The sequence below is a fragment of the Streptomyces sp. NPDC058373 genome (genome assembly GCF_042723275.1).
GTDB lineage: Bacteria > Actinomycetota > Actinomycetes > Streptomycetales > Streptomycetaceae > Streptomyces.
In genome coordinates, this window is the sequence record NZ_JBHXJE010000030.1 from 1 (window position 1) to 56,790 (window position 56,790).

At 73.8% G+C, this 56,790-nt stretch carries 47 protein-coding genes, 1 tRNA gene and 3 pseudogenes (1 of these 51 only partly in view); 10 read left to right on the forward strand and 41 right to left on the reverse strand.

Going from position 1 to position 56,790, the window contains the following annotated elements:
• Positions 1–110 precede the first annotated feature (110 nt).
• Positions 111–536, forward strand: a complete 426-nt coding sequence (locus ACFWMZ_RS17860) for a Fur family transcriptional regulator (protein WP_383202550.1) — start codon at positions 111–113, stop codon at positions 534–536.
• A 79-nt stretch (positions 537–615) separates the two neighbouring features.
• Here ACFWMZ_RS17860 and ACFWMZ_RS17865 read toward each other — a convergent pair whose 3' ends face one another.
• The 5 genes from ACFWMZ_RS17865 to leuA all read right to left on the reverse strand — a co-directional run bounded on the left by ACFWMZ_RS17865 (position 616) and on the right by leuA (position 5,720).
• Positions 616–1,446 (reverse strand): isoprenyl transferase, encoded by an 831-nt coding sequence (locus ACFWMZ_RS17865; protein WP_383182809.1) that lies wholly within the window; start codon positions 1,444–1,446, stop codon positions 616–618.
• Between the two features lie 82 nt (positions 1,447–1,528).
• Positions 1,529–2,275: a DNA repair protein RecO gene (recO, locus tag ACFWMZ_RS17870; protein WP_383182811.1), complete on the reverse strand. Its 747-nt coding sequence runs from the start codon at positions 2,273–2,275 to the stop codon at positions 1,529–1,531.
• An 86-nt stretch (positions 2,276–2,361) separates the two neighbouring features.
• Positions 2,362–2,985: a DUF3558 domain-containing protein gene (locus ACFWMZ_RS17875; protein WP_383202553.1), complete on the reverse strand. Its 624-nt coding sequence runs from the start codon at positions 2,983–2,985 to the stop codon at positions 2,362–2,364.
• A 14-nt stretch (positions 2,986–2,999) separates the two neighbouring features.
• Positions 3,000–3,701, reverse strand: a complete 702-nt coding sequence (locus ACFWMZ_RS17880; RefSeq protein ID WP_383202555.1) for a TerB family tellurite resistance protein — start codon at positions 3,699–3,701, stop codon at positions 3,000–3,002.
• Between the two features lie 225 nt (positions 3,702–3,926).
• Positions 3,927–5,720: a 2-isopropylmalate synthase gene (gene leuA / locus ACFWMZ_RS17885; RefSeq protein WP_383202558.1), complete on the reverse strand. Its 1,794-nt coding sequence runs from the start codon at positions 5,718–5,720 to the stop codon at positions 3,927–3,929.
• A 299-nt stretch (positions 5,721–6,019) separates the two neighbouring features.
• Between leuA and ACFWMZ_RS17890 the strand changes: the two genes are divergently transcribed.
• Positions 6,020–7,159 (forward strand): M4 family metallopeptidase, encoded by a 1,140-nt coding sequence (locus ACFWMZ_RS17890; RefSeq protein ID WP_383202561.1) that lies wholly within the window; start codon positions 6,020–6,022, stop codon positions 7,157–7,159.
• Between the two features lie 56 nt (positions 7,160–7,215).
• On the forward strand, positions 7,216–7,482 hold the full coding sequence (locus tag ACFWMZ_RS17895; protein WP_383182821.1) for a protealysin inhibitor emfourin: 267 nt from the start codon (positions 7,216–7,218) through the stop codon (positions 7,480–7,482).
• A 54-nt stretch (positions 7,483–7,536) separates the two neighbouring features.
• Here the strand turns inward: ACFWMZ_RS17895 and ACFWMZ_RS17900 are convergent, their stop codons facing one another.
• The 10 genes and pseudogenes from ACFWMZ_RS17900 to ACFWMZ_RS17945 form a co-directional block, all read right to left on the reverse strand.
• Complete coding sequence (locus ACFWMZ_RS17900; protein WP_383202564.1) at positions 7,537–8,091, reverse strand: GH32 C-terminal domain-containing protein; 555 nt, start codon at positions 8,089–8,091, stop codon at positions 7,537–7,539.
• A 58-nt stretch (positions 8,092–8,149) separates the two neighbouring features.
• Positions 8,150–8,290 (reverse strand): annotated as a pseudogene (locus tag ACFWMZ_RS17905) (hypothetical protein); the annotation flags it as partial.
• 272 nt (positions 8,291–8,562) lie between these two features.
• A complete protein-coding gene (gene era / locus ACFWMZ_RS17910; protein WP_383182824.1) occupies positions 8,563–9,504 on the reverse strand; it encodes a GTPase Era in 942 nt (313 codons plus the stop codon).
• Positions 9,505–9,961: 457 nt separating this feature from the next.
• A complete protein-coding gene (locus tag ACFWMZ_RS17915; protein WP_383182826.1) occupies positions 9,962–10,315 on the reverse strand; it encodes a cytidine deaminase in 354 nt (117 codons plus the stop codon).
• A gap of 76 nt (positions 10,316–10,391) precedes the next feature.
• Positions 10,392–10,766 (reverse strand): MmcQ/YjbR family DNA-binding protein, encoded by a 375-nt coding sequence (locus tag ACFWMZ_RS17920; RefSeq protein ID WP_383182828.1) that lies wholly within the window; start codon positions 10,764–10,766, stop codon positions 10,392–10,394.
• Positions 10,763–12,088 carry a hemolysin family protein gene (locus tag ACFWMZ_RS17925; protein ID WP_383182830.1) on the reverse strand — a complete coding sequence of 442 codons (1,326 nt, stop codon included), beginning with the start codon at positions 12,086–12,088 and terminating at the stop codon, positions 10,763–10,765. Before ACFWMZ_RS17925 ends, ACFWMZ_RS17920 begins: the two co-directional genes overlap by 4 nt.
• Positions 12,085–12,582, reverse strand: a complete 498-nt coding sequence (gene ybeY, locus ACFWMZ_RS17930; protein WP_383182832.1) for an rRNA maturation RNase YbeY — start codon at positions 12,580–12,582, stop codon at positions 12,085–12,087. Before ybeY ends, ACFWMZ_RS17925 begins: the two co-directional genes overlap by 4 nt.
• A 43-nt stretch (positions 12,583–12,625) precedes the next feature.
• Entirely contained in the window at positions 12,626–13,651 is a 1,026-nt protein-coding gene (locus ACFWMZ_RS17935) for a PhoH family protein (RefSeq protein WP_383202567.1), read from the reverse strand.
• A gap of 434 nt (positions 13,652–14,085) precedes the next feature.
• Positions 14,086–14,763, reverse strand: coding sequence for a DUF2470 domain-containing protein (locus ACFWMZ_RS17940; RefSeq protein WP_383182836.1), 678 nt, complete (start codon positions 14,761–14,763; stop codon positions 14,086–14,088).
• A 100-nt stretch (positions 14,764–14,863) separates the two neighbouring features.
• Positions 14,864–16,006 (reverse strand): carbohydrate kinase family protein, encoded by a 1,143-nt coding sequence (locus ACFWMZ_RS17945; protein WP_383182838.1) that lies wholly within the window; start codon positions 16,004–16,006, stop codon positions 14,864–14,866.
• Between the two features lie 76 nt (positions 16,007–16,082).
• On the opposite strand from ACFWMZ_RS17945, the gene ACFWMZ_RS17950 reads away from it, so the two are divergent.
• Both ACFWMZ_RS17950 and ACFWMZ_RS17955 read left to right on the forward strand, forming a co-directional pair.
• Complete coding sequence (locus tag ACFWMZ_RS17950; protein WP_383202570.1) at positions 16,083–17,417, forward strand: 6-phospho-beta-glucosidase; 1,335 nt, start codon at positions 16,083–16,085, stop codon at positions 17,415–17,417.
• Between the two features lie 503 nt (positions 17,418–17,920).
• On the forward strand, positions 17,921–19,261 hold the full coding sequence (locus ACFWMZ_RS17955; RefSeq protein ID WP_383202573.1) for an MFS transporter: 1,341 nt from the start codon (positions 17,921–17,923) through the stop codon (positions 19,259–19,261).
• 56 nt (positions 19,262–19,317) lie between these two features.
• On the opposite strand, the gene ACFWMZ_RS17960 is transcribed toward ACFWMZ_RS17955, so the two are convergent.
• On the reverse strand, positions 19,318–20,040 hold the full coding sequence (locus ACFWMZ_RS17960; protein WP_383202576.1) for a TetR/AcrR family transcriptional regulator: 723 nt from the start codon (positions 20,038–20,040) through the stop codon (positions 19,318–19,320).
• 98 nt (positions 20,041–20,138) lie between these two features.
• On the opposite strand from ACFWMZ_RS17960, the pseudogene ACFWMZ_RS17965 reads away from it, so the two are divergent.
• Positions 20,139–20,357: pseudogene (locus ACFWMZ_RS17965) on the forward strand (alcohol dehydrogenase catalytic domain-containing protein); the annotation flags it as partial.
• 193 nt (positions 20,358–20,550) lie between these two features.
• Here the strand turns inward: ACFWMZ_RS17965 and ACFWMZ_RS17970 are convergent.
• From ACFWMZ_RS17970 to hrcA, 11 genes are all read right to left on the reverse strand, one after another.
• Positions 20,551–21,744 (reverse strand): macrolide family glycosyltransferase, encoded by a 1,194-nt coding sequence (locus ACFWMZ_RS17970; RefSeq protein WP_383202579.1) that lies wholly within the window; start codon positions 21,742–21,744, stop codon positions 20,551–20,553.
• A gap of 265 nt (positions 21,745–22,009) precedes the next feature.
• Positions 22,010–23,002 (reverse strand): adenosine deaminase, encoded by a 993-nt coding sequence (locus ACFWMZ_RS17975; protein ID WP_383202582.1) that lies wholly within the window; start codon positions 23,000–23,002, stop codon positions 22,010–22,012.
• Between the two features lie 214 nt (positions 23,003–23,216).
• Complete coding sequence (locus tag ACFWMZ_RS17980; RefSeq protein WP_383182849.1) at positions 23,217–24,224, reverse strand: 1-aminocyclopropane-1-carboxylate deaminase; 1,008 nt, start codon at positions 24,222–24,224, stop codon at positions 23,217–23,219.
• Positions 24,225–24,258: 34 nt separating this feature from the next.
• Complete coding sequence (locus ACFWMZ_RS17985) at positions 24,259–24,945, reverse strand: GntR family transcriptional regulator (protein ID WP_383182851.1); 687 nt, start codon at positions 24,943–24,945, stop codon at positions 24,259–24,261.
• Positions 24,946–25,043: 98 nt separating this feature from the next.
• Complete coding sequence (locus ACFWMZ_RS17990; protein WP_383182853.1) at positions 25,044–25,949, reverse strand: ribonuclease Z; 906 nt, start codon at positions 25,947–25,949, stop codon at positions 25,044–25,046.
• A gap of 9 nt (positions 25,950–25,958) precedes the next feature.
• Positions 25,959–26,336 (reverse strand): histidine triad nucleotide-binding protein, encoded by a 378-nt coding sequence (locus ACFWMZ_RS17995; RefSeq protein WP_383182855.1) that lies wholly within the window; start codon positions 26,334–26,336, stop codon positions 25,959–25,961.
• Positions 26,337–26,779: 443 nt separating this feature from the next.
• Complete coding sequence (locus ACFWMZ_RS18000) at positions 26,780–30,127, reverse strand: S41 family peptidase (RefSeq protein ID WP_383202585.1); 3,348 nt, start codon at positions 30,125–30,127, stop codon at positions 26,780–26,782.
• A gap of 278 nt (positions 30,128–30,405) precedes the next feature.
• Positions 30,406–31,137 carry a 16S rRNA (uracil(1498)-N(3))-methyltransferase gene (locus ACFWMZ_RS18005; RefSeq protein WP_383202588.1) on the reverse strand — a complete coding sequence of 244 codons (732 nt, stop codon included), beginning with the start codon at positions 31,135–31,137 and terminating at the stop codon, positions 30,406–30,408.
• Positions 31,134–32,219, reverse strand: coding sequence for a nitronate monooxygenase (locus ACFWMZ_RS18010; RefSeq protein WP_383182861.1), 1,086 nt, complete (start codon positions 32,217–32,219; stop codon positions 31,134–31,136). Before ACFWMZ_RS18010 ends, ACFWMZ_RS18005 begins: the two co-directional genes overlap by 4 nt.
• 164 nt (positions 32,220–32,383) lie before the next feature.
• On the reverse strand, positions 32,384–33,526 hold the full coding sequence (gene dnaJ / locus ACFWMZ_RS18015) for a molecular chaperone DnaJ (RefSeq protein WP_383182863.1): 1,143 nt from the start codon (positions 33,524–33,526) through the stop codon (positions 32,384–32,386).
• Complete coding sequence (gene hrcA, locus ACFWMZ_RS18020; protein WP_383182865.1) at positions 33,527–34,543, reverse strand: heat-inducible transcriptional repressor HrcA; 1,017 nt, start codon at positions 34,541–34,543, stop codon at positions 33,527–33,529.
• A 221-nt stretch (positions 34,544–34,764) separates the two neighbouring features.
• Between hrcA and ACFWMZ_RS18025 the strand changes: the two genes are divergently transcribed.
• Positions 34,765–35,502, forward strand: coding sequence for an MBL fold metallo-hydrolase (locus tag ACFWMZ_RS18025; RefSeq protein WP_383202591.1), 738 nt, complete (start codon positions 34,765–34,767; stop codon positions 35,500–35,502).
• Positions 35,503–35,511: 9 nt separating this feature from the next.
• A complete protein-coding gene (locus tag ACFWMZ_RS18030; RefSeq protein ID WP_383182869.1) occupies positions 35,512–36,345 on the forward strand; it encodes a DUF3097 domain-containing protein in 834 nt (277 codons plus the stop codon).
• 8 nt (positions 36,346–36,353) lie between these two features.
• Here the strand turns inward: ACFWMZ_RS18030 and ACFWMZ_RS18035 are convergent, their stop codons facing one another.
• From ACFWMZ_RS18035 to lepA, 4 genes are all read right to left on the reverse strand, one after another.
• Positions 36,354–36,515, reverse strand: a complete 162-nt coding sequence (locus ACFWMZ_RS18035; RefSeq protein WP_383182871.1) for a hypothetical protein — start codon at positions 36,513–36,515, stop codon at positions 36,354–36,356.
• 5 nt (positions 36,516–36,520) lie between these two features.
• Positions 36,521–37,753 (reverse strand): radical SAM family heme chaperone HemW, encoded by a 1,233-nt coding sequence (hemW, locus tag ACFWMZ_RS18040; protein WP_383202594.1) that lies wholly within the window; start codon positions 37,751–37,753, stop codon positions 36,521–36,523.
• 102 nt (positions 37,754–37,855) lie between these two features.
• On the reverse strand, positions 37,856–39,742 hold the full coding sequence (locus ACFWMZ_RS18045) for an AMP-dependent synthetase/ligase (RefSeq protein WP_383182493.1): 1,887 nt from the start codon (positions 39,740–39,742) through the stop codon (positions 37,856–37,858).
• A gap of 522 nt (positions 39,743–40,264) precedes the next feature.
• Positions 40,265–42,136, reverse strand: coding sequence for a translation elongation factor 4 (lepA, locus tag ACFWMZ_RS18050; RefSeq protein ID WP_383182491.1), 1,872 nt, complete (start codon positions 42,134–42,136; stop codon positions 40,265–40,267).
• Positions 42,137–42,446: 310 nt separating this feature from the next.
• On the opposite strand from lepA, the gene rpsT reads away from it, so the two are divergent.
• Positions 42,447–42,713 (forward strand): 30S ribosomal protein S20, encoded by a 267-nt coding sequence (gene rpsT, locus ACFWMZ_RS18055; protein WP_383182489.1) that lies wholly within the window; start codon positions 42,447–42,449, stop codon positions 42,711–42,713.
• A 506-nt stretch (positions 42,714–43,219) separates the two neighbouring features.
• Here the strand turns inward: rpsT and holA are convergent.
• From holA to ACFWMZ_RS18105, 10 genes and pseudogenes are all read right to left on the reverse strand, one after another.
• A complete protein-coding gene (holA, locus tag ACFWMZ_RS18060; protein ID WP_383182487.1) occupies positions 43,220–44,206 on the reverse strand; it encodes a DNA polymerase III subunit delta in 987 nt (328 codons plus the stop codon).
• Between the two features lie 223 nt (positions 44,207–44,429).
• Positions 44,430–44,795: a hypothetical protein gene (locus ACFWMZ_RS18065; RefSeq protein WP_383182485.1), complete on the reverse strand. Its 366-nt coding sequence runs from the start codon at positions 44,793–44,795 to the stop codon at positions 44,430–44,432.
• A gap of 166 nt (positions 44,796–44,961) precedes the next feature.
• On the reverse strand, positions 44,962–45,240 hold the full coding sequence (locus ACFWMZ_RS18070) for a hypothetical protein (RefSeq protein ID WP_383182483.1): 279 nt from the start codon (positions 45,238–45,240) through the stop codon (positions 44,962–44,964).
• A 53-nt stretch (positions 45,241–45,293) separates the two neighbouring features.
• The gene (locus tag ACFWMZ_RS18075) at positions 45,294–46,175 is read right to left on the reverse strand and encodes a YceI family protein (protein WP_383182481.1); all 882 of its coding nucleotides are present in this window, start codon (positions 46,173–46,175) and stop codon (positions 45,294–45,296) included.
• A 522-nt stretch (positions 46,176–46,697) separates the two neighbouring features.
• Positions 46,698–49,334: pseudogene (locus ACFWMZ_RS18080) on the reverse strand (ComEC/Rec2 family competence protein); the annotation flags it as partial.
• 38 nt (positions 49,335–49,372) lie between these two features.
• Positions 49,373–50,014, reverse strand: coding sequence for a helix-hairpin-helix domain-containing protein (locus tag ACFWMZ_RS18085; RefSeq protein ID WP_383202597.1), 642 nt, complete (start codon positions 50,012–50,014; stop codon positions 49,373–49,375).
• Between the two features lie 778 nt (positions 50,015–50,792).
• Positions 50,793–51,641, reverse strand: a complete 849-nt coding sequence (locus ACFWMZ_RS18090) for a DegV family protein (RefSeq protein WP_383202600.1) — start codon at positions 51,639–51,641, stop codon at positions 50,793–50,795.
• Between the two features lie 152 nt (positions 51,642–51,793).
• Positions 51,794–52,537: a hypothetical protein gene (locus ACFWMZ_RS18095; protein ID WP_383182475.1), complete on the reverse strand. Its 744-nt coding sequence runs from the start codon at positions 52,535–52,537 to the stop codon at positions 51,794–51,796.
• Between the two features lie 191 nt (positions 52,538–52,728).
• A complete protein-coding gene (gene leuS / locus ACFWMZ_RS18100; protein WP_383182473.1) occupies positions 52,729–55,626 on the reverse strand; it encodes a leucine--tRNA ligase in 2,898 nt (965 codons plus the stop codon).
• 372 nt (positions 55,627–55,998) lie between these two features.
• Positions 55,999–56,071: transfer RNA gene (locus ACFWMZ_RS18105), tRNA-Ala, on the reverse strand.
• 131 nt (positions 56,072–56,202) lie between these two features.
• On the opposite strand from ACFWMZ_RS18105, the gene ACFWMZ_RS18110 reads away from it, so the two are divergent.
• Positions 56,203–56,790 carry the beginning of a glycosyltransferase 87 family protein gene (locus tag ACFWMZ_RS18110; protein WP_383202603.1) on the forward strand. 804 nt of this gene lie beyond the right edge of the window, so 588 of the gene's 1,392 nt are visible here — the first part of the coding sequence; it begins with the start codon at positions 56,203–56,205; the stop codon falls past the right edge of the window.

Below are 56,790 nucleotides of genomic sequence, written 5' to 3' on the forward strand. Positions count from 1 at the left end.
GAGACGCCCGTCGCGCGCAGGCCGCGAAGCGGTCGAGCACGTCGGGCGTCTCGACAACGACGCGCCCCGGCGGCGAGCGAAGCTCCCAAAAGAGGGAAGGACTCGTTGAAGTGACGACCGCAGGACCCCCCGTGAAGGGCCGGTCCACCCGGCAGCGTGCGGCGGTGGCCGCCGCCCTCGACCAGGTGGACGAGTTCCGCAGCGCCCAGGACCTGCACGACATCCTCAAGCACCAGGGCGACTCGGTCGGGCTGACCACGGTGTACCGGACGCTCCAGTCGCTGGCGGACGCCGGTGAGGTGGACGTGCTGCGCACCACCGACGGCGAGGCGGTCTACCGCCGCTGCTCGACCGGCGACCACCATCACCACCTGGTCTGCCGGGTGTGCGGCAAGGCGGTCGAGGTCGAGGGGCCCGCGGTGGAGAAGTGGGCGGACTCGGTCGCGGCCTCGCACGGGTTCGTCGACGTCGACCACACGGTGGAGATCTTCGGCACCTGCGCCGAGTGCGCGAGCGCCGCCGCCTCCGAGGAGTAGCGGGGCCGGAAAACGCCGCAGGCGGCCCCTGTGGCGCGTACGGAGTCCGTACGCGCCACAGGGGCCGCCTCGTGTCCGCTCAGCCCTGCTGGGGCGGTACGGCGGGCTGCGGGGCCTCCACGGCGCCGCCGAAGCGCCGGTCGCGCTGGGCGTACTCCAGGCAGGCGCGCCACAGGTCGCGGCGGTCGAAGTCGGGCCACAGCACGTCCTGGAAGACCATCTCGGCGTAGGCGCTCTGCCAGATCAGGTAGTTGGAGGTGCGCTGCTCGCCGCTGGGGCGGACGAAGAGGTCCACGTCGGGCATGTCGGGGTAGTACAGGTACTTCTGGAGCGTCTTCTCGCCGACCTTGGACGGGTCGAGGCGGCCGGCGGCGACGTCCTCGGCCATCCGCTGGGCGGCGTCGGCGATCTCGGCGCGGCCGCCGTAGTTGACGCAGAAGTACAGCGTCATGGCGTCGTTGTCCTTGGTCTGCTCCTGGGCGATCTGGAGCTCCTGGACGACCGACTTCCACAGCTTGGGCATCCGGCCGACCCAGCGGATGCGGATGCCGAGGGCGTCCATCTCGTCGCGGCGGCGGGCGATGACGTCCCGGTTGAAGTTCATCAGGAAGCGGACCTCCTCGGGGGAGCGCTTCCAGTTCTCGGTGGAGAAGGCGTACAGGGAGAGGTTCTTGACGCCCATCTCCAGGCAGCCCTTGAGGACGTCCATGACGACGCCCTCGCCGACCTTGTGGCCCTCGGTGCGGGGCAGGCCGCGCTCCTTGGCCCAGCGGCCGTTGCCGTCCATGACGACGGCGACGTGGCCGGGGACCAGCTCGCCGGGGATCTTCGGCGGGCGGGCGCCCGACGGGTGCGGCTCGGGGGTCTGGTAGTCGCGCCGGTTGCGGCCGAGGATCCCGCGTCGTGCCATGAGGTGTTCGTCTCCCAGTTCTCAGAATCTCAGGTTCTCGGTGGCGGTCCCGCCACCGCACGCCTCGCCCGCGCCGTGCCGCCTACTTGTCCACGTACCGCAGTGAGCGCAGTCCGCGTTCCAGGTGCCAGTGCAGGTACGCGGAGACGAGGGAGCTCCCCTCCCGCGCGTGCCGCCCCTCGCAGGCGTCCGCCGACGCCCAGTCACCGCTGAGCAGCGCGCTGAGCAGGCCGACGGCCTCCGCCGAGGGTACGACGCTGCCGGGGACGCGGCACTCCCCGCAGACGCTGCCGCCGGCGGCGACGGAGAAGAAACGGTTCGGGCCGGGCATTCCGCAGCGGGCGCAGTCGCCGAGGCTCGGCGCGTAGCCGTTGACGGCGAGCGAGCGCAGCAGGAAGGCGTCGAGGACCAGGCGGGGGGTGTGCTCGCCGCGGGCGAGGGTGCGCAGGCCGCCGACGAGGAGCAGGTACTGCTGGACGGCGGGCTGGCCCTCGTGGTCGGTGAACCGCTCGGCGGTCTCCAGCATCGCGGTGCCGGCGGTGTAGCGGTCGTAGTCGGTGACGATGCCGGAGCCGTACGCGGCGATGGTCTCGGTCTGGGTGCAGAGCGGCAGGCCGCGGCCGATCAGCTCGCTGCCCCTGGCGAAGTACTGCACGTCGACGTGGGAGAAGGGCTCCAGGCGGGCGCCGAACTTCGACTTGGTGCGCCGCACGCCGCGGGCGACGGCGCGGACGCGGCCGTAGCGGCGGGTGAGGAAGGTGATGATCCGGTCCGCCTCGCCCAGCTTCTGGGTGCGCAGCACTACGCCGTCGTCGCGGAACAGACTCATGGGCCCCATTGTCCCGTACGGCGGGGGCCGTACGGGCGCGCGGGGTCTCCGTACGGGTGTGAGATCCCTGATCGGTGAAGCGGCGGTCAGTTCTGCCGGAGATTGTCCACGACGCTCTCCGCGGCCTTCCTGGCGGTGTCACAGGGGTCTGGCAGTCCGTCCTCGCCGAAGGTGTCCGCCGCCGTGTAGAACACCGCGTCGTCGGAGACCCCCACGTGGAGCACGCAGTGCCGGTCCCGCCAGTCGTTCTGGTTGGCGAACACCGCCGGGTACCCCTGGACGACGGTCTCCTCGAAGTACGCCTGCTCGTCGCGGAGGCCGTACAGGGCGTCCAGGCCCGGGGTGTCGCTGGGCCAGGACACCACGATCTTCGCGCCCTCGGCCGACGCCTCGGGCTCCCACAGGCAGGCCGCTCCGTTGGCGTCGTGAAGTGCCCGGTGCTCCGTGCCCGGCGGCGAACCGGCGGCGACCGCCTGGGCATCGGTCAGCGAGGCGCACGGATACGCCCTCTTCGCCCCGGTGGCGAGCGGATCGTTCACCCGCGGCGGCCCGGTACGCTCCGGCGCGCCCGAACCGCCGGACGACGGCTGGGCCGGGGAGCACGAGGCCCCGGTGAGGACGAGGCAGGCGAGAGCCGCGCAGGCGACGGTCGTCCGGACGGGCCCCCCGCTCTTCGCGCGTACACCGCCCGTGGCGCGCGTGCCGTCCACCTGGTCCCCGCCGCTCAGGAGGGGGTCCGGGCGGCGGTGAGGAGGTCGGTGACCTCTTCGCAGGGCAGGGTGAGGGCGGCGCCGACGGCGGTGAGGACGTCGCGTTCGGCCGGGGTGTAGGGGCCGTCGGCCAGCGCGATACGGGCGGCGCGCAGCAACAGCGAGGCGCGGCCGAGGCCGGCGAGGTGCGGGGCGAGCGGGTCGAGCGCCTCGTGGAGCTCGACGGCGAGGAGCGCCTCGGCGTCGCCGCTCTCGGGCCGGTGCCCGGTGTCGGCGGCGAGGGCGTCGGCGACGGCGGTGAGCCGCTCGGCGGTGCAGTCCTCGTACCCGGCGTCGCGGACCGTCTCGACGGCGGTGGCGAGTGCGGTGCGCGAGCCGGTGCCGCCGGCGGCGAGGACGGCGAGCGCGACGGTGTGCACGGCGTCACGGAGCAGGGCCGAGAAGCGGGTGGTGGTGGGGCGGGCGAGCACGTCGGTCGGGAAGCGGCCCTCGCAGGTGGCGCATTCGACGACGGGTCCGGCCTCGCCGCGCGGCAGCACGGGCATGCCGAGCAGGGTGAGCCTGCGGCGGCCGGTGCGGCGCTGGTAGTTGCGGTCGCCGCCGCAGTCGGGGCAGTGGAACTCCCCGTCCGCCACGGTGGTCCAGTGGGTGCGGACTCCGCAGACGCGGGGGCGCCGGTCCTCCGCGGCCCGTCCTGGTCGGCTCCTGGGCAGCACGTCGCACCTCCGTCGCATCTGGCGCACCGTCGCGCCGTGCCCCGCGCGGCCGCCGCCTCGTCCCGGGGGCGGCGGCTCGTCCCGCGCGGGGCTGCCGTGTGGACGTGATGTTAGCCACATCACCCGCGCGGCGTCAGCCCCGTGCGCGTGACCTGGCCGTAACCCGACGCCCCGCCGCGTGCGGAACGGGGCGGGGCGTCGGGGCGGAGCGTCGTCGGGGAGGGGTCAGCGGGCGGCGCGGTTGACCGCGGAGACCACGGCCTTCATGGAGGCGCGGGTGGTGTTGGCGTCGATGCCGATGCCCCAGAGCACCTTGTCGTCGATGGCGCACTCGATGTAGGAGGCGGCGACGGCGTTGGCGCCCTCGCTCATGGTGTGCTCCTGGTAGTCGAGCAGGCGTACGTCGATGCCGACGGCGTGCAGGGCGTCGAAGAAGGCCGAGATCGGACCGTTGCCGGAGCCGGTCAGCACGGTCTCCTCGCCGTCCACGACGGCCTCGGCGGTGAGCCGGTCGATGCCCTCGACGTCGGTGGTGGTCTGGCCGGTGCGGATCTGGATCCGGCCCCACGGGTCCTCGGGGTTGGGCAGGTACTCGTCCTGGAAGGCGGACCAGATCGCGGCCGGGGTGACCTCGCCGCCGTCGGCGTCGGTCTTGGCCTGGATCAGCCGGGAGAACTCGATCTGCATGCGGCGCGGCAGGTCGAGGTGGTGGTCGTTCTTCAGGACGTAGGCGATGCCGCCCTTGCCGGACTGCGAGTTGACCCGGATGACGGCCTCGTAGGAGCGGCCGACGTCCTTGGGGTCGATGGGCAGGTAGGGGACGGCCCACTCGATGTCGTCGACGGTGACGCCCTGGGCGGCCGCGTCGGCCTCCATGGCGTCGAAGCCCTTCTTGATGGCGTCCTGGTGGGAGCCGGAGAAGGCGGTGTAGACGAGGTCGCCCACGTAGGGGTGGCGCGGGTGGACCTCCATCTGGTTGCAGTACTCGGCGGTCCTGCGGACCTCGTCGATCTGCGAGAAGTCGATCATCGGGTCGACGCCCTGGGAGAAGAGGTTCATGCCCAGGGTGACCAGGTCGACGTTGCCGGTGCGCTCGCCCTGGCCGAAGAGGCAGCCCTCGACGCGGTCGGCGCCGGCCATGACGGCCAGCTCGGCGGCGGCGACGGCGGTGCCGCGGTCGTTGTGCGGGTGGGTGGAGAGGCAGACGAACTCGCGGCGGGACAGGTTCCGCGACATCCACTCGAAGCGGTCGGCGTGGGTGGAGGGGGTGGAGCGCTCCACGGTGGCGGGCAGGTTGAGGATGATCTCGCGGCCCTCCTCGGGCTGCCAGACGTCCATCACCGCCTCGCAGACCTCCAGCGCGAAATCCAGCTCGGTGTCGGTGAAGATCTCCGGGCTGTACTGGTAGCCGAAGGCGGTCCGCGCGTCCAGCAGCTTCTCGGCGTACTCCATGACCAGCCGGGTGCCGTCGACCGCGATCTGCTTGACGTCGTCGCGGGAGCCGCGGAAGACGACCCGGCGGAAGGTGGGCGCGGTGGCGTTGTACAGGTGGACGGTGGCGCGGTGGGCGCCCTTCAGGGACTCCACGGTGCGCTCGATCAGGTCCTCGCGGGCCTGGGTCAGGACGGAGATGGTCACGTCCTCGGGGATGGCGCCCTCTTCGATGATGGAGCGGACGAAGGCGTAGTCCGTCTCGCCGGAGGAGGGGAAGCCGACCTCGATCTCCTTGTAGCCCATCCGCACCAGCAGGTCGAACATCTCGCGCTTGCGGGCGGGCGACATCGGGTCAATCAGCGCCTGGTTGCCGTCGCGCAGGTCGGTGGAGAGCCAGCGGGGGGCCTGGGTGATGCGCTGCTCGGGCCAGCTCCGGCCGGCCAGGTCGACGGCGTCGTAGCCGCGGTAGCGGGCGGTCGGCATGCCGGAGGGGCGCTGGGTGACGCTGTCCCGGGTGAGGGGGGTCCGACGGCTCACCGGCTGGTCGGCGATGGCGGTACGGGGTGCGTCGGCAGGGTTCGACATGATGCGCGGGGCTCCTCAGTGGTCCACTGGAGACGGCCGACGGGCGGCGGTTTCACCGCAACACCGAACTCCGCGGGGAGGGGGTCGACCTCGACTACAGGCCCTCGCCGCGGCAGCTAAGGAGAAGCAGCCCGTAACGCATGATGCTCCGCAGCCTAGCTGAGCCGTCCCGGTTGCGCTGACGCGTATCAGTATGCGGGACCGGAGGCAGGTAATGCCCCAGAGGTGATGAGTCCCTCTATTTCGTTAATCTCCCGCACAGAGTGTTTCGGAGCGATCACAGAGAGCAAGCCAGTCTCATGACCGCGAACCAGCGCCCGACGCACTCAGCGACCGCCCGCACCGCCGCCGACTCCGTCCTGATCCGCCCGGCCCCGCACCCCGTCTTCTGCACGATCGTGCCGCCGCACGTGCTGGACCACCTCAGCCATCTGGACGACCCGATCCTCGCCGTCCCCGCCCGCCGCACCCTGGAGCGGGACGCCCGCGAGCGCACCCGCCGCCTCACCGCCATCGCCGCCACCCGCACCGCCGCCCCGGCCGCCTCCCGCCGCGCGGAGGGCGCCGACCCGACCCCGCAGCGCACCATCTACGACGCGGAGAACCGCGAGGAGCTGCCCGGCGTCGAGGTCCGCGCCGAGGGCTCCGACCCCGGCGGCGACGCCAGCGTCAACCGCGCCTACGCCGGGCTCGGCGCCACCTTCGACCTCTTCCTCAAGGGCTTCGGCCGCGACTCCATCGACGGCCGCGGCCTCCCGCTCAACGCCACGGTCCACTACGGCAAGGAGTACGCCAACGCCTTCTGGGACGGCGAGCAGATGGTCTTCGGCGACGGCGACGGCGAGGTCTTCCTCGACTTCACCCTCCCCGTCGACGTCATCGGCCACGAGCTGACCCACGGCGTCACGCAGTACACCGCCAACCTCGCCTACCGCGACCAGCCCGGCGCGCTCAACGAGTCCGTCTCCGACGTCTTCGGCTCCCTCCTCAAGCAGTACACCCTGGGTCAGAACGCCGAGGACGCCGACTGGCTGATCGGCGCCGACGTCCTCGGCCCGCGCGTCGAGGGCAAGGCCCTGCGCTCCATGAAGGAGCCCGGCACGGCCTACGACGACGACGTCCTCGGCAAGGACCCCCAGCCCGGCTCCATGGACGACTACGTGGAGACCGACCAGGACAACGGCGGCGTCCACATCAACTCCGGCATCCCCAACCGCGCCTTCTACCTGTTCGCGACCGCCCTGCGCGGCCCGGCCTGGGAGCGCGCCGGCCAGGTCTGGTACGACGTGCTGACCGGCGGGGAGCTCAGCGCCCAGGCCGACTTCGCCGCCTTCGCGGCCCTCACCGCCAAGGCGGCCGAGGAGCGGTTCGGCCGGGGCGAGGAGCGCGAGGCGGTCCTCAAGGCGTGGTCCGAGGTCGGGGTGGGGGCGGGCTCCTGAGCTCCGGTCCCCCGGCGCACCGGTGCCGGACGGGCCTGGCGGGTAGGGAGACGGGCATGCGCATCGAAGTACGACGCACCGGCGGCTTCTCCGGCATCGAGCGGCGGGCCGGGGTGGACACCACCTCGCTCCCCGACGCCGAGGTCTGGGAGGAGCTCGCCGCCCGTGCCATGGAAACCGCCACACCCGCTCCGGCCACCGGCGTCCCCGACGGCTTCGCCTACCAGCTCACCGTCGACGGCCACTCGGCCCACTTCACCGACCCGCACCTGTCCCCCGCACAGCGGGAGCTGGTCTCCCGGGTGCTGAAGGAGGGAGCGTAGGCGCCACTCCCCCGGGCGGATCGGGTCCGCGACCGGGCCCGCCCGCTCCGGGGCTCAGCCGTCGCCGAGCGGGGCGAACCGCCGCAGCACCAGCTCCGAGAAGCGCGCCCGGCCGCCTTCGGCGAAGAGCGTGACGGCCAGGTCCCGCGGCCCGGGATGGATCTGGCTGGTGTGGACGTGGCGCCCGTCGCCGACGAAGACCTCCACGGAGGTCCGGTCCACGAAGATCCGCAGCCGGACCCGCCGCGCCCCCGGCTCCAGCGGCGTCCGGCTCTCGGTCTTGGGGTCGGTCGCGCCCTCCGGCGCCGTGGGGTGCCCGGTCGCGCCCCGGTGCACGAGGACGTGCCCGTCGTGGACGCCGACGTCGACATGGCGGGAGCCGTCGGCCGACTCGCGCAGCCGCACCCCGGCCGGGCCCGTTCCCCGCGTCCAGGCCAGCTCGGTCTCCAGGGCGTACGCCTCGGCCCGTACCGGGAGCCTTCGGTGGCCCGCCACCGTGAGGGTGCCGAGCCGTTCGGGCGGTTCCGCCCGGTCGTAGAGGGCGCGGACGGGTGCGGAGCGCAGTACGAAGGGGCCGCCCCCGCCGTCCCCCCCTCCCCTGACTGTCACGCGCGACCGTCACTTCGCGGACCAGGGAGTCGGTGCCTTTGAAGCCGTCGGCGGTGGCGGTCGGGGTGCCCTGCGGGTAGTCCCAGTGGTTCATCCAGGCCAGGGCGTACCGCGTACGGGGGGCCTCGGTGCCGTCGGCCCGGTGGCGCGGGTAGGTGACGGCGCCGTGCCAGTCGAAGCCGTGGTCGAGCCAGCGCGGTTCGGGGTGGTGCGGGTGGAAGGCGCGGCCGTCGACGGTGAAGTGGTAGACCGCCGTCTGCTCGCGCGGGCCGCTGGGGGCCGGAGGCTTGCGGGGCCGCGGTTCCGGGCGGGCGCGGGATCGCCGGGACCGCTGCTGCGGCGGTCCCGGCGAGGGCGAGGCGGATCAGGGCGCTGCGGGAGACGGAGCTCCGGGGCGGGGAGGGCACGGCCTTTCGTACGTCGCGCCTCACCTGCCCAGCGGCCCCCGGGCCCAGCCCGTGCCGCCCCGGCTCAGAAGCCCAGGCGGCGGAGCTGCTTGGGGTCGCGCTGCCAGTCCTTGGCGACCTTGACGTGCAGGTCGAGGAAGACCGGGGTGCCGAGCAGCGCCTCGATGTGCTTGCGGGACTTCACGCCGACCTCCTTCAGCCGCTTGCCCTTGGGGCCGATGATGATCCCCTTCTGGCTGGGCCGCTCGATGAAGACGTTGGCGTGGATGTCGAGCAGCGGCTTGTCGGCGGGGCGGTCCTCGCGCGGCAGCATCTCCTCGACCACGACGGCGATGGAGTGCGGCAGCTCGTCGCGGACGCCCTCCAGGGCGGCCTCGCGGATCAGCTCGGCGACCATGACCTGCTCGGGCTCGTCGGTGAGGTCGCCTTCGGGGTAGAGCGCGGGGCCTTCCGGCATGAGCGGGACGAGGAGGTCGGTCAGCAGCTCGACCTGATCGCCCTTGACGGCGGAGACCGGGATGATCTCGGCCCACTCGAAGCCGAGCTCGGCGGCGAGCTGGTCGACGGCGATGAGCTGCTCGGCGAGCTGCTTGCCGTCCACCAGGTCGGTCTTGGTGACGATGGCGACCTTCGGGGTCTTCTTGATCCCGGCGATCTCCTTGGCGATGAAGCGGTCGCCGGGGCCGAGCTTCTGGTCGGCGGGGAGGCAGAAGCCGATGACGTCGACCTCGGCCCAGGTGGTGCGGACCACGTCGTTGAGCCGCTCGCCGAGGAGGGTGCGCGGCTTGTGGAGGCCGGGGGTGTCGACCAGGATCAGCTGCGCATCAGGCCGGTGGACGATGCCGCGCACAGTGTGGCGGGTCGTCTGCGGCCGGTTGGAGGTGATCGCGACCTTCTGCCCGACGAGTGCGTTCGTCAGGGTGGACTTGCCCGCGTTCGGACGGCCGACGAAGCACGCGAAGCCCGCGCGGTGCGCGGGGGTGACGGAGGAGGAGGGGGCGCTCATGCGCCCATTGTCCCCGATGCGGAGGGTCCGCCGGACCGGGGCCCGTCCCGAGGCCCGGTGGGCCTCGGCCTCCGACTGGCCTCAAGCGCCGGCCGGGCTGGGGTTCGGCTGCGCCGCCGTTTCGACCGGGCCGGTCACAGACGGCCTCAACCGCCGGCCGGGCTGGGTTTTGGCCGCGCCCCCGTTCCGACCGAGCCGGTCACAGACCGTCTCAAACGCCGGCCGGGCTGGGTTCTGGCCACGCCCCCGTTCCGACCAGGCCCGTCACAGACGGCCTCAAACGCCGGCCGGGCTGGAATGGGCTCGCGTCCAGCAGTCCCCACCGGTACAAGACGGCCTCAAGCGCCGGCCGGGCTGGAATGGGCTCGCGTCCGGCAACCCCCCGCCCGTACAAGAGGGCCTCAAGCGCCGGCCGGGCTGGGTGTTGGTCTCAGCCCGGAGTCGGCGTCGGGTGGGGTCAGCCCGATGTGAGGGTCTCTTGGAGGGTGCCGTCGGGGGTGGCGAGGAGGATGGGGGTGTTGGGGCCGCCTAGGTCGGTGACGGCGGTGCGGTCTTCCGGGGGGAGCTGGTCGGCTGCGGTGACGACGGCGGCGGCTTCCAGGGAGCGGGCTCCTGAGGCGACGGCCATGGCCACGGCGGTGCGCAGGGCGCTGAGCTGGAGGGAGTCGAGGGAGACGGTGCCGGCCACGTAGGTGCGGCCGGTCTCGTCGCGGACGGCGGCGCCCTCCGGCACCTCGTTGCGGGCCCGGGCCGAGCGGGCCAGGGTCACGATCTTGCGGTCCTCGGGGTGCAGCTCGGTGCTCTCGGTCATGGCCCCGAGCATAAGAGGTGCCCGTGCCCCGGCTCCCGGGCGGGCCGCTCCCCGCCGGGCCCCCGGGCGGAGGGGGTCAGGGCCGGTCGAGGCGCAGGCGGACCGCTCGCGGCAGCCCCGCCACCACCAGGTCGTACGAGTCCTCGATGAGTTCGCGGACCTGGCGGGGCGGGAGGGGCTGGACCGTGACGGTGTTCCAGTGGCGTTTGTCGAGGTGCCAGCCGGGGACGATCTCGGGGTGCGTCGCGCGCAGGCGTACCGCCTCCTCCGGGTCGCACTTGAGGGAGACCTTCAGCGGGTCGGCGCCGAGGTCGGTGAGGGCGAAGACCTTCCCCTCCACTTTGAAGACGGATGTCCCGGGGTTGAAGGGGAACTCCTCCACGGCCGCCGCGAACGAGAGGCAGAAAGCCCGCAGACTCCCGGTGTCGAGCCCACCGCCGGTCCCGCTCACCAATCGGTCTCCCGCTCCTCCTCGGCGGCGACGGCCTCCGCCGCCTCGCGCTGGTCGAGCGGCTCCACGAGGACCGTCGCGACCTTGTTCCGGCGGCCCGCCGAGTCCTCGGCGGTGAGCCGCAGGCCGCGCCCGTCGGGCAGCGGCACCACGGCACCGGCCCCGGCGATCGGCACCCGGCCGAGCGCCTTGGCGAGCAGGCCGCCGACGGTCTCCACGTCCTCGTCGTCGAAGGACTCCAGCCCGTAGAGCCGCCCGAGGTCGCCGATGTCCAGCCGGGCGGTGACCCGGCAGCGGCCCTCGCCGAGTTCCTCGACGGGCGGCAGCTCCCGGTCGTACTCGTCGGTGATCTCGCCGACGATCTCCTCCAGGATGTCCTCGATGGTGACGATCCCGGCCGTGCCGCCGTACTCGTCGATGACGACGGCGACGTGGTTGCGCTCCTGCTGCATCTCGCGCAGGAGGTCCCCGGCGTTCTTCGTGTCGGGGACGAAGACGGCGGGGCGCATCGCGGAGGAGACCAGTTCGGACTCGGCGTCGCGGCTGATGTGTGTCTTGCGGGCGAGATCCTTGAGGTAGACGACGCCGACGACGTCGTCCTCGCTCTCCCCGGTCACCGGTATCCGCGAGAAACCGGAGCGCAGGGCGAGGGTGAGGGCCTGCCGGATCGTCTTGTACCGCTCGATGGAGACCAGGTCGGTACGGGGCACCATCACCTCGCGGACGAGGGTGTCGCCCAGCTCGAAGACGGAGTGCACCATGCGGCGCTCCTCGTCCTCGATGAGCTGCTCCTTCTCGGCGAGGTCGACCAGCGCCCGCAGCTCCGCCTCACTGGCGAACGGTCCCTGCCGGAACCCCTTGCCCGGCGTGAGCGCGTTGCCGAGCAGGATCAACAGCTTGGGGACCGGGCCCATGATCCGGGCCAGCGGCAGCAGGACGTACGCCGCCGCCGTCGCCGTGTTGAGCGGGTGCTGGCGGCCGATGGTGCGCGGCGAGACGCCGACCGCCACATAGCTGACCAGCACCATCACCGCGATGGCGACCGCCAGCGCCTCCCAGGTGACGCTGATCTGCTCGACGCAGACGTACGTCACGAGGGCGGCGGCGGCCATCTCGCAGGCGACCCGGACCAGCAGCGCGACGTTGAGGTAGCGCGTGGGGTCCTCGGCGACCTGGGCCAGTTTGGCGCTGCCGCGCCGCCCGGCGCGTACGGCGCCCTCGGCGCGGAAGCTGGAGACGCGGGCGAGCCCGGCCTCGGCGCAGGCGGCCAGCCAGGCGACGACGACCAACAGGACGGCGCCGGTGAGCAGGCCGCCGATCATGAGACGGTCGGGGCGGGCGAGGGCCCGGTCAGCCCGTTCTCGTCACGCCAGCCGTCCACGATGGCCTGCTGGAGGCCGAACATCTCCGCCTTCTCGCCGGGCTCCTCGTGGTCGTACCCCAGCAGGTGCAGCACTCCGTGGACGGTGAGCAGTTGCAGCTCCTCGTCCATGGAGTGCTGGGTGGGGGCGTCCTGCCCCTGCTGCCTGGCCACGTCCGGGCAGAGCACGATGTCGCCGAGCAGCCCCTGCGGGGGGTCCTCCTCCTCCTTGACCGGCGGACGCAGCTCGTCCATCGGGAAGGACATGACGTCCGTGGGCCCCGGCAGGTCCATCCACTGGATGTGGAGCTGCTCCATCGCCTCGGGGTCGACGACGATCACCGACAGTTCCGAGAGCGGGTGGATGCGCATCCGCGTCAGCGCGTAGCGGGCGATGTCGAGGATCGCGCGCTCGTCGACCTCGGTTCCTGACTCGTTGTTGACGTCGATCGACATGGTGGTGCTGTACTCCTGCTGGGCGTGCCGGGGGGCGCGGACGTCAGCCGCCGGAGCGGCCGTCTCGGGTGTCGAACTTCTCGTACGCCTCGACGATACGGCCGACCAGCTTGTGCCGGACGACGTCCTGCGAGGTGAGGCGGGAGAAGTGGACGTCGTCCACGCCTTCGAGGATGTCCTGCACCTGCCGCAGGCCGCTCTTGGTGCCGGTCGGCAGGTCGACCTGGGTGACGTCACCGGTGATGACGATCTTCGACTCGAAGCCCAGCCGGGTGAGGAACATCTTCATCTGTTCCGGGTTGGTGTTCTGCGCCTCGTCGAGAATGATGAACGCGTCGTTCAGTGTCCGTCCGCGCATGTACGCCAGCGGGGCGACCTCAATGGTCCCGGCCGCCATGAGGCGGGGGATGGAGTCGGGGTCGAGCATGTCGTGCAGCGCGTCGTAGAGCGGGCGCAGGTACGGGTCGATCTTCTCGTAGAGCGTGCCGGGCAGGAAGCCCAGCCGCTCGCCCGCCTCGACGGCCGGCCGGGTCAGGATGATCCGGTTGACCTGCTTCGACTGGAGCGCCTGCACGGCCTTGGCCATGGCCAGATACGTCTTGCCGGTACCGGCCGGGCCGATCCCGAAGATGACCGTGTGCTTGTCGATGGCGTCGACGTACCGCTTCTGGTTGAGCGTCTTCGGGCGGATGGTGCGCCCGCGCGAGGAGAGGATGTTCTGGGTGAGGACCTCGGCGGGGGTCTCCTCGGCGCCCTTGCCTTCCTCGCTCGCCCTGAGCATGACGATCGAGCGTTCCACTGCGTCCTCCGTCATCGGCTGACCGGTGCGGAGCACCAGCATCATCTCGTCGAACAGCCGCTGGACCAGGGCGACCTCGTCCGCGTCCCCGGTCGCGCTGATCTCATTGCCCCGGACATGGATGTCGGCCGCCGGGAAGGCCTTCTCGATCACGCGCAGCAGCGCGTCTCCGGATCCCAGCACGGTCACCATCGGGTGTTTCGCCGGAACGGTGAACTGGGCGCGCGCCTGCCCCTGCGCGGGGCTCGGTCCTGTCGGTGTCTGCGTCATGGGCCGGCCTTTCAGCCTGCTCGTCCTCCTCGCTCAGGGAAGCCGCCCTCCGACGGCCCGCCTAGACCACCAAGCGTACGTCCCCACCCACCCCCACCCGAAGACCTTTTCGACACGCCCCACCACCACACCCCCACGGCCACCTCGTCAGCCTGTAGGGCGACACCCCGGTACGACCCCACCCCTCCCCACCCCACCCACGCACCACCGCGCGACAACCGCGTACGAAACCGCGAGGCGAAGACGTACCGAAGCAACCGCGCCCCTGGCAGGAAATCCCAGCCCGGCCGACGCTTGAGGCCATCGGTAACCGCCACGGCCGAACCGGACAGGCGACAGAAGACAGCCCGGCCGGCGCTTGAGGCCAGTCCGTGACCGGCACGGTCAAGGGGCGCCCCGCCGAGCGAACAGCCCAGTCGGCGCCTGAGGCAAATTCAGACCCGCCCCACGACAAGCCCCCGGATCCCCTCCCCCACCTCCTCGGGATACCGCACCACCTTCCCGAACCCCAACCGCACCTCCTGATGACTCCTCCCCGCGTGCTCGAACCGCAGGGTGATCCCGTACTGGTCGAGCCGAGCCGGCCGCACCCGCACAGCGGCCCCCCGTACCTCCGCCGGAGCCAGCCGCGCCAGCGCCCGCACCATGTCCTCGTGCGCCGAGTCGAGATGGGAGAGCAGCTCCGCCTCGGCCCGCGCCAGCGGATCAGGCTGGGCCTGGATCAGCTCGTCCACACCGATCCGCCGGCTCAGCCCGTGCTCGGCGAGGACCGCGTATTCGGTGTGCAGGTGCAGCCCACGGTCGGCGGCGGTCCCCAGCCAGCCGTGCAGGCTGAGCCGTGCGCGCACCCGGTCGCGCAGATGGACGGGGGCGACGTCGGTGAACTCCACGACGGCGGGCAGGGTCCCGTCGAGGGAGGCGTCGAGCTCGGCCCCGAGGTGTTCGCCGGGCGGGTCGTGGAGGGTGAGTCCGCCGGTGGCGTCCACCGTGTGCAGGCCGACCAGGCCGATGCTGTGGCCGTCGGTGGTGACGGTCAGCGAATCCGCGGCCTCGACCACGGAGCGGACTCGCTGGGCGGGGGTCGGCTCCCCGTCTCGGGCGTGCGCGTACATCAGGTGACCCCTTCGGTAAGGTAAGGCTTACCTTAGCGACCTGACGGCGCAGGGGGAACCCGGCCCCCCGTACCGGTTCACCCGGGCGGACGACGTGCCGTCAGGCGGACCTCCCGAACCCGATCGTCGGCACCGCCCGCCGCAGCGGCCAGGCCGGGGCCGAGACCTCGGGGACCAGTTCCTCCAGGAAGGCGTACCGCCGCAGCGCCTGCGGATCGTGGCCGTGGGCGGAGCGTGCCGAGGTACGGGTGTACGCCCGCACCCGCCGCCACCAGGCGGCCACCTCCGTCCACCCCGGCGCCGAGAGCGAACCCCCGAACTCCTGCACCGACAGCGCCGCCGTCAGCCCGGCGAAGGCGAGCCGGTCGGCCAGCGGCCACCCCGCGAGCGTCCCGGTGACGAACCCGGCGACGAAGACGTCCCCGGCGCCGGTCGGGTCGAGCGCGTCGACCACGATGGCGGGCACGTCGGCGGTCTCCCCGGTCCGCCCGTCGACGGCGTACGCCCCCTGCGAACCGAGCGTGACGACAGCCAGCGGCACCCGGTCGGCCAGCGCGCGGGCGGCCGCGCGGGGGCAGTCGGTGCGGGTGTAGCGCATCGCCTCGGCGGCGTTGGGCAGGAACGCCTCGCAGTGCTCCAGGTCGGGCAGGGCGTCCAGGTCCCAGGCGCCGGTGTCGTCCCAGCCGACGTCGCCGAAGATCCGCGTACCGGCGCGGGCCGCCTCGGCGATCCAGGGGGCGCGGACGCCGGGGGCGAGCGCGGCGACGGCGGCGCGGGCGCGGGGGGAGTGGGCGGGGACGGGGGCCAGGTCGACGGGGGCCTCGTGGCCGTGCGAGACCATCGTCCGCTCGTCCTCGTAGGCCATCGAGACCGTCACCGGGGAGTGCCAGCCGCCGACCCGGCGGGAGCCGGTGAGGTCGATGGACTCGCCGCTCTCCAACGCGTCCCAGCAGTACTCGCCGTAGTGGTCGTCGCCGAAGGCGGCCGCCAGCGAGGTGCGCAGGCCGAGGCGGGCGAGGGCGGTGGCCATGTTGGCGACGCCGCCGGGGCTGGAACCCATGCCGCGCGCCCAGGACTCGGTGCCGCGCACGGGGGCCGAGTCGAGGCCGGTGAAGATGATGTCGAGGAAGACCGTGCCCGTCAGATAGACGTCCACCGGCGGGTCACCGGGGCGGCGCAGCCCCGCCAGCGGGTCCACGCCGGCGGTGCGGTGCGGCGTGCGGTCTCCTTCGGCCAGGCTCACGGCGGCCTCCCTGGGTGGTGCGGGTCTGGACAGTCTGCCCGACCGCGTACCCGTTCCATGCGGTACGTTCCGCCCCATGAGGCTGACGATTCTCGGGGGCGGCGGCTTCCGCGTCCCGCTGGTGTACCGGGCGCTGGCGGGGAGCGAGGTCGACACCCTGACGCTGTACGACACCGATCCGCTGCGGCTCGGCGTGATGCGCTCGGTCCTCGACGGGCTGCCGCGCCCGGCGGACGGCGGCGGCCTGCCGCGCGTGGTGGTCGCCGAGAGCCTCGACGAGGCGGTGCGCGGCGCGGACTTCGTCTTCTCCGCGATCCGGGTCGGCGGTACGGCCGGCCGCGTCGCCGACGAGCACATCCCGCTCGCCGAGGGGCTGCTGGGCCAGGAGACGGTGGGCGCGGGCGGCGTGCTGTACGGGCTGCGCACCGTCCCGGTGGCGCTGCGGATCGCCGAACGGATCGCGGAACTCGCCCCGGACGCCTGGGTCATCAACTTCACCAACCCGGCCGGGGCGGTGACCGAGGCGATGGCCTCCGTCCTCGGCCACCGGGTGATCGGGATCTGCGACTCCCCGGTGGGCCTGGTCCGGCGGGCGGCCCGGGCGGCGGGCGCCGACCCGGACACGGTCGGCTACGACTACGTGGGTCTCAACCACCTGGGCTGGCTGCGCTCCCTCACCGGCGCCGACGGCCGCGACCTGCTGCCGGGGCTGCTCGCGGACGAGGCGGCGCTCGGCTCGTTCGAGGAGGGCCGCCTCTTCGGGGCGACCTGGCTGCGGGCGCTGGGCTCGCTGCCCAACGAGTACCTGCACTACTACTACTTCCGCCGGGAGACCCTGGCGGCGGTGCGGGCGGCCGAGCAGACCCGGGGCGCCTTCCTCGACGGGCAGCAGTCCACCTTCTTCGCCGAGGCCCACCGGCAGCCCGATCGGGCCTTCACCCTCTGGGAGCGGACCCGCCTGGAGCGCGAGGAGACGTACATGGCGGAGAGCCGGGCCGCCTCCGGGGGCTGGGAGCGCGACACCTGCGACCTGGACGGCGGCGGCTACGACCAGGTGGCGTTGGCCCTGATGCGGGCGCTGGCCCGGGACCGGCCGGCCCGGCTGATCCTCAACGTGCGGAACTCCTCCGGCGGTCCGGACGCCCCACTGGTGCTGCCGGCGCTGCCGGAGGACGCGGTGGTGGAGACGGTGTGCGAGGTGGACGGCTCCGGGGTGCGACCGGCGGTGTCGCCGGTGCCGCTGGGCGGGGCGGAGCTGGGGCTGGTGCTCCAGCTCAAGGCGGTGGAGCGGGCCACGGTGGAGGCGGCGCTCTTCAAGGACCGCGAGGCGGCGCTGCGGGCGATGGCCCTGCACCCGCTGGTCGACTCGGTGGCGGCGGCCGAACGCGTCCTGCGGCGCGCGGGGGCGTAGCCGGGGGGCCTGGGGGGCGCTCCGGACGGCAGGGGCGCGCCCGACGAGGCGGCACAGGTGCGCCCGACGAGGGCGGTGGCCGGACGAGGGGGCGCAGCCGACGCCGAGGGGCGTGCTCGCCTCCGCCGGGAGTGAGTGGGACCGAGGGGGCGTAGTCGGTACGGAGGAGCGCGCGCCGGGGTGCTTCCCCTTGGCGGAGCGTCAGACGACGGGCCGGGGCGCGTGTACGCGCCTCGGCCCGTTTCGCGTTCACTCCCCTCCCCCAGAGGGGAAGCGGAACCTCAACTCGCTTCTCTGACCTGCGAGTTCGCTCCTTGGTACCCGGGTAAATGGAATGCAAACATAATGTGACTGGCATCACTGCGGGTCGGTTGTCCGCCGCCTCTCCGCGCTTGATAGAAATTGCCCCGCGCCTCCCCCCGCTCGTGGTCGGAAGGGAAGCGAACCCCTTCCTCTCTCGCTTCCTGCGTGCCTCTTCGGCATGCCTTCTTCAAGGAACGCCCGTGTCCTCGCGCCCCCGTGCCGCCTGGCCCCTCGTCGCCCTCTTCACCGCCGGCTACCTCGCCTCCTACCTGCTGCCGACCCTGGTCGGCCGGCTCGACGACCACCTCCCCCTCACCACCCCCCAGGCCGGAGTCGTCGGCAGCGTCCTGCTGCTCTGCTCCGCCTCGGCCGGCTTCACCCTCGCCTCGCGCGTGGAGCGGCTCGGCGGCCGCCGGCTCTCCCGCGCCGGACTCCTGCTGATGGCCGCCGGGTACGGCACGGCGGCCGCGACCACCGCCTTGCCGCTGGTGGTGGCCGGTGCCGCCGTCGGCGGGCTGGGCTCGGGCACCACCATGACGGTGGCCGCCGGGCGGATCGCCGCCCTGCGCGACCCGCACCGCTCCTCCACCCTGGGCCTGCTCACCGTCTCCGCCACGGCCGGCGCCCTCTACCTGACGATGCCCGCGCTCGGTGGCGGCCACGGCCTGCCGCTCGCCGCGGTCGCCGTCGTCGCCCTGCTGGTCTGGCCCGCCACCGGCCGCCTCGCCGAGAACCGCGCTACCGGGACGGCCGCCGCCGACTCCCCGCTGCCCTACCGGCGTTCGGGCGCGGTGCTGGCCGGGGCGATCGTCCTCTGGGCGCTCTGCCAGAACGCGCTCTGGGGCGTGAGCGGCCGGATCGGCACCGACCAGGCGGGGCTGAGCGAGGCCGCGGTCGGCGCGGTCTTCGCGGCGGCCCTCGGCGCCGGCCTGCTCGGCATCGTCGGCGCGAGCGCGCTCGGCTCCCGGCTCGGCCGGGCGGTGCCGATCGGCGTCGGCACCGGGCTGATCGCCGGGTGCATCGCGGCCAGCGCCCGCGCCGACGGGCTCGCCACCTTCGCAGCCGGGGAGATCGCCTGGAACACCCTTTACCCGATGGTCCTCTCCTACCTGATCGGCCTGGCCGCCTCCCTCGACCCGCGCGGCCGCTGGGCGGTGATGGTCGGCTCGGCCTCCGCGCTGGGCGTCGCCTTCGGCCCGCTCGCCGGCTCGCTCCTCTCCGAGCACGCAGGGTTCCCGGTGATGGGGCTGGTGCTGGCGGCGATGCTGCTCCTGCTCTCGGTGCCGCTCGCCCTGATCGCCCTGCACACGACCGGCCGCCCGCTGGTCCTGGGCACGATCCGGCGCCGGGGTGGCGCCCCGGCCGCCCTGGTCGCCGCGGCCACCGGCGCGCCCTCGGGGACGGTGCCCCAGCTCGGCGCCCCGGAGCAGCCCGTCGCCCCGCTCACCGTCACCGGCCGCCACCTGACCCGGCGCGCCCTGAGCACCGCGGGGCCGGGCACCGGTTCGGGCGCCGCCGGAGGCGCGGGCGACGGCGGCTGACCGCCGGTACGCCCGGATCCCGCGCCGCGTACAGCAGCCGGGACGCGGCGGTCGGGTCACGGTCCGTCGTGGATCTGCCGCAGTTTCAGCGGGGCCGGGGGCGGCAGGGCGGCGCGGGGCGTGCCGGGGGTGGGCGGGTCGGCGCGGAAGGACTCCAGGAGGTACGCGGTGAGGCGGCGGGAGGCGGCCAGGGAGGTGCGTTCGTCGGCGCCGGTCAGCCCGTTGTTGGCCAGCAGCACCAGGACGACGTCGCTGGGGTGGAAGTCGGCCCGCAGCGCCCCTGCCTCCTGGGCGCGCCGCACCAGCAGGACGAGGCTCCGTTCGGCGCGGTCGCGCTCGCCGTCGTGGTCGAGCAGGCCGGGGAAGCGGGCGAGGAAGGCCGCGGTGAAGCCCCGGTCGCGGGCCTGCATGGCGCAGACCTTCTCCACCAGCGAGCGGAAGCCGCGCCACGGGTCGGGGTCGGCCAGCGCCTCGTCGAGGACGGTGGCGCAGGCCTGGAACTGTTCGGCGAAGGCCGCGGCGACCAGGGCGTCCCGGGACGGGAAGCGCCGGTAGAGGGTGGCGACGCCGACCCCGGCGCGCCGGGCGATGGTGGTGACGGGCACGTCGATGCCGTGGGCGGCGTAGGCGGCGCGGGCGGCTTCGAGGATGCGGGCCCGGTTGTGACGGGCGTCGGCGCGCAGCCCGTCGGCGGCCGGACGCGCGCCCGGTGCCGAGCCGGCCTGCGAGGCGGCGCCCCGGTCGTCCGCAGAGCTATTCCGAGAGGGCTGAGCAGGCATGTCTCTCACTTTAGCCCAAGTGGAAAAGCCCTTCCGTTTAGCCGGTCAGCGTGGAGGGCAGCCCCGCCCCATCCGCGGTCCTCGCGACAGGACCAGCCATGAACGACATGCGCGCCGCCCTCTTCGACCGCTACGGACCGCCCGAGGTCCTCTACGAGGGCCGCGTCCCGCTCCCCGTACCGGAGCCCGGCGAGGTGCTGGTCACGGTGCGCGCCGCCGGCGTCAACGGCGGCGACCTCGCCGGGCGCGCGGGCCCTCTCGGCCTGGTGACCGGCCGCCGCTTCCCGCTCCGCACCGGCATCGACTCCACCGGCGAGGCGCCGAGGTGAGAGCGGCGCGCCGCGCCCGGTCGTGGACACCGTCCACCCGCCGGCCGGGATCGCCGCCGCACACCGCGCCCCGAAGGCGGGCGGGGTGCGCGGCAAGCACGTGATCCAGGTGGTCCGCGACGAGGCGGCCTGACCGCCGCCCGGCCCGCGCGGGGGCGGGCGGCGGTCTCGACCCTGCCCGTCAGCCCGGCAGTTCCGCCTCCAGCAGGTCCGCCGCGCGGGCCGTACCGCCCTCGGCCAGCAGCTCCGCCCGCAGTTGCGCGGAGCCGGCGGCGACCTGCGGGTCACCGGTGAGAGCGGTCAGCGCGGAGCGCAGGGCCTCGGCGGTGGCGTCGGCCGTGTCGATCCGGCGGGCCACCCCGAGGGCGGCCAACTGGTCGGCGTTGGCGAACTGTTCGGCGCCCTGCGGGACGGCGATCATCGGCAGCCCGAAGTACAGCCCCTCGCTGGAGCTGCCCATCCCCGCGTGGGTGACGAAGGCGTCCGCCTGGGAGAGGACGGAGAGCTGCGGCACCCAGCGGTGCACCTCGACGTCGTCGGGGAGCGGCCCGAGCACCGACGGGTCGGTGTGCTTGCCGATCTGGAGCACGGTGTGCCAGCCCGGCAGCGCGTCGCCGCCGAACGCCTCCACACAGGCCCGGTAGAAGCCGGGCTGCTGGGTGTAGGAGGAGCCGAGCGAGACCAGAACCACCTTTTCCGCGCCGGCCGGGCGGCTCCAGGTGCCCTGGTCCGAGCGGTCGCCGAAGCAGGGCCCGACGAAGGAGACGACGGCCGGGTCGACCTGGTCGGCGAAGGGCTGCATGGCTCGCGGGACGGTCGCCACCGCCCGGCCGGGCAGCCCCGCGAACTCCTCGAAGTCGCGGGTGGTCGCGCCGCTTCCGGCGAGCCAGGCGTTGCCCTCGCGTGCGTACACCTCGTAGCCGGGCAGGGCGCGTACGGCGGCGCCGACCGTCTCCTCGTACCCCTGCCACGCCACGTAGGTCGGGGAGAGCTGGACGTGCGGGCGGGACTGGGACTCGGCGAGGGCGCGGGCCGCGTAGCCGCCGATGTCGTAGAGGTAGAGGTCGGCCGGGTCGCGGTCGTAGAAGGCGCGCAGGCGCGGGAGGGCCTGGGCGGCGTCGGCGACGAACAGGCGCATCGCCTCGACGCCGTCCTCGGGCCAGACGTTGTCGGCGAAGGGGAGGGTGGAGGGGACCGGGACCAGTTCGGCGCCGGTCGGCTCGATCAGGTCGGCGACGGCCGGGTCGACGGCGTAGGTGACCCGGTGGCCGCGGGCGACCACCTCCCGGATGATCTCCAGGCTGGGGAGGATGTGGCTGACCATCGGCGTGCCGACCATGGCGATGTGGACACGCGGGCGCGTGGTGCGCTGCATGGGGAACTCTTCCTGCGAGGCCGCCCGGCCCGCCCCAGGGGCGACCGCGGCGGCGGGGATCACGGAGGACGGGATCGCCGGACCGCGCGCCGGCCCCGGTCAGGGGCGCGCGCGATCGCGGCGGTGGTCCGGGGGGCTCGCGCCGCGCCCCGGACCGGAAGGTGCCGTCAGCCGTACATCTGCAGGAAGGAACTCATGGCGGGAAGGTAGCGCGGGGGTCCGGAGACCGGCAACCGCTTTTCGGCGGCGGGCCCCCGGCAGCACCTCAGTCGAAGGTGTACGCCTCGACCTCGGCGAGGTAGCGGGCGCGCCGCTCCTCGTCGTCCTCCAGGAAGGAGGCCTGGAAGGAGTTGCGGGCCAGGGTGCGCAGCGCCTCGTGGTCGAGGCCGAGCGCCTCCTGCACGGCGTGGAAGGTGTCGCCGACGTAACCGCCGAAGTACGACGGGTCGTCGGAGTTGACGGTGCAGAGCAGTCCGGCGGCCATCATCTCCCGCAGCGGGTGCTCCTCCAGGATGTCGATGGCGCGCAGCCGGACGTTCGAGAGCGGGCAGAGGGTCAGCGGGATCTGGTCGCGGACCAGCCGCTCCACGACCGCCGGGTCCTGCATGGCGGTCAGCCCGTGGTCGATCCGCTCGACCTTCAGCACGTCCAGCGCCTCGGTGATGTACGCGGGCGGGCCCTCCTCCCCCGCGTGCGCGACCCGGCGCAGGCCCAGCCGCCCGGCCTCCTCGTACACCTCGCGGAACTTGGCCGGGGGGTGGCCGACCTCGGCGGAGTCCAGGCCGACGCCGGTGATGCGGTTCAGGTACGGCTCGGCGGCCTTCAACGTCTCCATCGCCGACTCGGCGCTCTGGTCTCGCAGGAAGCACATGATGAGCAGCGTGGAGATGCCGAACCGCTCCTCGCTGGTGGCGAGCGCCCGGCTCAGCCCGCCGACCACCGTCTCCATCGACACGCCCCGTGCCATGTGCGCCTGCGGGTCGAAGAAGATCTCCGCGTGCCGCACGCCCTGTTCGGCGGCGCGGGCGAGGTAGGCGTCGGCGAGGTCGGCGAAGTCCTGCTCGGTGCGGAGCACCGCCATCAGGCCGTAGTAGAGGTCGAGGAAGGACTGGAGATCGGTGAAGAGATACGCCCGGCGGAGTTCCTCGCTGGAGGCGTAGGGCAGCGTCACGCCGTTCCGCGCGGCCAGTTCGAAGGCGAGTTCCGGTTCGAGGGTGCCTTCGATGTGGAGATGGAGTTCGGCCTTGGGCAGGGGCATGGGCGGGCTCTCTCGGCTGGTGCGGGTGGTACGGGCGGGGCCTGGATCACGGGCCGCGCCATGGAGGGAAGCGTACGGTCCCGCGCGTCGTGGTGGGCGAAAGGGGACCTCTGACCGTTTCGGTGTCCGTGCGCCCTGTGCCGGGTTCTGCGCCCGTGCGGGTGACCCGCCGCCGCCCCCGGTGACGGGAGCGGCGGCCGGGGCGGGCGGGCCGTCAGGCGAAGGCGCCGCTGTAGGCGTTGAGGGCGGGCTGGCCGCCGAGGTGGGCGTAGAGGACGTTGGAGTCACGGGGTATGTCGCCGTCGCGGACCAGGTCGATGAGGGCGGCCATCGACTTGCCCTCGTAGACCGGGTCGAGGATGACGCCCTCCAGGCTGCCGGTGAGGCGGATGGCGTCCAGGGTGGAGCGGTCGGGGACGCCGTACCGCTCCCCCGCCCAGCCTTCGAGGAGGGTGATCTCCTCGTCGCGCAGGTCGCGGCCGAGGCCGATGCGGGCGGCGGTGTCCCGGGCGATCTTCTCGATCTGGGCGCGGGTCTCGGCGGGCCTGGCGGAGGCGTCGATGCCCAGCACGCGGCGGGGCCGGTCCTGCCCGGCGAACCCGGCGATCATCCCGGCGTGGGTGGAGCCGGTGACGCCGCAGACCACCACGGTGTCGAAGAAGACGCCGAGTTGCCGCTCCTGCTCGCGGACCTCCTCGGCCCAGCGGGCGAAGCCGAGGCCGCCGAGCGGGTGGTCGGAGGCGCCGGCCGGGATGGCGTACGGGGTGCCGCCGGCCCGGCGGACGTCCTCCAGCGCCTGGTTCCAGCTCTCCTTGAAGCCGATGCCGAACCCGGCGTCGACCAGCCGGACGTCGGCGCCCATCAGGCGGGAGAGCAGGATGTTGCCGACCTTGTCGTTGACCGGGTCGGGCCACTCCACCCAGCTCTCCTGGACCAGGACCGCCTTGAGGCCGAGGCGGGCGGCGACGGCGGCGACCTGGCGGGTGTGGTTGGACTGCACGCCGCCGATGGTGACGAGGGTGTCCGCGCCCTGCTTCAGCGCGTCCGGGACCAGGTACTCCAGCTTGCGGGTCTTGTTGCCGCCGAAGGCCAGCGGGCTGTTGACGTCCTCCCGCTTGGCCCAGACGCGGGCGCCGCCGAGATGGGCGGTGAGCCGGTCGAGCGGGTGGACGGGGCTCGGGCCGAAGAGCAGCGGGTGGCGGGCGAAGTCGTCCAGGGACACGGGTACCTCCGGTGCGGGGCGGGGCGGGGCGGGGTCAGGCGGTTCCGGGCTCGCCGCTCTCGTCGTGGAGCCGGTCGAGGAGCGGGACGAGGGTCTGCCAGTTCTCCCGGGTGGCGGCGGCCGCGCCCTCGGCGTCGCCCGCCGCGCACCGCTCGACGATCCGGGCGTGCTGGGCGACCGAGGCACGGCCGCTCAGCGAGGAGAACCGGAGTCGTTCGACCCGGCGCAGCACCGGGGTGAACTGCTCCAGGACGGTGCGCGCGGCGGTGTTGGCGGCGGCGGTGACGGCCACGCCGTGGAAGGCGTCGTCGGCGGCGAGGGCGGCGGGCACGTCCTGGTCGCGCAGGGCCTGGGCGAAGCGGGCGTTGGCCTCGCGCATGGCGTCGAGTTCGGCGGCGGAGAGGTGGGGGACGGCCTGGCGGACGACGAGTTCGTGCAGGGCTGCGGTGACCGACTGGGCGTCGCGGACCGCGCGTACGTCCAGCGGGCTGACCAGGGTGTGGCGCCCCGGCGTGGTCCGCACCAGCCCCACCTGCTCCAACCGGGCCAGCGCCTCGCGGACAGGGGTGCGGCTGACACCGAGCCAGGCGACGAGCGCCGCGTCGTGCAGCCGCTCACCGGGGGCGAGGGTGCCGTCGACGATGGCGTCCCGGATGGCCCGGTAGGCCTCCTCCCGCAGGAGGGATCTGCTGACGAGCCCGCGACTCCCTGGAACCGGCATGCAATATATTGCACGCCGACCGGCCGCGCCCGTCAAGGGGGACGGCGGCCCGCCATGAGAGAACGGGGCCGCCGTACAAGCGCGTTGAGCCGGTGGCGTCAGACGCGCTTGGGTACGGGAATCCGGTCGAGGTCGCGGGCGATGGTCAGCCCGCCCTCGTACCCGGCGGCGCGCGCCTGCCGCTCGAACGCGCCGGGATCGGTGTACCGCTGGGAGAAGTGGGTCAGCACCAGGTGGCGCACCCCGGCGTCGGCGGCGGCGCGGGCGGCCTGGCCCGCGGTGAGGTGGCCGTGCTCGGTGGCGAGGTGCTCGTCCTCGTCGAGGAAGGTCGACTCGATGACCAGCAGGTCGCAGCCGTCGGCCAGCGCGTACACCCCGTCGCAGAGCCGGGTGTCCATCACGAAGCCGAACCGCTGCCCGCGCCGCACCTCGCTGACCTCGGCCAGCGTCACCCCGTCGAGCCACCCCTCCCGCTGGAGCCGCCCCACGTCGGGCCCGCTGATCCCGCGCGCGGCGAGCCGCTCGGGCACCATCCGCACCCCGTCCGGCTCCACCAGCCGGTAGCCGTACGCCTCCACCGGATGCGACAGCTTGTACGCCTCCAGCGTGTACGAAGGCCCGGTGGCGAGCGGGCCGTTCGCCGCGACCGGCGCCTCGGTGACGCCGACGCTCTCGTAGTACGCGGTGGAGTAGCGCAGCCGCTCGAAGAAGCGCTGCCCGCTCGCCGGGTAGTGCGCGGTGACCGGGTGCGGGACGCGGTCGAGGTTGATCCGCTGGATCACCCCGGCGAGGCCGAGGCTGTGGTCGCCGTGGAAGTGGGTGACGCAGATCCGGTTCAGGTCGTGCGCGGAGACCCCGGCGCGCACCATCTGACGCTGGGTTCCCTCGCCGGGATCGAACAGGATGCCCTCGCTGTCCCACCGCAGCAGGTAACCGTTGTGGTTGCGGTGGCGGGTCGGGACCTGGCTGGCGGTGCCCAGCACCACCAGTTCACGCACGGACACGGGGGCCGGTCAGCCGGGCGGCCACTGGAGGCCGCGGCCCCCGAGCACGTGGGCGTGGGCGTGGAAGACGGTCTGCCCGGCGCCGGACCCGGTGTTGAAGATGACCCGGTAGCCGGTCTCCGCGACGCCCTCCTGGGCGGCGGTCTCTCCCGCCTCGCGCAGCACGTCGGCGGCGATGGCGGGCTCGGCCGCGCTGAGCGCGGCGGCGTCCGGGTAGTGGGCGCGGGGGATCACCAGGACGTGCGTGGGCGCCTGGGGGTTGATGTCCCGGAAGGCGACGGTGGTGTCCGTCTCCCGTACGACGGTCGCCGGGACGTCTCCGGTGGCGATCTTGCAGAACAGGCAGTCGGGGTGCTGAGGCGGGCTGGGCTGGCCCTGGTCCGTCATGGCGTCGCTCCTCTTGATCGTTGGTCCGCATCGTAACCCTCCGGCCGGAGGGAGTGGGTGGCCTCAAGCGCCGGCCGGGCTTGGAGTGGCTGGAGCTCGTGTCGACCGTGCCGGTCAAAGACGGCCCCAAGCGCCGGCCGGGCTACGGGGTGGCCGGGCCCGCACCGACCCTGCCCGTCAAAGACGGCCCCAAGCGCCGGCCGGGCTACGGGGTGGCCGGGCCCGCACCGACCCTGCCCGTCAAAGACGGCCCCAAGCGCCGGCCGGGCTTTGGGGGCTGCGTGTGGACGTCACGGCGGGCAGGTGGTTCTGCACGCGTCGGCCCGAGGCGAACGTTGGTGTCGACCAGGCTCGGGGGTGCTGTGGGCAGCCCCCACCTCCCTGGAGTGTCCGCGGGGGCTGGTGCGCGGTATCAGTACCGCGCACCAGCCACCGCCCCCGAGTCAGGCCCGGTACTGGCCCCCCGCCGGCCGCTTCGGCTCCGGCAGGCCGGGCGGGGTGAGGGCCGGGGTCTCCTCCAGGGCGGCGAGGGCCACGCGTACCGCCTCGTCCAGTTGCGGGTCGCGGTTCGCGGCGTGGTCGTGCGGGGCGCAGACGACCTCGATGTCGGGGTCGACGCCGTAGTTCTCCACGTCCCAGCCCTGGCCCTCCAGCCAGAAGGCGTACTTGGGCTGGGTGACGGCGGTGCCGTCGACCAGGCTGTAGCGGCTGTCGATGCCGATGACGCCGCCCCAGGTGCGCACGCCGACGACCGGCCCGATCCCGCGCGCCTTGATGGCGGCGTTGACGATGTCGCCGTCCGAGCCGGAGAACTCGTTGGCGACGGCCACCACGGGACCGCGCGGCGCGTCCAGGGGGTAGCTGGAGGGCCGCATGCCGCGCGGCACGTCCCAGCCGACGATGCGGCGGGCCAGCTTCTCCACCACGAGCTGCGAGGTGTGGCCGCCGCGGTTCTCCCGGATGTCGACGACCAGGCCCTCGCGGGCCGCCTCGACGCGCAGGTCGCGGTGGATCTGTGCCCAGCCGGGCGCCTGCATGTCGGGGACGTGCAGGTAACCGAGGCGCCCGTCGGAGAGGGCGTGCACGTGGGCCCGGCGGTCGGCGACCCAGGCGTGGTAGCGCAGCGGCTCCTCGTCGGCGACCGGGACGACCACGGTGTGGCGCGGGTCGCCGCCGCCGGACGGGGAGACGGTCAGCTCCACGGGCTTCCCGGCGGTGCCGACCAGCAGCGGCCCCGGGCCGGTCACCGTGTCGACGGGCTGCCCGTCGACGGCGAGGATGGCATCGCCCGCCCGGATCGCGACGCCGGGGGCGGCGAGCGGGGAGTGGGCGTGCGGGTCGGAGGTCTCCGAGGGCAGCACCCGCTCGACGCGCCAGACGCCCTCCTCGTCGCGGGCGAGGTCGGCGCCGAGCAGGCCCTGCCGCAGCCGGGGGCCGACCCAGGCGCCGTGCGGGGTGACGTAGGCGTGCGAGGTGCCGAGTTCGCCCTGCACCTCCCAGAGCAGGTCGACCAGGTCGCTGTGGGTGGCGACGCGCTCCAGCACCGGGCGGTAGCGGTCGAGTACGCCGTCCCAGTCGACGTCGCCGAGGTCGGAACGCCAGAAGTGGTCCCGCATCAGGCGGCCGGCCTCGTCGTACATCTGGCGCCATTCGGCGGCTGGTTCGAGGGTCTGCCGGATCCGGCCGAGGTCGACGGTGACGCGGTGCTCGCCGTCGTCCTCGTGCGGGGCGCGGCGGTCGCTGGGGACCAGCCGCAGCTCGCCGTCGACGCGGAGCAGGACCCGCTTGCCGTCGCCGGTGACGGTGAACCCGTCGGCCGGTGAGGCGAGTTCCTCGATACGGCGCTGGGCGAAGTCGTACCGCTCCAGGACCGAGCGGGGGCGCGGGGAGTCCGACCCGGCGTGGGCGGCGCCGAGGGTGCCGCGCAGCGGGTGGCTGAGCCACAGGACGCCGTCCTTGGCGGCGCGCAGCCCCGAGTAGCGGCCCGCGTCGACGGGGAACGGCACGATCCGGTCGGCCAGGCCGTCCAGGTCGATGCGGGTGGCGGGGGCGCCCTCGCTGTCGGGCGTCTCGTCCTTGTCGGGCGCCTCGAAGGGCCGCCCGTGCCGCTGCGGGCCGAAGGGCGAGGGGGTGGTGGCCGCGAGGGTGATCAGGTGCGGTCGGCTGCTGTCGAGGAAGGCCAGGTCGAAGACGTGGTCGTCGTAGACCGGGTCGAAGGAGCGCTCGGAGAGGAAGGCGAGGTGTCTGCCGTCGAGGGTGAAGGCGGGGCTGTGGTCGTTGAACCGCAGCGGGGTCGCCTCGGAGACGGTGAGGTCGGTGGTGTTGGCCAGTTTGAGCTGGCGCAGCGGCTCCGGGCCGGGGTGGGACCAGGCGAGCCAGGAGGAGTCCGGGGAGAAGACGAGGCCGGTGGCGTCGCCGTCCTCGCTGCGGTCGACCTCACGCACCTCGCCGGTCTCCCGGTCGACCAGCAGCACCCGCCCGTCGTGTGAGGCGACGGCGGCCCGGCTGCCGTCGGGCGCCATCCGGAGCTGGAGCACCCGGCCGAGCTGCCCGGCCGCGACCCGGCGCGGGGTGGACCCGGGGGCGGTGCCGGTGGCGGGCGCGAACTCCAGCGCGTCGTCGCCCTCGGCATCGGTGACCCAGGCGACGTACTCCTCGCCGTCGACCCGGAAGGCGCGCGGCAGGCGGTGCCGGACACCAGGCTCGCCGGAGAGCAGCCGGGCCGGACCCGACCGGTGGGTGACCCAGTGGACGGCACCGCGCACGGTGACGGCGCTCCCCCGGCCGGTGTGGTCGGGGGATGCCCCGCCGAGGTCGCGGCCGGGTTCGACGGGCCGGGGCTGCAGGTCGGTCCGCTGCCCGCCGAGCCGGATGTCGAGCGGACGCGGCGCCGGGGCTGCGGCGGCCTTACGCCCCTTCTTGCCGCGCTTGGGCTGCGCCTTCGCGTCGCCCTCGGCGGCGGGCTCCTCGGAGCTCTGCTCGTCATCGGAAGCCTGGAGGCTGTCGAGAATCCACAGCCGACCGGCCGAGCCGTAGACGACGCGGGTGCCGTCGGTGGCGGCGTGCCGCGCGTAGAAGGCGGGCAGGCCGGTCTCCGGGTCGGTGAGCGGCGTGTGGCGGCGCAACCCGGTGCCGTCGGGCAGCGACGAGTAGAGCGCCCCGACCCCTTCGTGGTCACTGAGGAAGGCGATGCGGTCACCCACCCAGAGCGGGTACTCGATGTTGCCGTCGAGGTCGGCGTGGAGGCGGCTGAACTCCCCGCCCTCGGTGCCGATCCAGAGCTTCCCGGCGGTGCCGCCCCGGTACCGCTTCCACCAGGCGGCCTCGCGGCCCATCGGCACCGACATCAGCAGCACCTGCCCGTCGGGCCCGTACGCGACATCACCGACGGGGCCGAAGGGCAGGGTCGGCGCGGGCCCGCCGTCGAGCGGCACGGCCCGGGCCCAACTGCGGCGCAGGGACGCCTGCCCCTGCGTGGTGAGGGCGAGAACACGCCCCCCGGGGGTCCAGCCGCGCACGGAGGTGCGGCCACTGCCCCAATGGGTCAGACGCCGGGAAGGCCCACCGTCGACAGGCGCGACGTGCACCTCGGGGGCGCCGTCGCGAGTGGAGGTCCAGGCGACCGTGGTGCCGTCGGGCGAGAAGCGCGGATGATCGACCGGCATGTTGTCGGCGCTCACCCGCCAGGCGCGCCCGCCGTCGAGCGGCGCCACCCAGACGTCATCCTCAGCGGCGAAGGCGACCAACTCGCCGTGGACATGCGGAAACCGGAGGTACGCAGGCTGTGTCACCCGATCAGCCTATGCAGCGGACCCACCCCTCGGGGAGGCCCTTGGATCACTTGCCCGGATCTCATCCCCCGCCCCCGCCCCACCAGCCACCCCAACACCCCACCCCCGTCCCGCACCGCTCAACGAAGCAGCACCCGGCAATCACCCCACCCACCACCGGCGGACAAACCGCGAACCCCCGAGCCCGGCCGGCGCTTGAGGCCCCCCGAACCGGCACGGCCAACCGAACAGCGCCCCCCACACAGCCCAGCCCGGAGGGCTCACCCAGCCCGGAGGGCTCACCCCCAGCGCCCACTCCGCCCCAGCAACAACGCGACCCCCGCGGTCCCCGCGGTAGAGGTGCGCAACACACTCGCCCCCAGCCGGTACGCCCCGGCCCCCGCCTCGGCGAAGGCGGCCAGCTCCTCCGGGGAGACACCCCCCTCGGGCCCGACCACGAGCACGATCGACCCCGCGGCAGGGAGCTCGGCCCGCGCCAGCGGAGAACTCCCCTCCTCGTGGAGGACGGCGGCCAGGTCGGCCGAGCCGAGAAGCGCGGCGACCTGCCGGGTACTGTGCACCTCCGCGACCTCGGGAAACCTCAACCGCCGCGACTGCTTCCCCGCCTCACGCGCAGTGCCCCGCCACTTCCCGAGCGACTTCTGCCCACGCTCCCCCTTCCACTGGGTGATGCACCGCGAGGCCGCCCAGGGCACGATCGCGTCGACCCCGGTCTCGGTCATCGTCTCGACGGCGAGCTCCCCCCGGTCCCCCTTGGGCAGCGCCTGCACCACGGTGATCCGCGGCCGGGGCGCCGGCTCCTCCCGTACCTCGTCCACGGCCACGTACAGCCTGTCCTTGCCCTCCGCCGAGGCCACGGTCCCGAAGGCCCCGCTTCCCGCCCCGTCCGTGAGGACGACGGGCTCGCCGGGCTGGAGCCGCCGCACGGAGACGGCGTGCCGGCCCTCGGGTCCGTCGAGGAGGACGGTGCCGGAGGCGACCTTGTCGACGAGGAAGACGGGTGCGGTCATCGGATGCCTCCAGGGGACGACGGGCCGCCGAGCGCGAGGACGGCGGCGGCCGTCTCGGCGGCGAGGACCTCCACCAACTGCGCGGCGGGCAGTTCGCGGGCGAGCCGGTGGCCCTGACCGGCCCAGAGCGCCATGCCCTGGGCGTCGCCGGTGCGGGCGGCGGCCTTGCGCAGCGGGGAGGTGACGTGGTGGACCTGCGGGTAGGCGGCCGGGGCGTACCGGCCGTGTTCGCGCAGGAAGCGGTTGACGAGCCCGCGGGCCGGGCGTCCGGAGAAGGCCCGGGTCAGCTCGGTGCGGGTGAACAGGGGGTTGGTGAGGGCCTGCTTGTGGAGCAGCGGGGCGCCGGACTCGGGGCAGACCAGGAAGGCGGTGCCGAGCTGGGCGGCCTGCGCCCCGGCGGCGACGGCGGCGGCTATCTGCTCGCCGCGCATGATCCCGCCCGCCGCGATCATCGGCAGGTGCACCGCCTCGCGGACCAGGGTGAGGAGGGTGAGCAGGCCGATCCCGGCCCCGTCGCGTTCGGGGTCGTCGCGGTGGGTGCCCTGGTGGCCGCCGGCCTCGACGCCCTGGACGCAGAGCGCGTCGGCCCCGGCCTCCTCGGCGGCGCGGGCCTCCTCGGGCGTGGTGACGGTGACGGCGGTGCGGGTCCCGGCGCGCCGGAAGGAGTCGATCACCTCGGCGCCGGGGCAGCCGAAGGTGAAGGAGACCAGCGGTACGGGATCGTCGAGGAGGATGGCGAGTTTGGCGTCCCAGTTGTCGTCCTGGCCGCACTCGCTGTCGCCGAGCGGTGTCTCGTACCAGGCGGCCTCCCCCGCCAGCTGGTGGCGGTAGACCTCGACGGTGGCGGGGTCGGCGCACTCGGGCTGCGGGAGGAAGAGGTTGACGCCGAACGGGCGCGAGGTGAGCGCCCTGAGCTGGGTGATCTCCTGGTACATGCCGTCGGCGGTCTTGTAGCCGGCGGCGAGGAAACCGAGCCCCCCGGCGTCGCTGACGGCCGCCGCGAGGGCGGGGCACGAGCCGCCGCCGGCCATCGGGGCCTGCACGATCGGGACATCGCAGAGGTCGGTCAGCGCACGGGACATGACCGCATCGTGCCATGTCCCCCGCATCCCGCCGAATCTCGACTCCTCCCCATCCGCCGGGCTCCCCGCGCCGGCCCCGCCCGGACGGATCCCCGGGAAACGCCTCGGGGCCCGGCCCCGCCGTCAGGCGGTGCCGGGCCCCGGAACGTGCGGGTCCGGACGGCTCAGGAGCGGCCGTTGAACGCGTCCTTCAGGCGGGAGAACAGGCCCTGCTGGCCGGGCTGGAACTGGCCGGTGGGCCGCTCCTCGCCGCGCAGCTTGGCCAGTTCGCGCAGCAGGTGCTCCTGCTCGGCGTCGAGCTTGCCGGGCGTGGTCACCTCGACGTGCACGATCAGGTCGCCCCGGCCGCCGCCGCGCAGGTGCGTGACGCCGCGGCCGTGCAGCGGCACCGACTGGCCGGACTGGGTGCCGGGCCGGATGTCGATCTCCTCCATGCCGTCCAGCGTCTCCAGCGGCACCTTGGTGCCGAGGGCCGCGGCCGTCATCGGGATGGTGACCGTGCAGTGCAGGTCGTCGCCGCGGCGCTGGAAGACCGAGTGGGGCAGCTCGTGGATCTCCACGTACAGGTCGCCGGCGGGGCCGCCGCCGGGGCCGACCTCGCCCTCGCCCGCGAGCTGGATGCGGGTGCCGTTGTCGACGCCGGCCGGGATCTTCACCGTCAGCGTGCGGCGCGAGCGGACCCGGCCGTCCCCGGCGCACTCCGGGCAGGGGGTGGGCACCACGGTGCCGAAGCCCTGGCACTGGGGGCAGGGGCGGGAGGTCATGACCTGGCCGAGGAAGGACCGGGTGACCTGGGAGACCTCACCGCGGCCGCGGCACATGTCGCAGGTCTGCGCGGAGGTGCCGGGGGCGGCGCCCTCACCGTTGCAGGTGTTGCAGACGACGGCCGTGTCGACCTGGATGTCCTTGGTGGTGCCGAAGGCGGCCTCGTCCAGCTCGATGTCGAGCCGGATCATGGCGTCCTGGCCGCGCCGGGTGCGCGAGCGGGGGCCGCGCTGGGACGCCGTGCCGAAGAAGGCGTCCATGATGTCGGAGAAGTTGCCGAAGCCGCCCTGGCCGAAGCCGCCCGCGCCGCCTCCGCCGCCGTTCTGCGACATGGGGTCGCCGCCGAGGTCGTAGACCTGCTTCTTCTGCGGGTCGGAGAGGACCTCGTAGGCGGCGTTGATCTCCTTGAAGCGCTCCTGCGTCTTGGGATCCGGATTGACATCCGGGTGCAGCTCGCGGGCGAGTCTGCGGAATGCCTTCTTGATCTCGTCCTGGGAAGCGTCGCGGCGCACGCCGAGTACGGCGTAGTAGTCCGTGGCCACTTACGACTCCGCCAGGATCTGTCCGACGTAACGTGCCACTGCGCGTACCGCTCCCATCGTTCCGGGGTAATCCATGCGGGTCGGTCCGACCACGCCGAGTTTGGCGACTGCCTCGCGTCCCGAACCGTAGCCGACCGAGACGACCGACGTGGAGCTGAGGCCCTCATGGGCGTTCTCATGACCGATCCGTACGGTCATGGCCGAATCCTTCGCCTCACCGAGGAGTTTGAGCAGGACGACCTGCTCCTCCAGCGCCTCCAGGACGGGGCGGATGGTGAGAGGGAAGTCATGCCCGAAGCGCGTGAGATTGGCGGTGCCGCCGATCATCAGCCGCTCCTCGGTCTCCTCGACCAGGGTCTCCAGGAGCGTGGACAGCACCGTCGAGACGGTGGGCCGGTCCTCGCTCTCGAAGGCCTCCGGAAGGTCCTGCACCAACTGCGGGACGTCGGCGAAGCGCCGCCCCGCGACCTGGCTGTTCAGCCGGGCCCGCAGGTCGGCCACGGAGGACTCGCCGAACGGCGCCGGGCAGTCGATCATCCGCTGCTCGACCCGCCCGGTGTCGGTGATCAGCACCAGCATCAGCCGGGCCGGGGCCATCGACAGCAGCTCCACGTGCCGGACCGTGGACCGGGTCAGTGACGGGTACTGCACCACGGCGACCTGCCGGGTGAGCTGCGCGAGCAGCCGCACCGTGCGGGCCACCACGTCGTCCAGGTCGACGGCCTGGTCGAGGAAGTGATGAATGGCACGCCGCTCGGGCGCCGTCATCGGCTTCACGTCGGCCAGCCGGTCGACGAAGAGGCGGTACCCCTTGTCGGTCGGGATGCGCCCCGCGCTGGTGTGCGGCTGGGCGATGTACCCGTCGTCCTCCAGCGCGGCCATGTCGTTGCGGACCGTGGCCGGGGAGACGCCGAGCTGGTGGCGCTCGGTCAGCGCCTTCGAGCCGACCGGCTCCTCGGTGCCCACGTAGTCCTGGACGATCGCGCGCAGCACTTCGAGCCTTCGTTCGCTGAGCACCGCGCACCTCCCAGTCGCCTGCCACGCCTCCCGCGTCCCCCGCGGGTCTCTGCTGGCACTCACCTCGCGCGAGTGCCAACCACGTCGCCGACCAGTGTACGGCTGACCGGTACACCTGCGGCAAGGCCGGGGCGGACACGGCCCGGGTCGGGCGGCGAAGTCACCCGGTACCGCCGGGTATGCCGTCGCGTCGCCTGAGAAGGTGGAGGGGTGATGAGGCGATGAACGCGTACGAGACCGCGCGCGGACCCGGCTGGGAGTGGTTCGCCCCCGGCGTCGGGCGGCTGCGGCTGCCCCGCTGGGACGCGACGGCCGGGCTGGTCGTGGGCCCGTCCGGCGCCCTGCTGGTGGACGCGGGCGCCTCCCTGCGCGAGGGCGCCCTGCTGCGCCGCTCGGCCGAGCGCGTCCTGCGCGAGCGCGGGGTCCGGCGTGTGACGCATCTGGCACTGACCCACGCCCACTTCGACCACGTCTTCGGCGCCGCCGCCTTCGCGGGCGCGGAGGTCCACGGCGCCGTCGGCCTCGACGCCGTCCTCACCCACACCGACACGCTGGAGGCCGACGCGGTACGCCACGGGCTGTCCCCCCGCGAGGCGGGCGAGGCCGCCGACGCCCTGGTGGTGCCGCGCCACGCGGTCTCCGGGGAGGCCGTGGTGGAGCTGGGCGGCGTCCACCGGGCCGTCCTCGCCAACCTGGGCCCCGGCCACACCGGCCACGACCTGGTCGTCCTGGTGCCGGGCACCCCCGACGTGGTCTTCTGCGGCGACCTGGTCGAGGAGTCCGGCGAGCCGCAGGCGGGGGCCGACGCGGTGCCCGCGCGCTGGCCGGAGGCGCTGGAGAGGCTGCTGGCGCTCGGTGGCCCGGACGCGGTCTACGTGCCCGGGCACGGGGCGGCCGTCGGTGCGGCGTTCGTGCGGGCCCAACGTGATGAGCTGGCCCGCCGGTTCGCCCTGTCATAACGTCTGCCCATGCGCAGCTACCAGCCGGATCTGACCCCGCCGTGGAAGAAGCGGACGCCCGCCCCCGAGGTCGAGGCGCTCCCCGACCTCGTCGTGGAGGAGCCCGCCAGCGGCTTCTGCGGCGCGGTGATCCGCTGCGAGAAGTCCGCCGAGGGCCCAGTGGTCACCCTGGAGGACCGGTTCGGCAAGCACCGGGTCTTCCCCATGGTGGAGCGCGGCTTCCTGCTGGAGGGCCGCCCGGTCACCCTGGTCCGCCCGAAGGCCGGGCAGGCCCCCGCCGGGCCGTCGCGGACCGCCTCCGGCTCGGTGGCGGTGCCGGGCGCGCGGGCGCGGGTGGCGCGGGCGGGCCGTATCTACGTGGAGGGCCGCCACGACGCCGAGCTGGTCGAGCGGGTCTGGGGCGACGACCTGCGCATCGAGGGCGTCGTCGTGGAGTACCTGGAGGGCGTCGACGACCTGCCCGCGATCGTGGAGTCCTTCGCCCCGGGCCCCGACGCCCGCCTCGGCGTCCTCGTCGACCACCTGGTCCCCGGCTCCAAGGAGTCCCGTATCGCGGCCGCCGTCAGCAGCCCGCACGCGCTGGTCGTCGGCCACCCGTACATCGACATCTGGCAGGCGGTGAAGCCCGCTTCGGTCGGCATTCCCGGCTGGCCCGACGTCCCGCGCGGTCAGGACTGGAAGACCGGCACCTGTCGCGCGCTGGGCTGGCCCACCGACACCGGCGCGGCCTGGCACCGCCGCATCCTCCCCGCGGTCCGCACCTACAAGGACCTGGAGCCGGCCCTGCTGGGCCGGGTCGAGGAACTGATCGACTTCGTGACGGCACCTGCTGAGGACGGATAGGCGACGCCTCAGGGCCGCCGGTGGCGCTTGACCGGCGGCAGAGTCGGGAAGTCGCCCGTCTCCAGCACGACGTCGAGCAGCGGCAGGGGCACGTCCAGCCCGAAGGAGTACGTCTGCTCCAGCCGGTAGTCGGCCTGCTCGCCCTCGCCGTACACCCGCGCGAGGGGCAAGGCGGTCAGTCCACCAGGTCCCGCACCACCGCGTCCGCCAGCAGCCGGCCCCGCAGCGTGAGGACGGCGCGGCCCTCGGCGAAGGGCTGCTCGGCGAGGAGGCCGTCGGCCAGGGCGCGGTGGGCGGCCGCCAGGCCCGCCGGGTGGAGGATGTCGAGGGGGCAGCCGTCGGCGAGGCGGAGTTCCAGGAGGACGCGTTCGACGCGGCGGTCCTCGGCGGTGAGGAGTTCGCGTCCGGCGCCGGGTGAGCGGGAGTCGGCGAGGGCGGCGGCGTAGGCGCCGGGGTGCTTGACGTTCCACCAGCGGACGCCGCCGACGTGGCTGTGGGCGCCGGGGCCCGCGCCCCACCAGTCGGCGCCGCGCCAGTACAGCTCGTTGTGGAGGCAGCGGCCCGCCTCGGTGGTGGCCCAGTTGGAGACCTCGTACCACTGGTACCCGGCCTCGGCGAGCAACGTGTCGGCGATCAGGTACCGGTCGGCGTGCTCGTCGTCGTCGGTGGGCGCCACCTCGCCGCGCCGGATGCGGCGGGCGAGGCCGGTGCCCTCCTCCACGATCAGGGCGTACGCGGAGACGTGGTCGGGCCCGGCGCCGATGGCCGCGTCCAGCGAGGCGCGCCAGTCGTCGTCGCTCTCGCCGGGGGTGCCGTAGATCAGGTCGAGGTTGACGTGGTCGAAGCCGGCGGCGCGGGCCTCGGCGACGCAGGCCTCGGGACGGCCGGGGGTGTGCTGCCGGTCGAGGACCTTCAGGACGTGCTGCCGGGCGCTCTGCATGCCGAAGGAGATCCGGTTGAAGCCGCCTTCGCGCAGTTCGGCGAGGTAGGCGGGGTCGACGGACTCCGGGTTGGCCTCGGTGGTGATCTCGGCGTCGGGGGCGAGGCCGAACTCGGAGCGGACCGCCTCCAGCATCCGGACCAGGTCGCGGGCGGCGAGGAGGGTGGGCGTGCCGCCGCCGACGAAGACGGTGCGGACCTCGCGCGGGTCGTCGCCGAGGACCTCGCGGGCGAGGCGGACCTCGCCCGCGAGGGTGTCGGCGTAGTTGTCGCGGGAGGCGAGGACGCCGCCGGAGGAGCGCAGCTCGGTGGCGGTGTAGGTGTTGAAGTCGCAGTAGCCGCAGCGGGTGGCGCAGTACGGCACGTGCAGGTAGAAGCCGAGGGGGCGGGTGGCCGCACCGTCGAGGGCGGACGCGGGCAGCGTGCCGTCTGCGGGCACGGGCTCACCGTCGGGGAGTGCGGAAGGCATGGGGTCCATTGTCCCGCACGCGCGGCCGGACCCCGGCCGGGCGGTCGCGGGGACCGTCCGGCCGGGGTCCGGCGGGCGTGCGGGACGGGGTGCGCGGCCGGGTCAGGCCTCGCGGGTGCCCGCGTACATCTCGTCGATGAGGTGCCCGAACTCACGCTCCACGACGGGCCGCTTCAGCTTGAGGCTGGGGGTCAGCTCGCCGTGCTCGATGTCGAGGTCGCGCGGGAGGAGCTTGAACTTCTTGATCGTCTGCCACCGCTGGAGGCCCTCGTTGAGGCGGTTGACGTACCCCTCGATGAGCTCCTGCGTCTCGGGACGGGCGACGATCTCGGCGTAGGTGGTGACGGGGAGGTTCTGCTCCTTGGCCCAGCCGAGCAGCGTGGGCTCGTCCAGGGCGATGAGGGCGGTGCAGAAGTTCCGGTCGGCGCCGTGGACCAGGATGTTGGAGACGAACGGGCAGATCGCCTTGAACTGGCCCTCGACCTCGGCGGGGGCGATGTACTTGCCGCCCGAGGTCTTGATCAGGTCCTTCTTGCGGTCGGTGATCTTGAGGTACCCGTCGGGGGAGAGTTCGCCGATGTCGCCGGTGTGGAACCAGCCGTCGCCCTCCAGCACCTCGGCGGTCTTCTCGGGGAGCTGGTGGTACCCCTCCATGACGCCGGGTCCGCGCAGCAGGATCTCGCCGTCGTCGGCGATCCGGACCTCGGTGCCGGGGAGCGGCTTGCCGACGGTGCCGGTGCGGTACGCCTCGCCCGGGTTGACGAAGGAGGCGGCGCTGGTCTCGGTGAGGCCGTACCCCTCCAGGATGTGCACCCCGGCCCCGGCGAAGAAGAAACCGATGTCGGGGGCGAGCGCGGCCGAGCCGGAGATGCAGGCCCGCAGCCGCCCGCCGAAGGCCTCGCGGATCTTGGCGTAGACGAGCTTGTCGGCGACGGCGTGCTTGGCGGTGAGCCCGGTGGGGGCGGTCGCCTTGCCGGTGCGGCGGAAGTTGTCCTGGGTGGTCCTCGCGTACTCGCGGGAGACCCCGGCCGCCCACTGGAAGATCTTGTACTTGGGTCCGCCGCCGGCGCGGGCCTTGGCGGCGACGCCGTTGTAGACCTTCTCGAAGATGCGCGGGACGGCCGCCATGTAGGTGGGCCGGACGACCGGCAGGTTCTCGATGATCTTGTCGACGCGGCCGTCGACGGCGGTGACGTGGCCGACCTCGATCTGGCCGGAGGTGAGCACCTTGCCGAAGACGTGGGCGAGCGGCAGCCACAGGTACTGGACGTCGTCCGGGCCGACCAGGCCGGTGGCGGCGATGGCCTTCGCCATGTACGACCAGTTGTCGTGCGGCAGCCGGACGCCCTTGGGGCGGCCGGTGGTGCCGGAGGTGTAGATGACGGTGGCGAGCTGGTCGGCGGTGATGGCCGCGACCCGCTCCTTGATCAGCTCGGGCTCCCGCTCCAGCCGGGCCGCGCCGCGCTTCTCCAGGTCGGCGAGGCTGAGCACCCATCCCTCGGGGTCACCGTCGGCCGCCTCGACCCCGGTCGGGTCGAGGACCACGACGTGGGCCAGGTGGGGCAGCTCGGCGCGCTTCTCGCGGGCCTTGGCGAGCTGCTCGGCGTCCTCGGCGACGAGGACGCGGCTCTCGGAGTCGGCCAGGATGAAGGCGGCCTCGTCGGCCTTGGTGGAGGGGTAGACGGTGGTGGTCGCGGCTCCGGCGCAGAGGATGCCGAGGTCGGTGAGGATCCACTCGACCCGGGTGGCGGAGGCGAGGGCGACCCGCTGCTCGGCTTCGACGCCGAGTTCGATCAGGCCCGCCGCGATGGCGAAGACCCTGGCCGCGGCCTGCTGCCAGCTCAGCGACTTCCAGTCGTCCGGGCCGTCCTGCGCCGGCGGGACCGGGTACCGGTAGGCCTCTGCGTCGGGGGTGGCCTCCACGCGCTCAAGGAAAAGCGTGGCCACAGAGGGCGGCCGGTTCTCGATCATGGTCTGTGCGTCGCTCACGACATCCTCCGGGCCCGCGACAGTGCGTGCTGCTGACTGGTGGTGCGGCTGTTGTTTAACTTGCGAGTAACCATCGAGCAGTGATCAGGGTAGAGCGCCACCGCCCGTCACGTAAGAGGCTGCGACCTGTCACTTTCCACCAATTACTGGTCCTGCCACTATCCCCCCGGCGGCCGCCGGGGAACCGGGGCGCACCCGTGGGTCCGGTCACACACCGCCCGGCTCCGCCGTCCCGTCACACCGTCGCGTGCCGCCGCCACACCCGGCACGGCTCTCCCACCGTCCGTGTACGGGACATCCACAGATCGTGCTCCGGGCGCGGGAGCGGGCCGCCGGGAGGGCGAGTTTCGGCCACCGGCCGGGAGAACGGTGCCCGGGACGGCGACGCCCCGGACCGCCGGCTCTCCCGCCACGCCCTCCCTCGGGTACGCGAAAGCGCCCGCCCGGCTGACCGCCGGACGGGCGCCCGCCCGCGCTCCGTTCCGCCTCCGGGCCAGGTGCGGCCCGGTCCGCCCGCGCGGGCTACTTCTTGGCCTTGCCGCCTCCGTTGTCGTCACTGGACAGCACCGCGATGAAGGCTTCCTGCGGGACCTCGACCGAGCCCACCATCTTCATCCGCTTCTTGCCCTCCTTCTGCTTCTCCAGCAGCTTCCGCTTACGCGAGATGTCACCGCCGTAGCACTTGGCGAGGACGTCCTTGCGGATGGCGCGAATGGTCTCGCGGGCGATCACCCGGGAGCCGATCGCCGCCTGCACGGGCACCTCGAACGCCTGCCGCGGGATCAGCTCCCTCAGCTTCGCCACCAGCCGCACCCCGTAGGCGTAGGCCTGGTCGCGGTGGGTGATGGCGGAGAAGGCGTCGACCTTGTCGCCGTGCAGGAGGATGTCGACCTTCACCAGGTGGGCGCTCTGCTCACCGGTGGGCTCGTAGTCCAGCGAGGCGTAGCCGCGGGTCTTGGACTTCAGCTGGTCGAAGAAGTCGAAGACGATCTCGGCGAGCGGCAGCGTGTAGCGGATCTCGACCCGGTCCTCGGAGAGGTAGTCCATGCCGAGCAGCACACCGCGCCGCGACTGGCAGAGCTCCATGATCGCGCCGATGAACTCGCTGGGCGCCAGGATGGTGGCGCGCACGACCGGCTCGTACACCTCGGCGATCTTGCCCTCGGGGAACTCACTGGGGTTGGTCACCTGGTGCTCGGTGCCGTCCTCCATGTTGACCCGGTAGACCACGTTGGGCGCGGTGGCGATGAGGTCGAGGTTGAACTCGCGCTCCAGCCGCTCACGGATCACGTCGAGGTGGAGCAGGCCGAGGAAGCCGACGCGGAAGCCGAAGCCGAGGGCGGCGGAGGTCTCCGGCTCGTAGACCAGGGCGGCGTCGTTGAGCTGAAGCTTGTCGAGCGCGTCGCGCAGCAGCGGGTAGTCCGAGCCGTCCAGCGGGTACAGCCCCGAGAAGACCATCGGCTTCGGGTCCTTGTAGCCGCCGAGCGCCTCCTCGGCGCCCTTGGACAGCGAGGTGATCGTGTCACCGACCTTGGACTGGCGGACGTCCTTCACGCCGGTGATGAGGTAGCCCACCTCGCCCACGCCGAGCCCGTCGGCGGGGAGCATCTCCGGGGAGTTGGTGCCGATCTCCAGCAGCTCGTGGGTGGCGCCGGTGGACATCATCCGGATGCGCTCACGCTTGTTGAGCTGCCCGTCGACCACCCGGACGTAGGTGACGACGCCGCGGTACGAGTCGTAGACCGAGTCGAAGATCATCGCGCGGGCCGGGGCGTCCTTGACGCCGACCGGGGGCGGGACCTCGGCGACCACCTTGTCCAGCAGCGCCTCGACGCCCAGGCCGGTCTTGGCGGAGACCTTGAGCACGTCGGAGGGGTCGCAGCCGATGAGGTTGGCCAGCTCCTCGGAGAACTTCTCCGGCTGGGCGGCGGGCAGGTCGATCTTGTTGAGGACGGGGATGATCGTGAGGTCGTTCTCCATCGCCAGGTAGAGGTTGGCGAGGGTCTGCGCCTCGATGCCCTGCGCCGCGTCGACCAGCAGCACCGTGCCCTCGCAGGCGGCGAGCGAGCGGGAGACCTCGTAGGTGAAGTCGACGTGGCCCGGGGTGTCGATCATGTTGAGGATGTGTGTGCTGCCCTGGTCAGGACCCTCGGTGGGGGCCCAGGGCAGACGCACGGCCTGCGACTTGATCGTGATGCCGCGCTCGCGCTCGATGTCCATCCGGTCGAGGTACTGCGCGCGCATCGCACGCTGCTCGACGACGCCGGTGAGCTGGAGCATCCGGTCGGCCAGCGTGGACTTGCCGTGGTCGATGTGGGCGATGATGCAGAAGTTACGGATCAGCGCCGGGTCCGTGCGGCTCGGCTCGGGAACGTGGCTGGGGGTCGCGGGCACGCGGGGTCCTGATTCTTGAGACGTCGAGACGGGCGGGCGGCGCGGAGCCGGACGGGGACGGTACGCGCCTCACCTCGGGTGGGCCGACGCCGCCTGGGCGCGCCCACCGGGCCGCCAGGGTCTGTCGTCAGGCGGCGGATCGGCACACGGCCCCCAGGGTCCGCGACTCCCATCGTCCCATGAGCGGCGACCGACGACCGGTTTGGGCCGTCCACGGGGCCGCTGGTAGCCTGGCCCGATGTGTCTCGTAGCCCTCTCAGCGTCGGGACACGACCGGAAACACCCAACCTGAACCTGTAAAGGCTCTTTCGTGGCGAACATCAAGTCCCAGATCAAGCGGAACAAGACCAACGAGAAGGCGCGCCTGCGCAACAAGGCCGTCAAGTCGTCGCTCAAGACCGCTATCCGCAAGGCCCGCGAGGCCGTGGCCGCGGGTGACGCGGCGAAGGCCACCGAGTACACGCGCGCTGCGTCGCGCCAGCTCGACAAGGCCGTCTCCAAGGGTGTCATCCACAAGAACCAGGCCGCCAACAAGAAGTCGGCGCTGGCCACCCAGGCTGCCGCCCTCAAGGGCTGACCCGGATCTGATCCGACCGTCGGCCAGGGACCACAGCGGGCCCTCTCATCCGCTCCCCGGCCGGCAACCCGGTCCCGCACGCGGCCTGCGTTCGCCACGCGGGTGCGGGATCCAGCAGTCCAGCACCATCCGGAACCCCCGTTCCGCCCTTCCCCAGGGCGAGGCGGGGGTTTCGGCTTGCCGGCCGGGCTCGGGTGGGGGCGTCTGGTCGGCTGGGCTGGGCTGCTCTGCGACCGTGCCGGTCACTGACCGGCCTCAAACGCCGACCGGGCTGGGTTTCCGGCCGGAGGTTCACGGGAGGGCTCGGCAAGGTCCCGGCCCGGCAACTTCAGCCCGGCCGGCGCCTGAGGCCATCGGTGACGGGCGCCGGCAGCCGGGCCTGCACCCGAGCGCACCCCCAACAGCCTGGCCGGCGCTTGAGGCCAGTCAGTGGCCGGCGCCGTCGGCAGCGGGCGCCCGACGCTCGTCGAGGTGCGCCCCGAATCCGGCCTGACCGGCGCTTGAGGTCACCCCCGTCGAGCCCGCGCCGCCATCGCGATGGCAACCACCGCCTTCTCAAGGGCGTACTCGGGGTCGTCCCCGCCCCCCTTGACCCCGGCGTCGGCCGCGGCGACCGCACGCAGGGCGGTGGCGACCCCGTCAGGAGTCCACCCCCGCATCTGCTGCCGCACCCGGTCGATCTTCCAGGGCGGCATCCCCAGCTCCCGGGCCAGATCGGCGGGCCGCCCCCCACGGGCGGAGGAGAGCTTCCCGATCGCCCGCACCCCCTGCGCCAGCGCGCTGGTGATGAGCACCGGCGCCACCCCGGTCGACAGCGACCAGCGCAGCGCCTCCAGCGCCTCCGCGGTCCGCCCCTCCACGGCCCGGTCGGCCACGGTGAAGCTCGACGCCTCCGCGCGCCCGGTGTAGTACCGCCCGACCACGGACTCGTCGATGGTCCCCTCGACGTCCGCCGCGAGCTGCGACACCGCGCTGGCCAGCTCCCGCAGATCGCTGCCGATGGCGTCGACCAGTGTCTGCGACGCCTCCGGGGTGACGGTGCGCCCCAGCGCCCGGAACTCGCTCTTGACGAAGGCCAGCCGGTCGGCGGGCTTGGTCATCTTCGGGCAGGCCACCTCGCGCGCGCCCGCCTTGCGGGCCGCGTCGAGCAGTCCCTTGCCCTTGGCGCCCCCGGCGTGCAGCAGGATGAGGGTGATCTCCTCGACCGGCGCGCCGAGGTACGCCTTGACGTCCTTCACCGAGTCCGCCGACAGGTCCTGGGCGTTGCGTACGACCACCACCTTGCGCTCGGCGAAGAGCGAGGGGCTGGTCAGCTCGGCGAGAGTGCCGGGCTGGAGCTGGTCCGAGGCGAGGTCGCGGACATCGGTGTCCGCGTCGGCGGCGCGGGCGGCGGCCACCACCTGCTGCACGGCGCGGTCGAGAAGCAGATCCTCCTGGCCCACGGCGAGGGTGAGCGGGGCGAGCGGATCGTCGTTGGCAGTCTTCCTGGGCATCGTCGTCCAGCATCCCACGGGCCGCCGACACCCGGCCGCCACCGGGGAACGCCGGGTGCCGGACGAGCGCGCGTACGGCTCCGGTCAGGCGCCCGGGAGCCCAGCAGCCGCGGGACCGCGCCGAGCCGGCGCCGGGCCGCCGGATCCGCCCCCGCCGGCAGGACGTACGCCCGCAGGCCCGTCCCCGCCGCCCCGCCGGTCTTGGCCGGGTGGTCGCCGGCCCTCAGGGGCTCCGCCGGGTCCGCCCCGAGTTCGCGGCAGGCGAGGCGGAAGAGGCGCGGGCCGGGTTTCTCCGACGGTGCTCGTGGGAGTGCACCCAGGGGCCGAAGTGGTGGCCGAGGCCGTGCCGGGCGAAGGTGGCGCGCAGGTCCCAGCCGACGTCGCGCACGACACCGAGCGGGACCCCCGCGCCGGTCGGCCGCGCCAGTACCGCCTCGGTGTCGGCGGACGGCGCCCAGTGGTCCGGGGAGCGCAGCTGCTCGTACAGGAGCCTGGCGACGGGGGCCAGCCCCGGCGCCGAGGCGTACCAGGTGGTGAAGGCGTGCCGGTGCGCTTCGGGGGAGACGTCCCGCGCGGGCTGCGCCGCCATCACGGCAGGGTCGGACAGCCCCGCCCCCAGACCGTCGAGAAGCCCCGCCATCCGCTCTGCGCCGACGGAGTCCCCGAGCGCCGCGCGGATACGGTCCGCGTACGCCGCCAGGAGGCGCCGCCCCAGGGCTCGCGCGAGGGCCGAGTGCTCGGCGCGGCCCGGCGGCCTACGGCTCCTCGCGCCAGCCCTCCCACTCGGCGGCGAACGCGTCCAGCTCCGCCGCGTCGAGGTCGCCCGCGGCGGCGGTCAGGACCACCAGCCACTGGGCGTCCTCGGCGTCGTCCTCACCGGCCAGGGCGTCGCGGACGAGCTGGGGTTCCTCGGGGAGGCCGTAGCGGTCGGCCAGTTCGGTGGCGGCCTCCTCGGCCGCGTCGCGGTCCGGGAGGACCAGGACGTGGCGGGGCTCCTCGTCGGCGGGGACGGCGGGGTCGTTCTCTTGGCTCACCGGACCATTCTCACCGGCGGCCGGGCGGGGGCGGAGACCGGCCGCCCCTTCGGCTATCCCTTGGGCACGATCTGGATGTCCAGCTCGACGGTGATGCTGGGGCCGACGACCGCGATGCCCTTGGCCAGCATGGTCTGCCAGCTGACGGTGAAGTCGTCGCGGTGGAGTTCGGTGACGGCCCGGCAGGCGGCGCGGGTCTCGCCCTCCATGCCGTGGCCGAGTCCGAGGTACTCGGTCTCCAGCGTGACGGTGCGGGTCACCCCGTGCAGGGAGAGGGCGCCGGTGACGGACCAGTGGTTGCCGCCCCGGTGCGCGAACCGGTCGCCGTAGAACTCCAGCGTCGGGAAGCGCGCCGCGTCGAGGAAGTCGGGCGAGCGCAGGTGCTTGTCGCGGGCGGGGACGTTGGTGTCGATCGAGGCCGCGTCGATGACGACGTGCAGCGCCGACTCCTCCATCCGCTCGGCTATCCGCACCGCGCCCGCGAAGACGTTGAACCGGCCGTGGACCCGCGCCAGGCCGATGTGCCGGGCGGTGAACGCGATCGAGGAGTGCGCCGGCTCCACGTCCCAGTCGCCGGGCGCGGGCAGCATCGGCGGCGGGACGCTGTCCAGCGCAAGGTCGCCGAGTGCCGTGTGACCGCCCTCGTCCACCGCGACCGAGGACCGGAAGGGGCGGCGCCCGTCGGCGGAGACCGCGAACCGGTACTCCCCCGCCGGGACGGTCGCCACGAACGAGCCGTACGGGTCGAGCCCACCCTCGATCACGGTCCGCCCCAGCGAGTCGGTGAGGGTGAACTCGGCGTGCCGCACCGGCTCGTCGCGCTGCTCGGCGTCGACGATCCGCCCGCTGAGCACCCCGGCCGTGGGCGGGACCCCGACGGTGGAGAGCGGCCCCGCCGCCTGCCGAGCCCGCCGCTTCGCACCGAAGCCGAACATGGGGACCACCCTCCAACACCGCGGAACAACTGCCGTTTAGGGCACCCATTCGATCACCGCCCGCACTTTCGACACAACTCACCCCGCACTGTCCGAATCACCCTCAACCCTCCCGCCCGACCAACTTCCGCTACCTCCAGGCCACTTCTCGGCACGGACCGCGCGGACCACCAGCCGTACGCCAGCCCGCCCCGCCCCGGCGCCGGGGCGGCCTCCGGGACGGTGACGAAGTCCATGCCGAACAGGGTTCGGTACGCCCCCAGCGCGTCGGTGTCGGAGCCCAGTTCGCGGGTGCGGGTGGCGTCTGCGGGCGCGCCTCGCCCACGCCGGCGCCGGTCGCCTTGAGAGTGCGGCCGCTGAGGGTGATCCGCCCCGCCCCGCCTCGGCCCACGTCTCGGTGGACGCCTCGCCTCCGCTTCCCGCCCTGGCTTCGGCGGCGTTCCCGGCGCGGGTGGCGACCCGCGGGGGCGGTACGTCGCCGGTGACGCGAGTGCCTGGCTGGCCGGCCTCGCCGCTGTCGCCGCCCAGCACCGCGATGTCGCCCTGCCGGTCGGTCCGGTGAACGGGGACGCCCCGGTCACGGAAGGCGGCGAGAGTGCTCGGCGCCGGGTGGCCGTAGCCGTTGTCCGCGCCGACCGAGACCACGGCGAGACGGGGCGCGGCGGCCGCGAGGAGCCCGGGGTCCTGGTGGGCGGAACCGTGGTGCGCGACCTTGAGCACGTCGACGCCCGCCGGAACCCGGCCGGTACGGGCCAGTGCCCGCTGGGCCGGTGGTTCGAGGTCCCCGAGGAGCAGCAGGGTGAGCCCGGCGGTGCGGACCAGGAGGGTGAGGCTCGCGTCGTTGGCGCCGTCCGGCGGCCGGGCGGGCCGGGCGGGCGGCCAGAGCACCTCCCAGCTCAGCCCGCCGTCGGCCCGCCTGGCCTCTCCGGCCGCAGCGATCCGCACGGGGACCCCGGCCCGGGCGGCGGTGCGGTGGACGAGGGCGGCCTGGGCGGGCGGATCGGCCAGGGCGGTGGTCTCGACCAGGCCGACCGAGCGGCCGCGCAGAACTCCGGCGAGGCCGCCGGCGTGGTCGGCGTGAAAGTGGGTCAGCACCACCAGCGGGACGCGGCTGACCCCGAGCACCCGCAGGCACCGGTCGACCGCCAGCGGGTCGGGGCCGGTGTCGACCACCACGGCCGCGCCCGGGCCCGCCGCCAGGACCAGGGCGTCGCCCTGCCCCACGTCGCAGAGGACCATCCGCCACCCCGGCGGCGGCCACCCGGTGACGACGCGGGTCACGGCGGGCGGCTGCACCACGAACAGCACCAGCAGCACCACCCCGGCCACCGCCGGCCATCGCCGCCCCCGCAGCAGCCGCCCGGCCACCAGGACCACGAGCACGGTGAGGGCGGCCAGCAGCAGCCCGCCTCCCCAGCCGCCCGGCCAGCCGAACCCGGCTCCCGGCAGCGCCGCCCCCGTACGCGCCACCTCGGCGATCCACCCCGTGGGCCAGCCCGCGGCCCGGGCCACCAGTTCGGCCGTGCCGGGCAGCAGGGGAGCCAGCGCCAGGGCGGCGAAGCCGAGAACCGTGGCCGGGGCCACCGCGAACTCGGCGAGGAGGTTGCAGGGCACCGCGACCAGCCCGACACGCGCCGACAGCACCGCGACGACCGGCGCGCACACCGCCTGTGCCGCCGCGGCCGCCGCCAGCGCCTCGGCGATCCGGGGCGGCACCCGCCGCTCGCGGAGTGCCTCGCTCCAGCGCGGCGCGAGCAGCAGCAGCGCCCCGGTGGCCAGGACCGACAGCAGGAAGCCGTATCCGCGCGCCAGCCAGGGGTCCCAGAGGACGAGCAGCAGCACCGCCGCGGCGAGCGCGGGGACCAGGCTGCGGCGACGGCCGGTGGCCACGGCCAGCAGGGTGACGGCGCCGCAGGCGGCGGCCCGCACCACGCTCGGTTCCGGTCGGCAGACGATGACGAAGGCGAGCGTCAGCGCTCCGCCCGCGACCGCCGTGGTGCGCAGTCCGAGACCCACCAGCGGGGCCAGCCCGCCGCGTTCGGCCCGGTGGGCACGGCCGGGCGGGCCGATGAGCAGGGCGAGCACGATGGTGAGGTTGGAGCCGCTGACCGCCATGAGGTGGGTGAGGTCGGTGGCCCGGAACGCCTCCCGCAGGTCGTCCGGGAGACGTCCGGTGTCGCCGACGACCAGGGCGGGCAGCAGCGCCCTGGCGTCCGGCTCCAGCCCGTCGGAGGCCGTGCGCAGACCGGCGCGCAGCTTCCCGGCGACCCGCTGGAGGCGGCTGGGGCCGCCGGTCACCTCGGGCGGGCCCGCGCGCGTAGGCCTGAGGATGGCGGCATGGGGCCCGCCACGGTCGGGGGCCGGGGCGAGCCGTCCGGTGAGCCGCAGCCGCGTCGTCGGCAGCACCGCGCGCCATCGGTCACCGTCCGCCTGGTCGGGGACGGTCACGATCAGCAGCACCGGCGTCCGGGCCCGGACCGTCCCGGCCTGCCCGGCGCCCTCGGCGGTGACTTCGACGATCCGGCCGTCGACCAGCAGGGAGGGCGGCCGCCCCGACTCGTCCCCGGCGGTGCCGCCGGGCTGCCGTACGGGGCGCGCGTCCCCCGTCACCTCCACCTCGGCGGTCACCCGGGCATGCCGCTCGGCCCACTCCGGTACGGGCCCCCGGTGGAGGTCGGCCCCGTGCAGCACCGCCGACGCCGCACCGGCCGCGGCGCAGAGGAGGGCCGCCGCGACGCAGAGCCTGGTCCGCCGCGGCCCCGACGCCTCGGAGGCGAAGTCGGAAGGCGCGCCCTCGGCGCCGTGACTCTTCACCGGCCCCCGCCCGAGCCGCCGCCCCCGGCCCCGCTCGCGGACTCCGCGACGTCCCCGCGCCCCGAGCAGTACCCACCCCGCCGCCGACAGCGCCACCGCGACTCCGGCCCAGGCCCACTCCGGCTCCACCCCGACCAGCAGCGCGGCGGCGCCCCACGCGGCCAGGGCGGGCACCGCCAGCCGCAGATCCACCGGCCCCCGCTCTCCCTTGCCCTCTCCGTCGGCTCCGTCGGCGGCCCCCGCCGAGTCAGCACGCCGCCCGACCGGCTCGCCCCGACCGGCCGCCTGCCCCCGCCCGACCGTCTCGCCCCGGCCGCCCGGACCGACCCGCCCCGTCCGGTCCACCGGCCCCCACGCCCCCGGCCGCTCGGCCCCGTCGCCCCTCACGGCCGCACCAGCTCCCGCAGATCCTCGAAGCGCCGGTCCCCGATGCCCCGTACGTCGCGGAGTTGGTCGACCGACTGGAAGCCGCCGTTCTCGGTGCGGTAGGCGATGATCGCCCCCGCGAGGACCGGGCCGACACCGGGCAGCGTCTCCAACTGCCCGGCAGTGGCCGCCCCGAGACTGATCGGCTGCCCGGCACCGACGGCCCCTGCCGCGCCGGGATCCGCCCCGGTCCCCGGCCCCGCGTCGGGAGCGGGGTCGACGCCCACCGCGACCTGCTCGCCGTCGGTCAGGAGCCGGGCCCGGTTGAGCCCCGAGGTGTCGGTACCGGGCCGGACCCCGCCCGCCGCCTCCAAGGCGTCCTCCACCCGGGAACCGGCGGGCAGCCGATGCACCCCTGGCCGGGCCACCTTCCCGCTCACGTCCACCACGAGCGGACCGGCGCTCGGCGAGGGCGACGGCTGGTCCGCCGCCGGGGTCCCGGCGACCGGCCCCGGGCTCTCCGGCGCCACCGACGCCGCCTGCGGGACGGCATCGGGGACCCGCACGGGCTCCGGACGCCCCGTCCAGAAGTGCTGCGCGGCCCACACCACCGCCACCACCGCGACGACCACCAGCGCCGCGACACTGCGCCACTCCATCCCGCACCGCGCCCGCAGCAACCCCGGCGCCCGGACCCAGCCCGCACTGCCGGAAGACCGGTGCTCCGGGGCCGTGCGCGCGCGTACTCCGCCTTCGGCGACAACCGGCTCGTCCGGCAGACCGGGCCCCTCCGGCGCGGACGCCACGGCGGACGAGGACGCGGCGGCCAACTCCTCCTCCGCCCCACGCACCGCCTCGCCACGGACACCGCCCCCGCCCGCTCCCGGCCGGGGCCCCGGCTCCGCGACCGGCGCGTGCCCGTCCCGGCCCACCGCCGAGCCCGGCCCCTCCCGGCCGCCGTCCCCCGTCACCACGCGCCGAGCACCCCGCTCCCCCGCCCCGCCCTCCGTCCGCCACCACGGATGCCCGGCGATCCTCCGATCGTCGTCCCAGGCCCCCGCCTCCACACCGGCCGCCTCCGCCTCCCGGGCGGGCGGCGCTCCACCCACCGGCTCGCCGGCGTCGCCGCCCGCACCCAGCAGGGCCTCCGCCCGCGTCCGTACCGCGTCCGCGCCCTCCCCGGCACGCCCGCCGCCGCTGCCTTGCGCATCCCGAACACCCACCCCGAAGAACGAAGATCCCAGCACCATGCGGCGACCGTAGAGAAGTCCGCCCAAAGAAGTGGATCTTGCTCAATTCCCGGGGAAAAGCCCATGTTTGTGGACAACTCCGTCACCCACAGGAGTCACCTAGACCCCGGTCGGCCGCACCCGACCCGTCCGGCACACCGGCCCACCTCCCGGCCCGCGCCCGAGCAGTTCCCACCGCCCCATCGGCCTACCGAGGAGAAACCACAACCCCCACCAGCCCCGGCCCGGTGTGCGCCCCGAGCACCGCCCCGACCTCGCTCACGTACAGCTCGCCACCCCCGCCGAGACGTTCCGCCAGCCGCTCCGCGAGCGCCCTGGCCTTCTCCTCCGCCGCCAGGTGGTGGACGGCCACGTCGACGGGGCCGGCCGCCGCCGCGCGTTCGGCGGCCAGCTCCTCCAGCCGGGCCAGGGCCTTCCCCGAGGTCCGCACCTTCTCCTTCAGCTGGATCACGCCGTCCGCCAGCTCCAGGATCGGCTTGACCGCGAGCGCCGATCCGAGCAGGGCCTGGGCGGCGCCGATGCGGCCGCCGCGCCGGAGGTGTTCGAGGGTGTCGACGCAGAAGAGGGCGGTGCTGCCGGCGGCGCGCTCGCGTACCGCCGCCACCGCGTCGTCGGCGCTGCCGCCCACGGCGGTCGCCTCGGCGGCGGCCAGCGCGCAGAAGCCGAGCGCCATGGCGACCATCCCGGTGTCGACCACCCGCACCGGGACGGGCGCGTCCCGGGCGGCGAGGAGGGCGGCGTCGTAGGTGCCGGAGAGTTCGGCGGAGAGGTGGAGCGAGACGATCTCGTCGGCGCCTTCGGCGGCGAGGGCCGCGTAGGTGCGTGCGAACTGCTCGGGCGCGGGCCGGGAGGTGGTCACCGGGAGCCGCTTGCGCATCGCCTGCTCCAGCGCGCGGGCGGAGACTTCCGTACCCTCCTCCAGCGCTTCGTCGCCGAGGACGACGGTCAGCGGGACGGAGGTGATCTGATGCCGCTCCGACTCCCGGTGGGGCAGGTAGGCCGTGGAATCGGTCACGATCGCGACATGGCGGGACATGGCCTGGAGGTTACCCGCCGCGGGCGCGCCCCGGCAGCCCGGGACCGCCACTTCAAGATCATCTCCACGTCGGCCACGGAACCCCTACAGGATCCGGCAGGGCGGCGCCCCGGCTCCCGTTCCCCCAGCTCAGCGGCGAACCGGAAGCCTCCTTACCGCTCCCGCTCGGCATCCCGCTGCCCCTGCCGCTCCCACGGGTAGGGCGTGCGCGGGGTGGCGGCGTCGATGGCGGTGGGCGTCGGCGCCGGGTGCGAGGCGGGCGGTTCCGGCCACGTCTGCACGGGCGTACCGCCCTCGGTGCGCTCCGGCTCGGGCCAGGGCTCCGGCTTCTGGTGGGCCACGGGAGCCGGTTCGGAGGTCCAGTGGCGCAGCGCGCCGGACTCGACGCGGATCTGCTCGGCCAGCTCGCCGAGGTCGTCCTCCGTGTCGTGGTGGGCGCGGTCCCGCAGGGCGGAGCGCAGCGAGGTGGCGGCCTCGGTGATCTGCTCGGTGCGGCCGCGCAGGTCGGGCAGGCGGCGGCCGATCTCGTTGCGGTCCGGGTCCTGTTCGAGGCGGCGCAGTTCGTCGTCGAGCTGGTGGCCGTGGCCGCTGAGCCGGTCGAAGAGTGCCGCCGTCTCCTTCAGGGAGGCGTCGTCGGAACGCCGGGCGGCCAGGGCGTCCTGGGTGGCGCGCATCGAGGTGCGCAGGGTCAGCCGGAGCTGTGCCACCTCACCCGCCGGGCCGGTCCGGCCGAAGGTGCGGGCCCGCAGGGCGGTGTCCTCGACGGAGCGGCGGGCCTGGTCGATGGTGCGGTCGACGCCGCGTTTGGCGGCCTTGACCGCCTTCACACTGGCGTACACCGAGACGGCGACCAGCAGGAAGAAGAGCAGCGCCACGATGGTGATGGCCGTCTCCATGGGGTGGTCCTCCAGTGGACGCGCGGGCCGGACTACGGGGTCGCGCGGCCTGCCGTCCGCACCGGCCGCCCCTCTCCCACCGTAAACGCAAAGGGCCGCTCAGTGGTTCCTGAGCGACCCCCGACCTTGCCCGTAGGGGCGGTCCCGCGGCCCGGCGCCCTCCCGGAGGAGGGACCGGGCCGGCGGGAGTGTCAGGCGGGCACGATGTTGACCAGCTTGGGCGCGCGGACGATGACCTTGCGGACACCCGCGCCGCCCAGCGCGGCCTGGACCCGCTCGTCGGCGAGGGCCGCCTGCTCCAGGTCGGCGTCGGAGACCGACGGGGAGACCTCCAGGCGGGCCTTGACCTTGCCCTTGATCTGGACGACGCAGGTGACCGTCTCGTCGACCAGGTACGCGGGGTCGGCGGCCGGCAGGTCCCGGTGGACCACGGAGTCCTGGTGGCCCAGGCGCCGCCACAGCTCCTCGGCGATGTGCGGGGCGAGCGGCGCGATCAGCAGCACCAGCTTCTCCGCCACCGGGCGCGGCACCGGCCGGTCCGCCTTGGTCAGGAAGTTGTTCAGCTCGGTGATCTTGGCGATGGCGGTGTTGAACCGCAGCCCGGCCATGTCCTGCGTGACACCGTCGACCGCCTTGTTGAGCGCGCGCAGCGTGTCGGCGTCGACCTCGGACTCGTCCACGTCGGCCACCGACGCCTCGCCGGTCGCCTCGTCCACGACGTTGCGCCACAGCCGCTGGAGCAGCCGGTACTGGCCGACCACGGCGCGGGTGTCCCACGGCCGGGAGACGTCCAGCGGGCCCATCGCCATCTCGTACAGCCGCAGTGTGTCGGCGCCGTACTCGGCGCAGATCTCGTCCGGGGTGACGGCGTTCTTCAGCGACTTGCCCATCTTGCCCAGCAGCCGGGAGACCTGCTCGCCCTGGTACCAGAAGGTGCCGTCGCGCTCCTCGACCTCGGCGGCCGGGACGGGGATGCCCCGGCTGTCGCGGTAGACGTAGGCCTGGATCATGCCCTGGTTGAAGAGCTTGTGGAACGGCTCCGACGAGGAGATGTGCCCCAGGTCGAACAGCACCTTGGACCAGAAGCGGGCGTACAGCAGGTGCAGCACGGCGTGCTCGGCGCCGCCGATGTACAGGTCGACGCCGCCGCCGGGCATCCCCTCGCGGGGACCCATCCAGTACTTCTCGATCTCCGGGTCGACCAGCCGCCGGTCGTTGTGCGGGTCCAGGTAGCGCAGCTCGTACCAGCAGGAACCGGCCCAGTTGGGCATGGTGTTGGTCTCGCGGCGGTACTTCTTCGGGCCGTCGCCCAGGTCCAGGGTGACGTTGACCCAGTCCTCGTTGCGGGAGAGCGGGGTCTCCGGCTGGGTGTCGGCGTCGTCCGGGTCGAAGGTGCGCGGGCTGTAGTCGTCGACCTCGGGCAGCTCCAGCGGCAGCATCGACTCGGGCAGCGCGTGGGCGACGCCGTCCTCGTCGTAGACGATCGGGAAGGGCTCGCCCCAGTACCGCTGGCGGCTGAACAGCCAGTCGCGCAGGCGGTAGTTGACGGTGCCCTCGCCGATGCCGCGCTCGCGCAGCCAGCCGGTGATGCGGGCCTTGGCGGTGGTGACGTCCAGCCCGTCGAGGCTGACCTCGGCGTTGGCGGAGGCCATCAGCGTCGCGTCGTACGAGTTGAAGGCGTCGTCCCAGGTGATCGGGTCGGCCGAGCGGCCGTCCGTGGGCTCGACCACGCAGCGGATCGGCAGGTCGAAGGCGCGGGCGAAGGCGAAGTCGCGGCTGTCGTGCGCCGGGACGGCCATGATCGCGCCGGTGCCGTACCCCATCAGGACGTAGTCGGCGATGAAGACCGGGACGTGCTCGCCGCTGACCGGGTTGACCGCGTACGCGCCGGTGAAGACGCCGGTCTTCTCCTTGGCGTCGGCCTGCCGCTCCACGTCGGACTTGCCCGCGGCGAAGGCGCGGTACTTCTCCACGGCCTCGGCGGGGGTGGCGTGGCCACCGGTCCACCCCTCGCGGGTGCCGTCGGGCCAGGCGGCCGGGACGATCTCGTCGATCAGCTCGTGCTCGGGCGCCAGCACCATGTAGGTGGCGCCGAACAGGGTGTCCTGGCGGGTGGTGAAGACGGTGACGGCCTTGCCGGTGTGCTCCCCGTCGAAGGGGAAGTCGACACGGGCGCCCTCCGAGCGGCCGATCCAGTTCCGCTGCTGGAGCTTGATCGCCTCGGGCCAGTCCAGCCCGTCCAGGTCGTCCAGCAGGCGGTCGGCGTAGGCGGTGATGCGCATGTTCCACTGGCGCAGCTTCGCCTTGAAGACGGGGAAGTTGCCGCGCTCGGAGCGGCCCTCGGAGGTGACCTCCTCGTTGGCCAGGACGGTGCCCAGGCCCGGCGCCCAGTTGACCGGCGCGTCGGAGGCGTAGGCCAGCCGGTACTGGCCCAGGATCTCGGCGCGCTCGCGGGCGTCCAGGCCGGCCCAGTCGCGGCCCTCGACGGCGACGCGGTCACCGTTGGCGAACTGGGCGATCAGCTCCTCGATCGGGCGGGCGCGGCCGGCTTCCTCGTCGTACCAGGAGTTGAAGATCTTCAGGAAGATCCACTGCGTCCACTTGTAGTACTCGGGGTCGATCGTGGCGAACGAGCGGCGCTTGTCGTGGCCCAGGCCCAGGCGGCGCAGCTGGTCGCGCATGTTGGCCATGTTGGCCTCGGTGGAGATGCGCGGGTGCGTGCCGGTCTGCACGGCGTACTGCTCGGCGGGCAGGCCGAAGGCGTCGAAGCCGAGGGTGTGCAGGACGTTGTGGCCGGTCATCCGCTGGAAGCGGGCGTGGACGTCGGTCGCGATGTAGCCCAGCGGGTGGCCGACGTGCAGGCCCGCACCGGAGGGATACGGGAACATGTCCATGATGAACTTCTTGGGGCGGGCGGCCAGCTCCGGGTCCCCGGCCAGGTCACCGGTGGGGTTGGGTGCCTCGTAGGTCCCCTCGGCGTCCCAGAAGTCCTGCCAGCGTGCCTCGATCTCGGCGGCCATCGCCGCCGTGTAGCGGTGCGGCGCGGTGGCGCCCTCCGCGGGGGACGCGGCGGAATTCGTCTCGCTCATGATCCTCAAGCTCCATCGGTCGTCTCTGCTCACGCGTCCGGCGGGGCGGGCCCCCCGAGGCTCCGCCCGGCGGCCCTGCCCCGGAACCGGAGCCGCCGCCCAATGAAAAAACCCCTCGCACAGGAGGGGGTGGCCGCGCTGGTTCCGGCCCCGTCGTCCGGGGTCCGGCTCTTGATCAGCGCGGCTCGGTAAGCAGAAGGCGTACAGCACGCATGGCGTCAGGGTACCGCAGCGGTCACCGGGCCCGCACGGCTTGTGAGGCCGGGGGCGGGAGGGGACCGGGAGCGTGGCACACGAAGAAGCGGGCCACCCTGTCCGGGTGGCCCGCTCTGTCTTCTGCGGATGAGAGTCCGCTTCCGGATCTCTCTCCTGTGGAGCTAAGGAGAATTGAACTCCTGACCTCCTGCATGCCATGCAGGCGCTCTACCAACTGAGCTATAGCCCCTTGCTGCTGTCCTTCCGGTTCCCCCGGCGACGTCGACAACATTAGCGGGCTCCCCGGGTTTCCACCAAATCCATTGCGGGCAGCGCCCGCCCTCTCTCCTGGGAGGGCCCCGACGGGTAGCCTCGCCGAGCGTGACTGCCGTCCCGCTCTCCCGCCTCCGGCGTACCTTCCCGGTCCGGGCCACCGCGCTCTGCCTCGTCTCCTTCGCCGCGTTCTGGGTGGCGCAGCGCCTGGCCGGGGTCACGATGGTGGACCTGATGGTCTACCGCGCGGAGGGCCGGGCGGTCCTGGACGGCGCCGACCTGTACGCGCTGCGGGCCACCGAGAACGACCTGCCGGCCACCTATCCGCCGTTCGCGGCGCTGCTGTTCACGCCGCTCCCGCTGCTCGGCACCGGTCTCATGCGCACCCTCGCCACCGCGGGCAACCTCCTGCTGCTGGCGGCGCTCGCCCTGCTGACGCTCCGCCTGGTCACCGACCGGTCCGGCGGGCGCCCCCTGCCCCGCGGCCTGACCTGGCTCGGCGGCCCGGCACTGGCCGCGCTCGCGGTCTGGTCGGAGCCGGTCTGGACGACGCTGCGGTACGGGCAGATCAACCTGCTGATCACCGTCCTGGTGCTGTGGGACATGCGGTACCTGCCCGGCGGCGGGCCCGCGCGCGGGCGCCGGTGGGCGGGGGCGGGGATCGGGCTCGCCGCGGCGGTGAAGCTGACGCCGGGG

What these genes read in the sequence shown, in the direction of transcription:
- ACFWMZ_RS18030 (WP_383182869.1), top strand. Translation starts at nt 35,512, where the DNA reads ATGCGCAGCTACCAGCCGGATCTGACCCCGCCGTGGAAGAAGCGGACG.
- ACFWMZ_RS18095 (WP_383182475.1), bottom strand. Translation starts at nt 52,537, where the DNA reads ATGGAGACGGCCATCACCATCGTGGCGCTGCTCTTCTTCCTGCTGGTC.
- ACFWMZ_RS17865 (WP_383182809.1), bottom strand. Translation starts at nt 1,446, where the DNA reads ATGGCACGACGCGGGATCCTCGGCCGCAACCGGCGCGACTACCAGACC.
- holA (WP_383182487.1), bottom strand. Translation starts at nt 44,206, where the DNA reads ATGCCCAGGAAGACTGCCAACGACGATCCGCTCGCCCCGCTCACCCTC.
- leuS (WP_383182473.1), bottom strand. Translation starts at nt 55,626, where the DNA reads ATGAGCGAGACGAATTCCGCCGCGTCCCCCGCGGAGGGCGCCACCGCG.
- ACFWMZ_RS17915 (WP_383182826.1), bottom strand. Translation starts at nt 10,315, where the DNA reads ATGACCGAGAGCACCGAGCTGCACCCCGAGGACCGCAAGATCGTGACC.
- ACFWMZ_RS18085 (WP_383202597.1), bottom strand. Translation starts at nt 50,014, where the DNA reads ATGGAGTGGCGCAGTGTCGCGGCGCTGGTGGTCGTCGCGGTGGTGGCG.
- ACFWMZ_RS17950 (WP_383202570.1), top strand. Translation starts at nt 16,083, where the DNA reads ATGAGGCTGACGATTCTCGGGGGCGGCGGCTTCCGCGTCCCGCTGGTG.
- ACFWMZ_RS17985 (WP_383182851.1), bottom strand. Translation starts at nt 24,945, where the DNA reads ATGCCGGTTCCAGGGAGTCGCGGGCTCGTCAGCAGATCCCTCCTGCGG.
- ACFWMZ_RS18010 (WP_383182861.1), bottom strand. Translation starts at nt 32,219, where the DNA reads ATGTCCCGTGCGCTGACCGACCTCTGCGATGTCCCGATCGTGCAGGCC.
- ACFWMZ_RS17960 (WP_383202576.1), bottom strand. Translation starts at nt 20,040, where the DNA reads ATGCCTGCTCAGCCCTCTCGGAATAGCTCTGCGGACGACCGGGGCGCC.
- ACFWMZ_RS18075 (WP_383182481.1), bottom strand. Translation starts at nt 46,175, where the DNA reads ATGTTCGGCTTCGGTGCGAAGCGGCGGGCTCGGCAGGCGGCGGGGCCG.
- ACFWMZ_RS17940 (WP_383182836.1), bottom strand. Translation starts at nt 14,763, where the DNA reads ATGTACGCGCACGCCCGAGACGGGGAGCCGACCCCCGCCCAGCGAGTC.
- ACFWMZ_RS18090 (WP_383202600.1), bottom strand. Translation starts at nt 51,641, where the DNA reads ATGTCCCGCCATGTCGCGATCGTGACCGATTCCACGGCCTACCTGCCC.
- ACFWMZ_RS17975 (WP_383202582.1), bottom strand. Translation starts at nt 23,002, where the DNA reads ATGCCCCTGCCCAAGGCCGAACTCCATCTCCACATCGAAGGCACCCTC.
- leuA (WP_383202558.1), bottom strand. Translation starts at nt 5,720, where the DNA reads ATGTCGAACCCTGCCGACGCACCCCGTACCGCCATCGCCGACCAGCCG.
- ACFWMZ_RS17935 (WP_383202567.1), bottom strand. Translation starts at nt 13,651, where the DNA reads ATGACGCAGACACCGACAGGACCGAGCCCCGCGCAGGGGCAGGCGCGC.
- ACFWMZ_RS18005 (WP_383202588.1), bottom strand. Translation starts at nt 31,137, where the DNA reads ATGACCGCACCCGTCTTCCTCGTCGACAAGGTCGCCTCCGGCACCGTC.
- ybeY (WP_383182832.1), bottom strand. Translation starts at nt 12,582, where the DNA reads ATGTCGATCGACGTCAACAACGAGTCAGGAACCGAGGTCGACGAGCGC.
- era (WP_383182824.1), bottom strand. Translation starts at nt 9,504, where the DNA reads ATGAGCGCCCCCTCCTCCTCCGTCACCCCCGCGCACCGCGCGGGCTTC.
- recO (WP_383182811.1), bottom strand. Translation starts at nt 2,275, where the DNA reads ATGAGTCTGTTCCGCGACGACGGCGTAGTGCTGCGCACCCAGAAGCTG.
- ACFWMZ_RS17925 (WP_383182830.1), bottom strand. Translation starts at nt 12,088, where the DNA reads ATGATCGGCGGCCTGCTCACCGGCGCCGTCCTGTTGGTCGTCGTCGCC.
- hemW (WP_383202594.1), bottom strand. Translation starts at nt 37,753, where the DNA reads ATGCCTTCCGCACTCCCCGACGGTGAGCCCGTGCCCGCAGACGGCACG.
- ACFWMZ_RS18025 (WP_383202591.1), top strand. Translation starts at nt 34,765, where the DNA reads ATGAACGCGTACGAGACCGCGCGCGGACCCGGCTGGGAGTGGTTCGCC.
- ACFWMZ_RS18065 (WP_383182485.1), bottom strand. Translation starts at nt 44,795, where the DNA reads ATGGCGGCGCAGCCCGCGCGGGACGTCTCCCCCGAAGCGCACCGGCAC.
- ACFWMZ_RS17895 (WP_383182821.1), top strand. Translation starts at nt 7,216, where the DNA reads ATGCGCATCGAAGTACGACGCACCGGCGGCTTCTCCGGCATCGAGCGG.
- ACFWMZ_RS17995 (WP_383182855.1), bottom strand. Translation starts at nt 26,336, where the DNA reads ATGACGGACCAGGGCCAGCCCAGCCCGCCTCAGCACCCCGACTGCCTG.
- ACFWMZ_RS17890 (WP_383202561.1), top strand. Translation starts at nt 6,020, where the DNA reads ATGACCGCGAACCAGCGCCCGACGCACTCAGCGACCGCCCGCACCGCC.
- ACFWMZ_RS17970 (WP_383202579.1), bottom strand. Translation starts at nt 21,744, where the DNA reads ATGCAGCGCACCACGCGCCCGCGTGTCCACATCGCCATGGTCGGCACG.